This window comes from Reyranella sp. (assembly GCF_004297405.1).
Taxonomy (GTDB): Bacteria; Pseudomonadota; Alphaproteobacteria; order Reyranellales; family Reyranellaceae; genus Reyranella.
Genome location: NZ_SCVC01000032.1, coordinates 167,985 through 224,964, shown reverse-complemented (window position 1 = coordinate 224,964; position 56,980 = coordinate 167,985). Strand labels below are relative to the sequence as shown.

Annotated in this window: 55 protein-coding genes and 1 other RNA gene (2 of these 56 only partly in view); 12 read left to right on the top strand and 44 right to left on the bottom strand. The window is 65.4% G+C overall.

From position 1 onward, the window contains the following. From ligA to EPO50_RS21040, 23 genes are all read right to left on the bottom strand, one after another. Positions 1–1,473, bottom strand: the 5' portion of a protein-coding gene (ligA, locus tag EPO50_RS21150; protein ID WP_296347183.1) for an NAD-dependent DNA ligase LigA. 687 nt of this gene lie to the left of the window's left edge; only the first 1,473 of its 2,160 coding nucleotides appear in the window; the start codon lies at positions 1,471–1,473; its stop codon lies off the left edge, out of view. A gap of 8 nt (positions 1,474–1,481) precedes the next feature. Then, positions 1,482–3,161, bottom strand: coding sequence for a DNA repair protein RecN (gene recN / locus EPO50_RS21145; protein ID WP_296347181.1), 1,680 nt, complete (start codon positions 3,159–3,161; stop codon positions 1,482–1,484). Between the two features lie 4 nt (positions 3,162–3,165). Continuing rightward, the gene (locus EPO50_RS21140) at positions 3,166–3,990 is read right to left on the bottom strand and encodes an outer membrane protein assembly factor BamD (protein WP_296347178.1); all 825 of its coding nucleotides are present in this window, start codon (positions 3,988–3,990) and stop codon (positions 3,166–3,168) included. Positions 3,991–4,098: 108 nt separating this feature from the next. Then, on the bottom strand, positions 4,099–5,877 hold the full coding sequence (gene ftsZ / locus EPO50_RS21135) for a cell division protein FtsZ (protein ID WP_296347176.1): 1,779 nt from the start codon (positions 5,875–5,877) through the stop codon (positions 4,099–4,101). Positions 5,878–6,027: 150 nt separating this feature from the next. After that, on the bottom strand, positions 6,028–7,263 hold the full coding sequence (ftsA, locus tag EPO50_RS21130) for a cell division protein FtsA (RefSeq protein ID WP_296347174.1): 1,236 nt from the start codon (positions 7,261–7,263) through the stop codon (positions 6,028–6,030). A 45-nt stretch (positions 7,264–7,308) separates the two neighbouring features. After that, positions 7,309–8,187: a cell division protein FtsQ/DivIB gene (locus tag EPO50_RS21125; protein WP_296347172.1), complete on the bottom strand. Its 879-nt coding sequence runs from the start codon at positions 8,185–8,187 to the stop codon at positions 7,309–7,311. Then, positions 8,184–9,116, bottom strand: coding sequence for a D-alanine--D-alanine ligase (locus EPO50_RS21120; RefSeq protein WP_296347169.1), 933 nt, complete (start codon positions 9,114–9,116; stop codon positions 8,184–8,186). Before EPO50_RS21120 ends, EPO50_RS21125 begins: the two co-directional genes overlap by 4 nt. Next, the gene (murB, locus tag EPO50_RS21115) at positions 9,113–10,027 is read right to left on the bottom strand and encodes a UDP-N-acetylmuramate dehydrogenase (RefSeq protein WP_296347381.1); all 915 of its coding nucleotides are present in this window, start codon (positions 10,025–10,027) and stop codon (positions 9,113–9,115) included. The genes EPO50_RS21120 and murB overlap by 4 nt, the downstream gene beginning before the upstream one ends. Next, positions 10,027–11,490: a UDP-N-acetylmuramate--L-alanine ligase gene (gene murC / locus EPO50_RS21110; RefSeq protein WP_296347168.1), complete on the bottom strand. Its 1,464-nt coding sequence runs from the start codon at positions 11,488–11,490 to the stop codon at positions 10,027–10,029. The genes murB and murC overlap by 1 nt, the downstream gene beginning before the upstream one ends. Further along, complete coding sequence (gene murG, locus EPO50_RS21105) at positions 11,487–12,608, bottom strand: undecaprenyldiphospho-muramoylpentapeptide beta-N-acetylglucosaminyltransferase (RefSeq protein WP_296347166.1); 1,122 nt, start codon at positions 12,606–12,608, stop codon at positions 11,487–11,489. The genes murC and murG overlap by 4 nt, the downstream gene beginning before the upstream one ends. After that, a complete protein-coding gene (locus EPO50_RS21100; RefSeq protein ID WP_296347164.1) occupies positions 12,608–13,735 on the bottom strand; it encodes an FtsW/RodA/SpoVE family cell cycle protein in 1,128 nt (375 codons plus the stop codon). The genes murG and EPO50_RS21100 overlap by 1 nt, the downstream gene beginning before the upstream one ends. Then, positions 13,732–15,120 (bottom strand): UDP-N-acetylmuramoyl-L-alanine--D-glutamate ligase, encoded by a 1,389-nt coding sequence (murD, locus tag EPO50_RS21095; RefSeq protein ID WP_296347162.1) that lies wholly within the window; start codon positions 15,118–15,120, stop codon positions 13,732–13,734. Before murD ends, EPO50_RS21100 begins: the two co-directional genes overlap by 4 nt. A gap of 4 nt (positions 15,121–15,124) precedes the next feature. Next, on the bottom strand, positions 15,125–16,216 hold the full coding sequence (gene mraY, locus EPO50_RS21090) for a phospho-N-acetylmuramoyl-pentapeptide-transferase (RefSeq protein WP_296347160.1): 1,092 nt from the start codon (positions 16,214–16,216) through the stop codon (positions 15,125–15,127). 2 nt (positions 16,217–16,218) lie between these two features. Beyond that, positions 16,219–17,625, bottom strand: a complete 1,407-nt coding sequence (murF, locus tag EPO50_RS21085) for a UDP-N-acetylmuramoyl-tripeptide--D-alanyl-D-alanine ligase (protein ID WP_296347158.1) — start codon at positions 17,623–17,625, stop codon at positions 16,219–16,221. Beyond that, positions 17,622–19,091: a UDP-N-acetylmuramoyl-L-alanyl-D-glutamate--2,6-diaminopimelate ligase gene (locus EPO50_RS21080; RefSeq protein ID WP_296347156.1), complete on the bottom strand. Its 1,470-nt coding sequence runs from the start codon at positions 19,089–19,091 to the stop codon at positions 17,622–17,624. The genes murF and EPO50_RS21080 overlap by 4 nt, the downstream gene beginning before the upstream one ends. A gap of 4 nt (positions 19,092–19,095) precedes the next feature. Then, positions 19,096–20,964 carry a penicillin-binding protein 2 gene (locus tag EPO50_RS21075; protein ID WP_296347154.1) on the bottom strand — a complete coding sequence of 623 codons (1,869 nt, stop codon included), beginning with the start codon at positions 20,962–20,964 and terminating at the stop codon, positions 19,096–19,098. Next, positions 20,961–21,512 (bottom strand): hypothetical protein, encoded by a 552-nt coding sequence (locus EPO50_RS21070; RefSeq protein ID WP_296347150.1) that lies wholly within the window; start codon positions 21,510–21,512, stop codon positions 20,961–20,963. Before EPO50_RS21070 ends, EPO50_RS21075 begins: the two co-directional genes overlap by 4 nt. After that, a complete protein-coding gene (rsmH, locus tag EPO50_RS21065; protein ID WP_367268057.1) occupies positions 21,509–22,459 on the bottom strand; it encodes a 16S rRNA (cytosine(1402)-N(4))-methyltransferase RsmH in 951 nt (316 codons plus the stop codon). The genes EPO50_RS21070 and rsmH overlap by 4 nt, the downstream gene beginning before the upstream one ends. Beyond that, entirely contained in the window at positions 22,456–22,947 is a 492-nt protein-coding gene (locus EPO50_RS21060; protein ID WP_296347148.1) for a hypothetical protein, read from the bottom strand. The genes rsmH and EPO50_RS21060 overlap by 4 nt, the downstream gene beginning before the upstream one ends. 226 nt (positions 22,948–23,173) lie before the next feature. Then, an RNA gene (gene rnpB / locus EPO50_RS21055) (RNase P RNA component class A) lies at positions 23,174–23,561 on the bottom strand. 13 nt (positions 23,562–23,574) lie between these two features. After that, positions 23,575–24,264, bottom strand: coding sequence for an N-acetylmuramoyl-L-alanine amidase (locus EPO50_RS21050; protein WP_296347146.1), 690 nt, complete (start codon positions 24,262–24,264; stop codon positions 23,575–23,577). A gap of 2 nt (positions 24,265–24,266) precedes the next feature. Continuing rightward, the gene (locus EPO50_RS21045; RefSeq protein WP_296347145.1) at positions 24,267–24,938 is read right to left on the bottom strand and encodes a molecular chaperone DjiA; all 672 of its coding nucleotides are present in this window, start codon (positions 24,936–24,938) and stop codon (positions 24,267–24,269) included. Between the two features lie 38 nt (positions 24,939–24,976). Beyond that, positions 24,977–25,708, bottom strand: coding sequence for a sulfite exporter TauE/SafE family protein (locus EPO50_RS21040; protein ID WP_296347143.1), 732 nt, complete (start codon positions 25,706–25,708; stop codon positions 24,977–24,979). On the opposite strand from EPO50_RS21040, the gene uvrB reads away from it, so the two are divergent. From uvrB to EPO50_RS21025, 3 genes are read left to right on the top strand one after another with little or no spacing between them, the layout of a single operon-like run. Beyond that, on the top strand, positions 25,647–27,962 hold the full coding sequence (gene uvrB / locus EPO50_RS21035; protein WP_296347142.1) for an excinuclease ABC subunit UvrB: 2,316 nt from the start codon (positions 25,647–25,649) through the stop codon (positions 27,960–27,962). The two genes, EPO50_RS21040 and uvrB, sit on opposite strands and share 62 nt — an antisense overlap. Positions 27,963–27,972: 10 nt before the next feature. After that, entirely contained in the window at positions 27,973–28,809 is an 837-nt protein-coding gene (locus EPO50_RS21030; RefSeq protein ID WP_296347140.1) for a CocE/NonD family hydrolase, read from the top strand. Between the two features lie 31 nt (positions 28,810–28,840). Then, positions 28,841–30,079, top strand: a complete 1,239-nt coding sequence (locus tag EPO50_RS21025) for an MFS transporter (protein ID WP_296347137.1) — start codon at positions 28,841–28,843, stop codon at positions 30,077–30,079. On the opposite strand, the gene EPO50_RS21020 is transcribed toward EPO50_RS21025, so the two are convergent. From EPO50_RS21020 to EPO50_RS21005, 4 genes are read right to left on the bottom strand one after another with little or no spacing between them, the layout of a single operon-like run. After that, positions 30,063–30,839, bottom strand: a complete 777-nt coding sequence (locus EPO50_RS21020; protein ID WP_296347135.1) for an ABC transporter permease — start codon at positions 30,837–30,839, stop codon at positions 30,063–30,065. The genes EPO50_RS21025 and EPO50_RS21020 overlap by 17 nt on opposite strands. Then, entirely contained in the window at positions 30,836–31,576 is a 741-nt protein-coding gene (locus EPO50_RS21015) for an ABC transporter ATP-binding protein (protein WP_296347133.1), read from the bottom strand. Before EPO50_RS21015 ends, EPO50_RS21020 begins: the two co-directional genes overlap by 4 nt. 22 nt (positions 31,577–31,598) lie before the next feature. Continuing rightward, entirely contained in the window at positions 31,599–32,468 is an 870-nt protein-coding gene (locus EPO50_RS21010) for a dioxygenase (protein WP_296347131.1), read from the bottom strand. A 15-nt stretch (positions 32,469–32,483) separates the two neighbouring features. Then, entirely contained in the window at positions 32,484–33,092 is a 609-nt protein-coding gene (locus tag EPO50_RS21005; RefSeq protein ID WP_296347129.1) for a GNAT family protein, read from the bottom strand. Positions 33,093–33,256: 164 nt separating this feature from the next. Between EPO50_RS21005 and EPO50_RS21000 the strand changes: the two genes are divergently transcribed. Both EPO50_RS21000 and EPO50_RS20995 read left to right on the top strand, forming a co-directional pair. Then, the gene (locus tag EPO50_RS21000) at positions 33,257–34,054 is read left to right on the top strand and encodes an aspartyl/asparaginyl beta-hydroxylase domain-containing protein (RefSeq protein WP_296347127.1); all 798 of its coding nucleotides are present in this window, start codon (positions 33,257–33,259) and stop codon (positions 34,052–34,054) included. A gap of 203 nt (positions 34,055–34,257) precedes the next feature. Continuing rightward, complete coding sequence (locus tag EPO50_RS20995; RefSeq protein WP_296347125.1) at positions 34,258–35,064, top strand: class I SAM-dependent methyltransferase; 807 nt, start codon at positions 34,258–34,260, stop codon at positions 35,062–35,064. Between the two features lie 57 nt (positions 35,065–35,121). Here the strand turns inward: EPO50_RS20995 and EPO50_RS20990 are convergent, their stop codons facing one another. From EPO50_RS20990 to EPO50_RS20930, 13 genes are all read right to left on the bottom strand, one after another. Further along, the gene (locus EPO50_RS20990; protein WP_296347124.1) at positions 35,122–36,390 is read right to left on the bottom strand and encodes a pitrilysin family protein; all 1,269 of its coding nucleotides are present in this window, start codon (positions 36,388–36,390) and stop codon (positions 35,122–35,124) included. Continuing rightward, on the bottom strand, positions 36,387–37,832 hold the full coding sequence (gene thrC / locus EPO50_RS20985) for a threonine synthase (protein ID WP_296347122.1): 1,446 nt from the start codon (positions 37,830–37,832) through the stop codon (positions 36,387–36,389). The genes EPO50_RS20990 and thrC overlap by 4 nt, the downstream gene beginning before the upstream one ends. A 23-nt stretch (positions 37,833–37,855) precedes the next feature. Further along, entirely contained in the window at positions 37,856–38,107 is a 252-nt protein-coding gene (locus tag EPO50_RS20980; protein ID WP_296347121.1) for a DUF1272 domain-containing protein, read from the bottom strand. 9 nt (positions 38,108–38,116) lie between these two features. Then, positions 38,117–39,619 (bottom strand): carboxypeptidase M32, encoded by a 1,503-nt coding sequence (locus tag EPO50_RS20975; RefSeq protein ID WP_296347118.1) that lies wholly within the window; start codon positions 39,617–39,619, stop codon positions 38,117–38,119. Beyond that, positions 39,616–40,362 (bottom strand): SURF1 family protein, encoded by a 747-nt coding sequence (locus tag EPO50_RS20970; protein ID WP_296347116.1) that lies wholly within the window; start codon positions 40,360–40,362, stop codon positions 39,616–39,618. The genes EPO50_RS20975 and EPO50_RS20970 overlap by 4 nt, the downstream gene beginning before the upstream one ends. 10 nt (positions 40,363–40,372) lie before the next feature. Continuing rightward, positions 40,373–40,735 carry a DUF983 domain-containing protein gene (locus tag EPO50_RS20965; protein ID WP_296347114.1) on the bottom strand — a complete coding sequence of 121 codons (363 nt, stop codon included), beginning with the start codon at positions 40,733–40,735 and terminating at the stop codon, positions 40,373–40,375. 65 nt (positions 40,736–40,800) lie between these two features. Next, on the bottom strand, positions 40,801–41,673 hold the full coding sequence (locus EPO50_RS20960; protein WP_296347112.1) for a cytochrome c oxidase subunit 3: 873 nt from the start codon (positions 41,671–41,673) through the stop codon (positions 40,801–40,803). A gap of 2 nt (positions 41,674–41,675) precedes the next feature. Next, positions 41,676–42,281, bottom strand: coding sequence for a cytochrome c oxidase assembly protein (locus EPO50_RS20955; protein ID WP_296347110.1), 606 nt, complete (start codon positions 42,279–42,281; stop codon positions 41,676–41,678). Further along, positions 42,278–42,418: a hypothetical protein gene (locus tag EPO50_RS20950; protein WP_296347107.1), complete on the bottom strand. Its 141-nt coding sequence runs from the start codon at positions 42,416–42,418 to the stop codon at positions 42,278–42,280. The genes EPO50_RS20955 and EPO50_RS20950 overlap by 4 nt, the downstream gene beginning before the upstream one ends. Before the next feature lie 5 nt (positions 42,419–42,423). Beyond that, positions 42,424–43,359 (bottom strand): heme o synthase, encoded by a 936-nt coding sequence (locus EPO50_RS20945; RefSeq protein ID WP_296347105.1) that lies wholly within the window; start codon positions 43,357–43,359, stop codon positions 42,424–42,426. A 47-nt stretch (positions 43,360–43,406) separates the two neighbouring features. Then, positions 43,407–45,035, bottom strand: a complete 1,629-nt coding sequence (gene ctaD / locus EPO50_RS20940) for a cytochrome c oxidase subunit I (RefSeq protein WP_296347103.1) — start codon at positions 45,033–45,035, stop codon at positions 43,407–43,409. A 23-nt stretch (positions 45,036–45,058) separates the two neighbouring features. Next, positions 45,059–45,925, bottom strand: a complete 867-nt coding sequence (coxB, locus tag EPO50_RS20935) for a cytochrome c oxidase subunit II (protein WP_296347101.1) — start codon at positions 45,923–45,925, stop codon at positions 45,059–45,061. 146 nt (positions 45,926–46,071) lie between these two features. Beyond that, complete coding sequence (locus EPO50_RS20930; RefSeq protein ID WP_296347099.1) at positions 46,072–46,308, bottom strand: hypothetical protein; 237 nt, start codon at positions 46,306–46,308, stop codon at positions 46,072–46,074. A gap of 616 nt (positions 46,309–46,924) precedes the next feature. Between EPO50_RS20930 and EPO50_RS20925 the strand changes: the two genes are divergently transcribed. Continuing rightward, positions 46,925–47,428, top strand: coding sequence for a peptidylprolyl isomerase (locus EPO50_RS20925; RefSeq protein WP_296347379.1), 504 nt, complete (start codon positions 46,925–46,927; stop codon positions 47,426–47,428). An 80-nt stretch (positions 47,429–47,508) separates the two neighbouring features. On the opposite strand, the gene EPO50_RS20920 is transcribed toward EPO50_RS20925, so the two are convergent. Together EPO50_RS20920 and EPO50_RS20915 are read right to left on the bottom strand one after the other, a co-directional pair. Beyond that, positions 47,509–47,889: a nuclear transport factor 2 family protein gene (locus EPO50_RS20920; protein ID WP_296347098.1), complete on the bottom strand. Its 381-nt coding sequence runs from the start codon at positions 47,887–47,889 to the stop codon at positions 47,509–47,511. Between the two features lie 46 nt (positions 47,890–47,935). Next, positions 47,936–48,925, bottom strand: a complete 990-nt coding sequence (locus EPO50_RS20915) for a zinc-dependent alcohol dehydrogenase family protein (protein ID WP_296347096.1) — start codon at positions 48,923–48,925, stop codon at positions 47,936–47,938. Positions 48,926–49,023: 98 nt separating this feature from the next. On the opposite strand from EPO50_RS20915, the gene EPO50_RS20910 reads away from it, so the two are divergent. The 3 genes from EPO50_RS20910 to EPO50_RS20900 are packed head-to-tail and all read left to right on the top strand — an operon-like array spanning position 49,024 to position 52,229. After that, positions 49,024–50,463, top strand: coding sequence for a circularly permuted type 2 ATP-grasp protein (locus tag EPO50_RS20910; RefSeq protein ID WP_296347094.1), 1,440 nt, complete (start codon positions 49,024–49,026; stop codon positions 50,461–50,463). 4 nt (positions 50,464–50,467) lie between these two features. Then, complete coding sequence (locus EPO50_RS20905; RefSeq protein WP_296347092.1) at positions 50,468–51,400, top strand: alpha-E domain-containing protein; 933 nt, start codon at positions 50,468–50,470, stop codon at positions 51,398–51,400. Further along, positions 51,366–52,229, top strand: coding sequence for a transglutaminase family protein (locus EPO50_RS20900; RefSeq protein ID WP_296347090.1), 864 nt, complete (start codon positions 51,366–51,368; stop codon positions 52,227–52,229). Before EPO50_RS20905 ends, EPO50_RS20900 begins: the two co-directional genes overlap by 35 nt. 7 nt (positions 52,230–52,236) lie before the next feature. On the opposite strand, the gene EPO50_RS20895 is transcribed toward EPO50_RS20900, so the two are convergent. After that, a complete protein-coding gene (locus EPO50_RS20895) occupies positions 52,237–52,866 on the bottom strand; it encodes a hypothetical protein (RefSeq protein ID WP_296347088.1) in 630 nt (209 codons plus the stop codon). Positions 52,867–53,060: 194 nt separating this feature from the next. On the opposite strand from EPO50_RS20895, the gene EPO50_RS20890 reads away from it, so the two are divergent. Then, complete coding sequence (locus EPO50_RS20890) at positions 53,061–54,263, top strand: pyridoxal phosphate-dependent aminotransferase (protein WP_296347086.1); 1,203 nt, start codon at positions 53,061–53,063, stop codon at positions 54,261–54,263. Between the two features lie 113 nt (positions 54,264–54,376). Further along, complete coding sequence (locus EPO50_RS20885; RefSeq protein ID WP_296347083.1) at positions 54,377–55,330, top strand: fatty acid desaturase; 954 nt, start codon at positions 54,377–54,379, stop codon at positions 55,328–55,330. Here EPO50_RS20885 and EPO50_RS20880 read toward each other — a convergent pair. Continuing rightward, entirely contained in the window at positions 55,269–55,859 is a 591-nt protein-coding gene (locus tag EPO50_RS20880; RefSeq protein WP_296347081.1) for a TetR/AcrR family transcriptional regulator, read from the bottom strand. The genes EPO50_RS20885 and EPO50_RS20880 overlap by 62 nt on opposite strands. A gap of 211 nt (positions 55,860–56,070) precedes the next feature. On the opposite strand from EPO50_RS20880, the gene EPO50_RS20875 reads away from it, so the two are divergent. Further along, positions 56,071–56,980: the 5' portion of an elongation factor G gene (locus EPO50_RS20875; RefSeq protein WP_296347079.1), read on the top strand. It continues 1,163 nt past the right edge of the window; the window shows 910 of its 2,073 coding nt (coding positions 1–910); the start codon lies at positions 56,071–56,073; its stop codon lies off the right edge, out of view.

Sequence of the window (56,980 nt, the reverse complement as noted above, 5' to 3'; positions counted from 1 at the left end):
CTTCAGAAGCCCGTCGTTGAAGAAGTTCTCGATGTGGGTGCCGCCCAACCCTTCGATGTCGAAGCAGTTGCGGGACACGAAGTGGCGCAGGCGCTCGACCTGCTGGAACGGACATTCGAGCCCTCCTGAGCAGCGCCGCACGACACCGCCCTCCTCGCTCGCCACCTTGGTCTTCAGCGGACAGGGGCAGTGCGTGGGAAAGTGGAACTTCTCGGTCTTCTTCGGCCGTTCCTCGGGCACGTAGCCCAGGACCTGAGGAATGACGTCGCCAGCCCTCTGGATGATCACCATGTCGCCAACTCGCACGTCGAGCCGCTCGATTTCGTCGGCGTTGTGCAGGGTGGCACGTGCCACCATGACGCCACCGACATTGACCGGCTCGAGATCGGCCACCGGCGTCAAGGCGCCGGTGCGACCAACCTGGATGAGGATGTCGTTCAGCCGGGTCCGCGCCTGTTCGGCGGGGAACTTGTGGGCAATCGCCCAGCGCGGCGCGCGGCTCACGAAGCCCAGCCGCTCCTGCCAGTCGATCCGGTCGACCTTGTAGACGACGCCGTCGATATCGTAGGGCAGCGACGGCCGGTCCACCCCCATCTCGCGGTAGTACGCCAGCACCTGCTCGGGCGTCCGGCAAAGCTTGGACAGAGGATTGACCCGGAAGCCCCAGTCCTTGAGGAGCTTCAGGTAGTCGCTGTGCGTCTTCCAGGTGCGCGGCTCGGCCTCGCCCCAGGCATAGGCGAAGAAGCGCAGCGGACGGCTCGCCGTGATCGTGGAATCGAGTTGCCGCAGCGATCCTGCAGCGGCGTTTCGCGGGTTGGCGAAGATCTTGTCGCCGGCCTCCTCCTGGCGCCGGTTCATCTCCTGGAACGCCTTGCGCTCCATGTAGATTTCGCCCCGCACGTCGATCGCCTTGGGTGCCTTGCCTTTCAGCTTGTGGGGGATGTCCTTGACCGTCTTCAGGTTGGCGGTGACGTCCTCACCCGTCGTGCCGTCGCCACGGGTAGCGCCGACCGTCAGTTCGCCATCCTCGTAGCGCAGGCTGATCGACAAGCCATCGATCTTGGGCTCGCAGGCCAGCGCGATCTCGGCGTCCTTGGCGAGATCGATATCGCGTTCCAGCGCACGGTGCACGCGTTCGAGAAAGGCCTGCAGGTCCTCTTCGGCAAAGGCATTGTCGAGGGACAGCATGGGCCGTGCGTGCCGCACCTTGGCGAAGGCCGTGGTCGGTGTCGGCGCCACCCTCTGCGTCGGGCTGAACATGTCGACGAGCTGCGGAAAGCGCTCCTCGATCGCCTTCAGACGCTGCCGCAGCTTGTCGTAGTCGGCGTCCGAAATCTCCGGATCGTCCTTCTCGTGGTAGAGCTTGTCGTGGTGGGCGATCTCCTCGGCCAGGCGCTTGTGCTCGGCCTTGCCCTGGCGCTCAGTCATCTCGTCGACCGAGAGGGCTGCCTTGAACTTCGCTGCGCGCGACATGTCTGCTCCTAGCCCGCGGTCGCCAGCAGCTTATCGGCCGCAGCCCGCGCTTCGGCCGTGACCTCGGCACCTGACAGCATGCGAGCGATCTCCTCGCGACGGCCCTTGGAATCGAGCGACAGCACGTCGGTACTGGCGGTATTGCGGGTCGTGGTCTTGCGGATCAGCCAATGCCGGTCGGCAATGGCCGCCACCTGCGGAGAATGCGTCACGACCAGCACCTGGACGTCCTTCGCCAAGCGCTTCAGCCGCTCCCCAACCGCTGCTGCCGTAGCCCCGCCGATACCGGAATCGACCTCGTCGAAGACGATGGTCGGCGCGTCGCCGACCTTGGCGAGGCAGACCTTGAGCGCCAACAGGAAGCGCGACAGCTCGCCGCCGGAAGCAATCTTGGCGATCGGCGCCGGCGGTGTGCCGGGATTGGTGGCCACGGTGAACTGAACGCGATCGGTGCCGGCAGCCGACCATTCCGCCTCGGGCAGCGGGGCGACCTCGGTCACAAACTTGGCGCGTTCGAGCTTGAGGGGGCCGAGTTCCGAGGCGACAGCCTTGTCGAGCCGGGAAGCCCCTTTGCGCCGTGCCGCGGCCTGGGCCTCGGCTGCCGAGACGTAGGCGGTGCGGGCCGTCTTCGCGGCGGCGGCGAGCTTCTTGAGGCCGGCTTCACCATCGTCGAGGGCGGCAATCTGGGCCGCAAACTTCGCGGCGAGAGCGGCAAGCTCTGGCACCGTCACATTGTGTTTGCGGGCGGCGGCGCGCAGCGCAAACAGTCGCTCCTCGATCTTCTCAAGGCGCGACGGATCGAATTCGAGCGCATCGCGTGCGGTCTCGAGCTGTGCCTGCGCCTCGGTCGCCTCGCTCAGCGCCCGGTCGAGGGCCGCTAGGGCCGCATCGAGGCGTCCTGCCGCCTTATCGACATTGCGTTCGATGTGGCGATGAGCGGACCGCAATGCCGCAACGGCCCCACGCCCCTGCTCCAGATCGCCGAGCGCCTGGGCGACAGCCTCACCCAATGCGCTGCCGGCGCGCATGAGCTGCCGCTCCGCCGCCAGCGTCTCCTCGTCGTCGGCCTTGGGCGCCAGCGTTTCCAGTTCCTTCACCGCGTGACGCAGGAAATCCTCGTCGCGCCGCGCTGCTTCTGCGGCAGCAAGCGCATCGGCATGCGCCTGATCGGCCGCGCGCCAGCCGGTCCACGCCGCGGCGACCGATGCCGCTATCTTCTCAAGACCGGCGAAGGCGTCGAGTGACTGACAGTGCGTTGCCGTATCGAGCAACCCGTGCTGCTCCATCTGCCCCTGGATCTCGACCAGCGTATCGCCCAACCGGCGCAGCAAGGCGACCGATGCGGGCTGGTCGTTGACGAAGGCACGGCCACGACCATCGATGCCGATCATGCGGCGCAGGGTCAGCACGTCTTCTTGGTCAAACCCTTGTTCGCCCAGCACGATATGGGCCGGGTGTCCGCGGGGAAGGTCGAATGACGCCGACACCGATGCCTGCGCCGCACCGCGGCGAACGGCGCCGGACTCGGCGCGTGCCCCCAGCGCCAGGCTCAGCGCGTCGATCAGGATGGACTTGCCGGCGCCGGTCTCGCCGGTCAGCGCACCGAGACCGCCGCCGCCACTGCGGGCAAAATCGAGGTCGAGCTTCTCGATCAGGACAAAGTCGCGGATCGAAAGCGAGGCCAGCATACGGTCAGAAGATGCCCGAGAACCAGCCGCGCGACTCGTCGGGTGGCCGCGTGCCCTCGCCTGTCATCAGGAAGTAGCTGTCCTGATACCACTCGCTGCCGGGGAAATTGTAGCCGAGCACGGCGGCCGCTTCCTTGGCCTCGCTTTTCACGCCGAGCGACAGGTAGGTCTCGACCAGTCGATGCAGCGCCTCGGGCACATGCGTGGTCGTCTGATAACGCTCGATCACCACGCGGTAGCGGTTGATGGCGCCGATATACTGCTGCTGCTGCTGATAGTAGCGGCCGACCGACATCTCCTTGCCAGCGAGATGGTCGATGCAGAGCTCGACCTTCAGGCGCGAGTCGCGTGCGTAGGGCGAATCCGGAAAGCGCTTCACGACCTCGGCCAGGGCATCGAGCGCCTGCTGGGTGACGCGCTGGTCGCGGCCGACGTCGGAGATCTGCTCGTAGAAGCAGAGCGCCTTCAGGTAATAGGCGTAGGGAAGGTCGCGATGGCCGGGATGGAGCTGGATGAAGCGATCCAGCGCGATGATGGCCTCGTCGTACTTGTTCGACTGGTAGTAGGCGAAGGCCGCCATGATCTGCGCCTTGGTTGCCCACACCGAATAAGGATGCTGCCGATCGACTTCCTCGAAGTTCTTGGCCGCGCTCTTGTATTCCTGAGCGCCGAGATCATCGAGGCCGCGGTTGTAGAGCTGCTCCACCGGTTGCTCGACATAGTTTGCATTGTCGTCTGAGCCACCGCACGCCGCGAGACCGAAGCCTGCGACGGCCAGAGTCAGCCCTGCACCGATGCTGAGAGTCCTGCGTACGACCGCTTTCGACATGTCCCATCCGTCACATTTACGCCGGCCGGGTTTATATCATGCGGCGGCTAAAAAAAGAGGGGCCGAACGGCCCCTCCAGGAGATGCGTAGAGACTAACAATACCTACGTCAGTTGGCTTGCCGACGCAGGAAAGCAGGAATTTGCAGGTCGTCGTCATCTCGCGCGGGCTTAGCGCGCTCGGTAACGTCGAGGCTGATCGAGGTCTGCACCGGCGCCGGACGGGCCGCGGGCAGCTTGGGAGCCACCGGAACGACGTTTTCCGCCACCGGACGGGCCACCGACGGCTCGACCGGAGCCGCAGCAGGCGCCGGCGTCGTCGCGGGCTTCGGTGCCGAGAAGGCGCCCGTGATCCGCTGGAACAGGTTCGGCGCCCGGCTTTCCCCACCCGACCGCGCGGCCATCGGTCGCGCGACGGGTTCGGCGCGCGTGGGCGCCTTGGCGGTCGACGGACGGCTCACGCGCCAGTCGTTCTCGTCGACCAGCGGACGCTGGGCGGCCACCGGGGCCGGAGCCGGCATCGGCGCAGGCGCCGGGGCGGCCGCGACGGGAGCAGGCGCGGGAGCCGGTACATAAGCCGGGGCGGCCGGCGTTTCGACCGGCGCAGCCTCCATCATAGGCGCGGCCGGAGCTGCTTCGGCAACCATGGCCGGAGCCGGCATCGGTGCTGGTGCAGGCGGTGCCATCGCCGCGATCGGTGCAGGCTCGACGATCGGCGGAGGCGGCGGCACGACAGTGACCACTGGCGGTGCCATCGGCGCGGCGACAGGTGCTGCCGGAATGGCGGGCGCCATAGCAGCGGCCGGCATGGCAATGCGTCCGACAGGCGGTGCGGCCGGACGGCTCAGCGCCGGCTGGCCGGTCTGTGACGGGCGGTTCATGTCGAGTGACAGGTAATTCGGCGCGGGCTGCTGCGAGGCCAGCGCGGCAATGCCAGTGGCGACCACCGAAACGCGCATCCGGCCCTGCATGGTGGCATCGAAAGTCGAGCCGAAGATGATGTTGGCGTCGCCGTCCACTTCCTCGCGGATGCGGTTGGCCGCTTCGTCGACTTCGTGCAGCGTCATGTCGAGGCCGCCGGTGATGTTGATGAGCACGCCCTGGGCGCCCTTCATCGAGTGATCTTCCAGCAGCGGGTTGGAGATCGCCGACTCGGCAGCGACTCGGCTGCGGTCCGGACCTTCGGCTTCGCCAGTGCCCATCATCGCCTTGCCCATCTCACCCATCACCGTGCGGATGTCGGCGAAGTCGAGGTTGATGAGGCCCGGCATGACCATGAGATCGGTGACGCCGCGCACACCCATGTGCAGCACATCGTCGGCCATCTTGAAGGCGTCGGCGAACGTCGTCTTCTCGTTGGCGATCTTGAACAGGTTCTGGTTGGGGATGACGATCAGCGTGTCGACGACCTTCTCGAGCTCGGTGATGCCCTGCTCGGCCGACTGCATGCGACGACGGCCCTCGAAGTGGAAGGGCTTGGTCACGACGCCGATGGTGAGGATGCCCTGCTCGCGCGCCGCAGCGGCGATGACGGGCGCAGCACCGGTGCCGGTGCCACCGCCCATGCCGGCGGTGACGAACACCATGTTCGCGCCGTCGAGGAGCTGAAGGATTTCGGGCAGCGCCTCTTCGGCGGCCTGGCGGCCGACCTCGGGACGCGCACCTGCACCCAGGCCCTGGGTGATGGTGATGCCGAGCTGCACGCGCCGGTCGGCCAGCGACTGGCCGAGCGCCTGGGCGTCGGTGTTGGCGACGATGAACTCCACGCCTTCCAGCGCGGCGCTGATCATGTTGTTGACGGCGTTTCCGCCCGCGCCACCGACACCAATGACGGTGATACGCGGCTTAATCTCCGACTCCTTCTGAGGGAGACTGAGGTTGATTGTCATTCGGCTTTCTCCACGCAAACGAGGGGGTAATCTGCTCGGAGCGTCGGCGTGGGACCCCTTTTTGGGTGGAGTCCCTTCACCGCCACCGGCTTTTTATTTCTTTCTGTCTACAGCCTGTTGGGGATTGCCATTCCCCACACAACATATTGCCTAAAAATTCTCCCGTATCCAACTGCCAATCCGGCCGATGCGTGTTGCGGGAGCTTCCGAAGCAGCCGGCTGGCTTTGCGTGACGGCGTGATTGTGAAGCGCGAACGACAATAGACCCGCGGCCGCCGAAAATGCCGGCCCGCCTGTGGAATCTGCGAGTCCAGCGAGCCTGAGCGGCGCACCGGTACGAACTTTCTTATTCAGGATCGCCGCCGCAACTTCCGGCACACCGTCGAGTTGGCAGCCGCCGCCGACCAGAACAGCGCGTCCACCGGCCAACTTATCCACACCGCTCGCTTCGAGTCGGCTACGCACCAACTCGAATGTTTCTTCGACGCGCGGTCGAATGATGCCGACCAAAATCGACCGGGGGATGTGGTTGGGGCGCGTGCGGTCCTCTTCGCCGATCAACGGCACGTCGATGATGTCGTACTCGTCGTTGGGCTTGGCGACGGAGCGGCCGATCTGTGTCTTCATCCGCTCTGCATGCGCCAGCGGCGTGGAGAGGCCACGGGCAATATCACGGGTCACATGCTCGCCGCCGACCGGGATCGAATCGACGTGCACGAGGTGGCCTTCATAGAAGACGGCGATCGAGGTCGTGCCGGCACCCATGTCGATCAGCGTCACGCCGAGGTCGCGCTCGTCGGAGACGAGAGAACTCAGCCCGGCGGCATGGGCCGCCACGACCCGGTCGGCGATCTCGAGATGGGCACGACGCACGCAGACCTGGAGGTTACGCATGGCGCCACTGGCTGCGGTCACGAGGTGGACGTCGACGCCCAGCCGCTCGCCGAACATGCCGCGGGCATCCCGCACCGGCGTGCCGTCGACCGTATAGCCGATGGCAGCGGAGTGGATGATGTCGCGGTCGGCGGTCTCGGCGGGCAACTGGATGTGCTGCTGGACTCGCCGGACATCGCGTTCGCCGATCTCGTGGTGGCCGATCGCGACTTCGAGGCTCTGGTTATGCGAGGCGGCCGACCCGCCACTGACGCCGACGATGACATCGCGCACATGCTCGCCGCACATCTCTTCCGCGGTCGATACAGCCGAGGAGATCGCTCGCGTGGCGGCTTCCATGTCGACGATGTTGCCACAGCGCATGCCCTGCGCCGGCTGGTGCCCGATACCGACCACCCGAAGCCCTTGCCCGTCCACGCGCGCCACGAAGCAAACGACCTTGTTGGTTCCGATGTCGAGCGCCGCAATGACGCCGTTTCTCGTCTTCGCCACGATGTCCCCCGTCTCTACGCGTACACGTCCAGTATCACATCAATATCACGCCGGCCCAGGCGTAGGCTCGCCCGTGTTGCGTTTTCTGAGATAAAGCTTGTCCGGCAATCGAAGATCGACGACGCCGAACTCACGCGACAGCAGCTTGTGCTGTCCGTCGAGCTTGGCGAGCTGCTGCAAGGCGGCAACAGCGTCCTCCTCCGGCAACCAGATCTCGACGCCATTGTTCAGAACCAGATTCCAGCGGCGCTGCCCGACCCACACGGCGGCGCGCAACTGTCGTGACACGGCCGGCTCATAGGTGAGCAGCAGCAGCAGGTCTCCGACATGTTCGGGTGCGCCCGGTCCGCCCAGCAGCAACAGGCTTTCGGCGCCCGGCGGCATGCGGCTGGCGCGCACGGTCCGGCCGTTCTTGTCGATCAGCGTGTATTCATTGCCGTTCTGCCAGATCGCGACGGCGCGACGCTCCTTCAGAATGACATAGAGCGTGTCGGGCAAACGGCGTTCGACCGTGGCCCACTCGACCCAGTCGATCGCCTCGAGCCGCCGGCGCGAGGCCTGCAGGTCGATGCCGAGGAGCGAATCACCGCGGCTCACGTTCAGCGCCGCCAGGATGGCGCTGCGTTCGACATAGTCACGGCCCTCGACCGTGACATCGGCCAGCTTGAACGGCGTGATGGCGCCAACGACGGCGCGCGACGCTGCATCGATCCGGTTCTGCGCCTCGACCAGCCAGCCTTCGTGCCATGCCCACCAGCCGCCACCCCCGCCGCAGCCCAGCAGCAGCACGATGACACCGAGCAGCAGCGGCTGGCGCCAGAACGGCCGGCCGGACTTGCGGATCGGTGCGCGCTTCTTGCGGCGATCGTAGTCACGCCGGGCGGTGCCGGCCTTGGGAGTGGCTTTCTTGGGAGCGGTGGTCACACCGGGGACCTCGCGTGATCGATCATCCAGGTCATGAGCTCCGGCCACGAGATGCCGGCCCACTTCGCCTGCTCCGGCGCCAGCGAGAGCGGCGTCATGCCGGGCTGGGTATTGAGCTCGAGGATGACCAGGCCGGACGTACCGGGCTGCGAATCGTCCCAACGGAAATCGGCGCGCGCCAGGCCGTCGCAGCCAAGGGCCTGAAATGCCGTGAGTGCCCATTGCTTGGCGAGTTCGTAGACCTCCGCGGGGATCGGCGCCGGAATCAGGTGCTCGGTGATGCCGTCGGTGTACTTGGCCTCGTAGTCGTAGAACCGTGTCTTTGGCCTGAGTTCAGTGACCGCAACCGCCTTGTCGTGCATCACCGCAACGGTGAGTTCGCGACCGGGTACGAACTTCTCGATCAGCACACGCTCGCCAAACGCGGCTTCGGCGGCTTCGACAGCTGCGAGATTGTCGCCTTCGCGCACGATATGCACACCGACGCTGGAACCCTGGTCGATTGGTTTTACCACATAGGGGCGCGGCATGGGATCGCCCGATGCAAGCGACCGCCGCTCGATTACCTTGCCTTCCGCCACCCGCAGGCCGAGCGAGGTGAAGACGTGGCGCGCCATCGGCTTGTCCATGGCGATGGCCGAAGCGAGAAGGCCTGAATGGGTGTAGGGCACCTGCATGATTTCCAGCACACCCTGGATGCAGCCATCCTCGCCGTAACGGCCGTGCAGGGCGTTGAAGACGACGTCGGGTCCACCGCCTGCCGCCGGGCGCAGGAAATCGACCAGCGCGCGCAGGTCGCGCTTCACGTCGTATTCGATGACCTCGTGCCCGCCTTCACGCAAGCCTTCGGCGCAGGCCTTGCCGCTCACCAGCGAAACCTCACGCTCAGGCGACCAACCACCCATCAGGACCGCGACGCGACGCGTCATCCGGAGACTCCAATACGACGAATTTCCCACTCGAGCTGAACACCGCTCTGCTCGAACACACGACGGCGAACTTCCTCGCCCAGCGCCTCGATATCGGCAGCTGTCGCCGACCCGAGATTGATCAGGAAGTTGCAATGCTTCTCCGAGACCTGCGCCTCGCCGATGCGCAGACCACGGCAGCCGGCCTGATCGATCAGCTGCCAGGCCTTGTGGCTGGGCGGATTGACGAAGGTCGAACCGCCGGTGCGGCTGCGCGGCTGGGAATCGGTGCGGGCCGCATCGATCTCGGCGATGCGGCGGGCGATGGCGAGCTGGTCGCCCGGTGTCGCGGCCAGGCGGGCCGAGGTGAAGATCCAGTCAGCCGGCGCCTCGCTGTGCCGGTAAGTGAAGCCCATGTCGGCAGCGGTGACCTTGTGGACGCGGCCGGCACGATCGACGGCTTCGGCCGAGATCAGCACCTGCGCGAGGTCGCCCTGGTAGGCACCGGCATTCATACGCAGCGCGCCGCCGATCGTCCCCGGAATGCCGCTCAGGAACTCCAGGCCGGCCAGCGCGTGATCCCGCGCCGTGAGCGCCACGTTGAGATCCGGCGCCCCTGCTCCGGCGACGACCTCGTGGCCTTCGACCTCGATGCCCGTGAAGCCACGCATCAAGCGGATGACAACGCCCCTCACGCCACCATCGCGTACCAGCAGATTGGAGCCGACACCCAGCACCGTTACAGGAATGTCCTGCGGCAGGGCGGCGAGAAAGGTCGAGAGGTCCTCGACGTCGGCCGGACGGAACAGCACCTCGGCCGGGCCGCCAGCGCGGAACCAGGTCTGCGGCCCGAGCGGCGCGTCAGCAGCCAGCCGACCACGCGGCTGCGTCAGCCGGTCGATCAGGTGAGGCTTGGACGTCGCGAGCGCCATCATGCGACCGATCCGGAATCATTCGCCACAGCGCGAGGGCCGGCCTTCTCTGCGGCGAGCTGTTGGATCTGGCCGGGCAGTGCATGCGCCCAGGCCGTGATGTTACCGGCGCCGAGGCAGACCACGACGTCGCCGGGGCGTGCCATCTGCCAGATCATCGTCGGCAATTCGCCGGGCGAGCCGAGCGGCGTGACATCGCGATGGCCGGCGCGCTGGACCAAGCCGACCAGCATGTCGCGGTTGACGCCCTCGATCGCCGCCTCACCCGCGGCATAGACGTCGGCGATGATCACCGCATCGGCATCGGTGAAGCAGGTCGCGAACTCGTGGCGCAGCGCACCCAGTCGTGAATAGCGATGCGGCTGCATGACCGCGATCACGCGGCCCGAACCGCCATAGGCCTGGCGCGCGGCGCGCAGCACCGCGGCGATCTCGACAGGATGGTGGCCGTAGTCGTCGATCACGGTGATGCCGTGCGCCTCGCCGGTCTTGGTGAAGCGCCGCTTCACGCCGGCAAAAGAGCCCAGCGCCCGGCGGATGGTCTCGTCGGGCAAGCCCATTTCCTGCGCCACGGCGATTGCCGCCAGCGCGTTCTGGACGTTGTGCTGGCCGAACATCGGCAGGCGCAGGCCGGTGATGGTGCGCGACTCGTTGGTGGCTCGGTGCTCGATCATCACATCGAAGTCGGCGCCGCTGCGGTCGAGCTTGAGGTTGATCGCACGTACGTCAGCGTTGGCGCCGATGCCGTAGGTGATGATGCGGCGATCGGCGACACGCGGCAGCAGCGCCTGGACCTCGGGATGGTCGAAGCAGAGAACGGCGAAACCGTAGAAGGGAATGTTCTCGACGAAGCGGACGAAGGCGTCACGCAACGCATCGAAGGTACCGTAATGGTCGAGATGTTCGGGATCGACGTTGGTCACGACAGCGATGGTCGCCGGCAGACGCAGGAAGGAGCCGTCCGACTCGTCGGATTCCACGACCATCCAGTCGCCCTCGCCGAGGCGGGCGTTGGTGCCGTAGGCGTTGATGATGCCGCCGTTGATGACCGTCGGATCGAGGCCACCGGCATCCAGCATCGAGGCGACCAGCGAGGTGGTGGTCGTCTTGCCATGCGTGCCGCCGACGGCAATCGACCATTTCAGCCGCATCAGCTCGCCCAGCATTTCGGCGCGACGCACCACCGGAACCAGGCGCGCGCGGGCGGCCAGGACCTCGGGATTGTCCTTCTTCACGGCGCTCGAAACGACCACGACCTGGGCGTTGGAGATATTGTCTGCGCGATGGCCGATTGCGACCTTGATGCCGAGATCGCCGAGGCGACGCGTATTGGCGCCTTCGGCAACATCGCTGCCCTGGACCTTGTAGCCGAGATTGTGCAGCACCTCGGCGATACCGGACATACCGATGCCGCCGATGCCGACGAAGTGGATCAATCCGAGGTCGAGCGGCAGCGCCCTCATGCGGGAACTCCTGAAGGCTGGAGTGAAAGACCAGTGATCTCGGCCACGACATCGGCGAGCCGGGCGGCAGCGTCGGGACGGCCGGCGCCGTGGGCGGCAGCGGCCATCGCGGCGAGCCGCTCCGGCGCCTCGAACAGCGTCGTGAGGTGGCCGGCCAGGGTCGCCGCATCGAACGACGCATGCGGCACGACAATGCAGGCGCCCGTCGCCTCGAAGGCACGGGCGTTCGCCGTCTGGTGATCGTCGGCGGCGTAAGGATAGGGAATCAGGATCGACGGCCGGCCGATCGTGGCCAGCTCGGCCACGGTCGAGGCACCGGAACGGCCGATCACGAGATGCGCGGCGGCAATGCGTTGCGGCAGGTCGGTGAAGAACGGCGCCAGCTCCGCCACAACACCGTGCTTGGCGTAGATCTTGCGCACGCTGCCGAGATCCTCGGCGCGACATTGCTGCACGACCCTGAGCCGCGGCCGCAGGGCCGGCGACAGCGAGAGCAGTGCCTGGGGAACAACCTGGCTGAACGAGGCCGCGCCCTGGCTGCCGCCGAACACCAGCACGTCGATGATGCGGCCATCGTTCGGCGGGCGGTAAGGCGAGGTGCGCAGCGCCCTTACCGGCTCACGCACCGGATTGCCGACGAGCCGCGCCCGCGTATCGCCCTCGGCGATGAAGCGCGTGCGTGCAAACGATGTCGCAATGAGCCCCGCGCTGCCCTGGACCATGCGGTTCGCCTTGCCCAGCACGGCGTTCTGCTCATGCAACATCGCCGGCAAGCGACGCAGGCGGGCGGCGACCATGGTCGGCACCGACGCATAGCCGCCGAAACCGACCACCGCCGACGGCGCGATGCGGCCCAGCACGCGCCAGGCATCGAACAGACCGAGCGCCAGAGCGAACAACGCCTTCGCCTTGCTCGATACGGAGCCGGTCGGGCTGGCCGAACGAATGTAGTGGATCGGCCGACGCGACAGCGCACCCTGCCACTGCCGGCCGCGCGAATCCGTCACCAGGGTGAACGGCACGCCCCGCGCCTCGAGCTCGCCAGCCAGCGCCTCGGCGGGAAACACATGCCCGCCGGTGCCACCGGTCGCGAGGACGACGGGGCCGACTCCTGCCATCACACCGCCTCCCGGAGGCCGGCATGTTCGCGGGTCAGCGACAGCAACATGCCGACGCAAATCGCCATCGCCAGCGCCGACGAGCCGCCGTAGGAGATGAACGGCAAGGTCATGCCCTTGGCAGGGATGAGCTGAATGGTCGAGGCCATGTTGATCGCCGCCTGCAGGCCGAACTGCACCGCGAGGCCCGTCGCGGCCAGGGTGATGAACAGGCTCGTTTCCTTGGAGGCACGCGACATCGAGCGCAGGGTCACGAAGGCGAACAGGCAGAGGATCAGCAGGCAAACGACGAGGCCGAACTCCTCGCCCGCGACGGCCATCACGAAGTCGGTGTGCGCATCGGGAAGCTGTGCCTTCACCGTGCCCTCGCCCGGGCCGCGGCCGAACAGAGAGCCGTTCATGAAGGCTTCGAGCGAGGTGTTGACCTGATAGTTGTCGCCCGACGTTGGATCGAGAAAGCGATCGAAGCGGCTGCGGACGTGGCTGAACATGAAGTAGGCGCCGACCAGGCCAGCTCCGCCGGCGACGGCGCCGAAGCCTGCGACCCACATCGGCAGGCCGACGACGAAGAGCTGAGCCGCCCACACCGCTGCAACGACGACGCTCATACCGAGGTCCGGCTGCAGCACCAGCAGCGCCAGCACGCCGCCGACCAGCAAGGTGCAGAGGAAATAACCAGGCGCACGCCGCTCCGTCCGGCTCTGCGCCAGCAGCCAGGCGGAGATCACCGCCAGGCTCGGCTTCACGAATTCAGACGGCTGCAGGCTCGACAGGCCGGGCACGGAGATCCAGCGCCGCGCACCCTTGATCTCGATCCCGATGACGAAGGTCGCCGCGAGCAGCACGACGCTGCCGCAGAACACCAGCAATGCCAGCCGACGCACATGTCGTGGCGAGGCGAGCGAAATCGCCAGCATCAATATGAGCGCCAGCGGCAGGAAGAGGAACTGACGTTTGGCGAAGACGAAGGAGTCGGCGCCGATACGCTCGGCAGCGGGCGGCGACGCCGCCAAGGTCAGCAGCACGCCGAAGGCCATGATCGCCAAGACGGCGCCCAGCGACCAGCGGTCGACGGTCCACCACCATTGACCGATAACGCTCCGGTCGTCGCGTGGAACCTGGATCACGCCGCCCTCCCCAAACTCTCGGCACCGGGCAGCGCCCGCGCCATGGCGCGGAACGCATCGCCACGATGCTCGTAACTCTTCCACTGGTCCCACGAGGCGCAGGCCGGCGACAGCAGCACCACGGCAGGGCCGGTCGCCTCGCGTTGCGCCAAAGCATGGGCCGCATCGAGCGCCGACTTGAGATCGCCGCAGCGGCTGTAGGAAACCTTGCCATCGAGCTGACCGGCAAAGAGCTCGGTGGCCTCGCCGATCAGAAACGCGTGACGGATGCGGTCGAACCAGGGCGCGAGCGGCGCCACGCCGCCCTCCTTCGCCTGGCCGCCCAGGATCCAGTAGATGTCGCGATAGGACGACAGCGCCCGGGCCGTCGCATCGGCGTTGGTCGCCTTGCTGTCGTTGACATAGACGACACGGCCGACGGCCGCGACGCGCTCCTGACGATGCGGCAGGCCGTCGTAGCTCTTGAGGCCGTTCACAATCCACTCGCGCGGCACGTCGAGCCAGCGGCAGGTCGCCCAGGCGCAGGCTGCGTTCTGGGCATTGTGATCGCCCGGCAGGGTCGGCACGTCCGAGAAGTCGACGGTGTAGCCATCGGCATCGACCAGCATGCCCGCACGATAGGACACGCCGCCGGCAACCGGCCGGTCAAGCGCCACCGGCACGCAGGCGATCCCGGTGCGCGCCGCCATCTCGCGTTCGACCGTGCGAGACGGTTCGTCTTCGGTGCCGATCACCGCGCAGTCGCCGGCGCGCTGGCGGGCAAAGATGTTCTTCTTGGCGGCGACATAGCCCGCCAGATCGCCGTGACGGTCGATATGGTCCGGCGTGATGTTCAGCCAAATCGCGACATTGGCGCGGAAGGTCTGCAGCAGCTCGAGCTGGTAGGACGACAGTTCGAGAACGTAAATGCCGCCTTCACCGAGGGGCGCGAGATCGAGGGCGCCGCGGCCGATATTGCCGCCGACCTCGCAGCGCAGGCCGGCATCCTGGAGGATGTGGCCGATCAGCGCTGTCGTCGTCGACTTGCCATTGGTGCCGGTAATGGCCACGAACCGCGCTTCGGGCTGGGCACGCGCCAGCAGCTCGACGTCGCAGATGATGGACTTGCCGGCGGCACGCGCAGCGACCGCCGCCGGGTGTGGCTCAGGCAAACGGTTGGGAATGCCCGGGCTCATCACCAGGGCCGTGACGCCCGACCAGTCGACGGTCGACAGCTCGGCGACGCGGGCGCCTGCCTTTGCCGCCTCGTCGCGCGACAACGCATTGTCGTCCCAGGCGATGCAATCGATCCCGGCCGCCGTTAGGGCGCGCACCGTCGCCAGGCCGGAGCGCGCGAGCCCCAGCACAACGAACGACGAACCCTTGAGGACGGCGAGATCGATCATCCGCTCACCTCAGCTTCAGGGTGGCCAGGCCGGCCATCGCCAGGATGGCGGCGATGATCCAGAAGCGAAAGACGATGGTAGGCTCCGCCCACCCCTTCTGTTCGAAGTGATGATGCAGCGGCGCCATGCGGAAGACGCGGCGGCCGGTCCACTTGTAGGACAGGACCTGCACGATCACTGAAACGGTTTCCAGCACGAACAGGCCGCCGACGATGGCGAGCACGATCTCGTGCTTGGTGACGACGGCCACTGCGCCCAACGCGCCGCCGATGGCGAGCGAACCGGTATCGCCCATGAAGACCATGGCCGGCGGGGCGTTGAACCACAGGAAGCCGAGACCCGCACCGACCAGCGCCGCCAGCAGCACGGCCAGCTCGCCGGAGCGTGGAACGTGGTGCAGGTAGAGGTAGTTGGTGAGGATCGTATTGCCGACCACATAGGCAATCAGGCCGAACACCGCCGAGGCCATGATGACCGGGCCGATCGCCAGCCCGTCAAGGCCGTCGGTGAGGTTGACGGCATTGGAGGCCCCGGCGATCACCAGGACACCGAAGGCCACGAAACCAACGACGCCGAGCGGGATCAACAGATCCTTCAGGAACGGCACCGCCAGCATGTAGCGCAGCGGCGTCGGCGAAGCCTGCGCCACCAGGTAGACCGCAATACCCGATGCCACGACGGAAAGAGCCAGCTTCAGCTTGCCCGGCACGCCCTTGGGATTGCGCTTGGTGACCTTGAGGAAATCGTCCCAGAAACCGACTGCACCGAAAGCGAGCGTGACGCCCAGCACGATCCAGACATAGCGGTTGGTCAGGTCCGCCCACATCAGAGTCGCGACCGACAGCGTGATCAGGATCAGGAGCCCGCCCATGGTCGGCGTGCCCTTCTTGGTCACAAGGTGGCTGGCCGGGCCGTCGTGGCGGATCGGCTGCCCCTGCTTCTGCTTGCTGCGCAGCCAGCGAATCAGCGGACCGCCAATCAGAAAGCTCAACACCAGCGCCGTCAGAAAGGCCGCGATCGACCGAAAGGTCAGATACTTGAAGAGATTGAAGGGGCTGAATACGTCGGCCAGCGGATAGAGGAAATTGTAAAACATTCTTAACGTCCCGCTTCGCCGCCGCTTGCCGCCACAACGGCATCCACGACGATTTTCATTTTCGACCCCAGAGACCCCTTCACCGCCACCACATCGCCCGGTCGCAACGCCGCCGCGAACTCTGCCGCCAGCGCCGCCGAGTCCGGCCGGTGCACGCCGCGCTGCGCCGGCGCAAGCCTCTGCCACAGCGCCTGCATATGCGGACCGCACAGGAACACCTGCGCGGCGCCGCTGGCCGCAACGGCATCGGCGAGGTCGGCATGCAGAGCATCGGCCTCGTCGCCCAGCTCGCGCATGTCGCCCAGCGCCAGCATGCGACGTCCGCCCGCTTTCGGCTCCGTCCGCGACAGCACCGACAACATGGCGCGCATCGACACCGGGTTGCCGTTGTAGCTCTCGTCGAGCAGCTCGATCGTGCCTGCTCCGAACTTCAATACACGTCGCGCGCCACGACCGGGCGAGGCTTTCACCTCGGCCAGCACTCCAGCGGCCTTCACGACATCTGCACCCAACGCCTCGACGACGGCGAGCGCCGCCACGCTGTTCAGCGCCCAGTGCTCGCCCGCCGCGCCCAGCCGATACTCGATCCGCTGGCCATGGATCAAGGCGACAAGGTCGCTTCCTGAATCCTGCAAATTGGACGAGACAAGTCTCGCATCAGCAGCCTCGTCGCGACCGAACGTGACGACACGGGAAACACCAAAATGGCGGGCGTTTTCGGCCAGCCGTGCGTAGTGGCGATTGTCGCGATTGAGCACGACCACTGCACCTTCGGCCATACCGGCGAACAGGCAGCTCTTCTCGTCGGCGATCGCCTCTTCGCTGCCCATGTGGCCGATATGAACTGGCCCCACATTTGTCACGACGCCGACATGCGACTGAACCTGGCGGGCCAGCGGCTCGATCTCGCCGGGATGGTTCATGCCGATTTCGAAGACGCCGTAGCGCGCCTCGCGCGGCAGACGCGCCAGGCTGATCGGCACACCGACATGGTTGTTGTAGCTCGCGATGCTGGCCGAGGTCGGCGCCTGCGCCGACAGCATGGCGCGCAGCGCGTCCTTAGTGCTGGTCTTGCCAACCGAGCCGGTGACACTCGCGATGCGCGCCTGGCTGCGGGCGCGTGCGGAGCGTCCGAGATCGACCAGCGCCTTCATCGTGTCGGGAACGCGGATCAACGTGCCGCGCGCGCCTTCGACGTCGCGCGACACGACGGCAGCGGCGGCACCACGCGTCAGGGCATCGGCGACGAAACCATGACCGTCGGTCGTCTCGCCACTCAATGCGAAGAAGATATCGCCCTTGCCGACCGCGCGACTGTCGAAGGTGACGCCCTCAGCCTCGAAGGGAGCGGTCATCGAGATCGGTGACAGCGCCGCCTTCACCTCATCGGACGTCCATAGCGCGGTCATGCGGCGGCTCCCGCAAGCTCGCGCGCGACCTCGGCATCGTCGAAGTGATGCGTAACGCCTTTAATGGTCTGGCCGGTCTCGTGGCCCTTGCCGGCGATCAGCAGCAGATCGTCGGGACCGGCGAGCGCAGCCATACCGGCCTCGATGGCGGCGTGCCGGCCGTCCGTGGCCTCGATCCAATTTTTCCGATCGGCCGTAATGCCGCGCAGGATCTCGGCGCGAATCGCCTCGGGCTCCTCGCTACGGGGATTGTCGTCGGTGACGATCGAGAGATCGGCCAGGCGCGTCGCGATCTCGCCCATCACCGGCCGCTTGCCGCGATCACGATCACCGCCGCAGCCGAAGACCACGACGAGCTTGCCGCGCGCAAAGGGACGCAGCGTCCGCAGCACCGTCTCGAGCGCTTCCGGCTTGTGCGCATAGTCGACATAGACCGCCGCACCCGACCGATGCCGCGCAACGAGCTGCAGCCGCCCCGGCGCACCGGTCAGGCTGGTGAGGCCGGTAACGGCGCGGTCGGGATCGCCGCCGGTCGCGACGACGAGACCGAGGGCCGCCAGCGCGTTGGAGGCCTGGAAGCCACCGACCAGCGGCAGTGCGATCTCGTGGCGCTTGCCCAGCACCTCGACACAAAGCACCTGTCCGGTCGGCGTCGGATCGTCGGCAAGCAAACGGAACTCGCGGCCCTTGATGCCATAAGTCCAGAAACGGATGCCGCGACGCTGGCACAGCGCCGCAAGGGCGTCGGCGCGATCGCTATCGGCATTGACCACGGCGGTGCCACCAGCCGGCAGCAGCGTGTCGAACAGCCGGGCCTTGGCCGCGAAGTAGTCGTCCATCGAGACGTGGTAGTCGAGGTGCTCGTGCGTGAGATTGGTGAAGGCTGCAGCCGACAGGCGAAGGCCATCGAGCCGGTGCTGGTCGAGACCGTGGCTCGAGGCCTCGATCGCAAGGTGCGTCACACCTTCCCGCGCAAGAGCGGCGATATCCTCGTGGAGTTGCACCGGGTCGGGTGTCGTCAGGCCGCCGTCGCGCACCAGGCCCGGCGAGACGATACCGAGCGTGCCGACGCTCGCAGCGTTGAAACCCAGCGTCGACCAGATGTGGCGCACGAAATGAACGGTCGAAGATTTGCCGTTGGTGCCGGTCACGGCCGCGATGGTGTCGGGCTGCAGGCCCGCGAAGGCCGCCGCCATCAGCGCCACGCGTCGCCGCGGATTGGCATCACGCAGAACGACGATGCCGGGATCGAGTGGCGGTAAGGCTGCGTCGGGCGCCGCGAGGATGGCGACGGCGCCCTTCTTCACCGCGTCGGCGACGAAGGCCGCGCCGTCCTGCTTGGCACCGGAAAGGGCCGCAAAAAGATAGCCGGGCCGGACCTTGCGTGAATCCAGCGTCAGGCCGGAGAGGATGGGATCGCGCGGGAGCGCGGAAGAGGATGCGGTGCCCTCAGCGCTCCGGCGCATGAGTTCACTCAGACGCAAGGCCGCGCACTCCTGGACCGGGCGCTGCCGCCGTCTGCCCAGGGGCCGGACGAACCGGCAAAGCCTTGCGATGGTCGCCCGGACTGCGTCGAACGCTGACCGGCATGAGCTGCGGTTGCGGTGCGACGGTCGCAGGCACCGGCGTCGAGGCAATCTCGATCGGCGGCAAACCTTCCTTCAGGTCGCCCGGCAGGATGCCGTAGAGCGACGCGATATTCTCGACGATCACCTTCACCGAGGGTGCGGCGACCCAGCCGGCCGTCGCATAGCCACCCGTCTCGGGCAGGCCCTTGGGCTCATCGAGCGAATAGAGGATGACGAACTTGGGATCGTTCATGGGAAACATGCCCACGAACGAGCTGATCAGGGCTTTTTGACGGTAGCCGCCGCGGCCCGGCTTTTCGGCCGTGCCTGTCTTGCCGCCGACCTCGTAGCCCGGGAGGTTGGCGTTCTTGCCGGTGCCCTCGACGGCGTTCAGGCGCAGGAGCTGGCGCATGTTCACCGAGGTCTTGGTCTGGATGACGCGGCGACCCTTGTCGCTCGCCGCGGTGCGCTTGACCAGGGATGGCGGATAAAGAATGCCGCCATTCACCATGGCTGCCGAACCGGTGACGAGATGCAACGGCGTTACCGAGATACCGTGACCGAAAGCGATGGTCATGGTGTTGATCCTCATCCAGTGGCGCGGCCAGAGCGGCGCGGCCACTTCGGGAAGCTGCGTGTTGAGTGGCCTCAGGAAGCCGATCTTGTCCAAGAAGGCGCGCTGCCCCTCCGGCCCCATCACCTCGACCGCCATTTTGGCCGAGCCGATGTTGGACGAGAACTTGAAGATTTCCGCCACGTTCATCGGCCGGCGCTGCGCATGATCGTCGTTGATCGTGAAGCGGTCGATCCTGATCGGTGACGTGGCGTCGAAGACGCTGGCTACCGTCACCTTGCCACTGTCGAGCGCCATCGCGGTATTGAAGATCTTGAAGGTCGAACCCTGCTCGTAGACGCCCAGGGTAGCGCGATTGAACAGCGCCTCGTTGGTCAGTGTCTTGGTGCTGTTGGGATTGAAGGTCGGCGCCGAGGCCATGGCGAGGATCTCGCCGTTTGTCGCATCCATCACGATCGCGGTGCCGCCGATCGCTGAGAATTTATGGATCCCGCGCGCAAGTTCACGTTCGACCATGCGCTGCAGGCGCAGGTCGATCGACAGCTGGACCGTCTCGCCGCTCTGAAGCTGCTGGTCGAAGTAGCGCTCGACACCGGCCAGGCCCGAATTGTCGACGCTGGCATAGCCCAGAATGTGCGCCGCCGCCGTGCCTTGCGGATAGATGCGCCGTTCCTCGGCCTGGAAGTCGAGACCGGGAATGCCGAGCCGGTTGACGCGATCATGCTCGCGCGGGCTGAGCCCCCGCTTGATCCAGAAGAAGGTCTTGTCGGCTTCGAGCTTCTCGCGGACGTCCTCGTACTTGAGATCCGGCAGCGCCGTCACGATCTTGCGCGCGGCATCGAGCGGATCGATCACGAGGTGCGGATTGACGAAGGCCGACATGACCGGCACCGACGTCGCCAGCACGGCGCCGTTGCGGTCGACGATATCGGCGCGCTCCGACTGGATCGAACCGCCGCGGGCAGCTACGCGCTGCGTCGGCTCCGCACCATCGCGCAGCAGCGACACGTAGCCCATGCGCAGGCCGACGGCGGCGAAGGCCACGGCGAAGAGCGCCGAGGCGATCACCAGACGCTGGCGAGCGGTCTCCTGCAGATCGCCCTTGAGACGATCCTGCGGCGACCCGTAACGCGCGCCGGCCGCCGCGCTGCGCGCGACGGCCGGTTCGGGCGAGGCAGACCTGCGCCACAGTCTCACCGGCGACCCCCTTCGTTTCGCGAGAGGATCTCATCGATAGAGACTGCGACGCTCTGGCCGTCGCCAACCGGACCCGAGGTTGCCGGCTCTTGGATCTGGGCCGGTCGAGGGGGCGTCGTGGGTCCGGATGAACGCCCTGGAGGGGGTGCGGAGGCCGGCGAGGGGCTGCCGGCCTCCGCTGCGACGCGGGCACCACCGGGCAAAGTCGACGAGGGGACGTCGTTGCCCGTACGTGGGGGGGAAGGGAGTGGTGCTTCGCGCCGCGGGGGGACAGATTCGGGTTTGAGTTGATCGAGCCGGACCATCTGCTTGACCGAGGCCGACTCGAGTTTGAGGTGTTTCAGGGCGAGCGTCTCGATGCGCTCCGCCTCGTTGAGATGAGCCCATTCGACCCGCAGGATATGCGTGGCCTGCTGGCTCTCGATGATCTTCTGGTTGGTGCGGTCGATGCGCTCCTCGAGGTCCTGCACCTTGTACTTGATGGTGAACAGGCCCACGGCCGTGGCGATGGCGGCGACCGACCAGAACATGAGTCCACGATGGATCATGCGCGGCCTCCGGAAGCAGCGAGCTTCTCGGCAACGCGCAAGCGCGCCGAACGCGCGCGCGGATTGGCGGCGACCTCGGCCTCCGACGGCACCATCGGCTTGCGCGTGAGATCGCGCAGCGTGGCGTCCTGCTCGCCGGCACGCGGCGGCGCATGACGCGACGGGCTCGGCGTGCGACCGGCGCGGGCGCGCACGAATTCCTTCACAGCGCGATCTTCCAGCGAATGGAACGATACGACCGCGAGCCGGCCACCCGGCGCCAGCACTTGCTCGGCTGCGGCAAGGCCACGCTCGAGTTCGCCCAGCTCGTCGTTCACGGCAATGCGCAGCGCTTGGAAGGTGCGCGTCGCGGGGTCGCTTTCGTCCCTGCCCTGCGGGCCGACAGCGCGGCGCACGATCTCGGCCAACTCACCGGTGGTGTCGATGCGCTTGGTGCGGCGGGCTTCGACGATGGCGCGCGCGACGCGGCGGCTGCGCCGCTCCTCACCGTAGCGCCAGATGATGTCGGCGAGTTCCGTCTCGTCGCCCTCGTTCACCAGATCGGCCGCCGACGCGCCGCTCTTCTCCATGCGCATGTCGAGCGGACCGGAGGCGCGGAAGGAGAAACCGCGATCGGCCTGGTCGAACTGCATCGAGGAGACGCCGAGATCGAGCGCGACGCCGTCGACATCCTCGACGCCTTCGGCCGACAGGAGATCGGCCATGTCGCCGAAGCGGCCGTCGATCAGGCGCAGGCGTGGCGCGTAGCGTTCGGCCAGCACCTGGCCGGCCGCGATCGCATCGGGATCGCGATCGATGGCGATCACCTGACAGTCGGCACGATCGAGCATGGCTGTGGTGTAGCCGCCGGCACCGAAGGTGCCGTCGAGGTAGCGGCCACCGTCGCGCGGCTGCAATGCATCAACGACTTCGCGGGCCATCACCGGAACGTGGCGGACGGCGCTCATGCCTCGCCCCCTGCGTCACCGGCACTCAGGTTGCGCACGAAGGCCGCCATCTTCTCGCGCTCGGCCGCGCGGCGGGCTTGCCAGCGCGCCGGATTCCAGAGCTGGAACTTCTCGACCTTGCCGACCAGCATCACGCCGTCGGCGACATCGAGCGCCTCGACGAATTCAGCAGGCATGGAGAAGCGGCCGTCCGGCTCCATGGCGATGGTGCGGGCGCCGGCCGAGAGATAGCCCGCCGGATCGAATGCCTCGTCGTCCAGAGCGACCTTCAGCGAACCCTTGGGCCCCAGCGCCTCGGCACGCAGCCGCTCTAGCATGGCGTCGAAGCCCAGGCGCGAATTGCCGTTCACGACACCCGGAACATTGGGGGAGTGATAGAGCACGAAGGCGCCGCGATCGTCCGCAGGCAGCTCATCGCGAAAGGCGGCGGGCAACAGGACCCGACCCTTCTTATCCAACTTGATCAGGATTTCGGACCGGAATGCCACGGCCCTTCTCCCCCTACATCCCGCCGCAGGTGCCCCACGCTCCTGCGTTTCCTGTTACACGGGATACAATGGGATACCATGGGAAAGCCTGGGGCGCAATTCACAAAGACAGGAATCCACAAGGAATCTGAAGGCCTTAGACACAACATCTATTGTGCGCTCGCCACATGCAAACGCAAGCAGTTGTAAGTTCGACTCGTGACGCGAAATCGGACGAAGGGAATGAAGGGTCAGACGGCCTGTAAGCCGGGTTCTGTCCTCGCCCAAAAGCGATGGATGGCCATTCCTCTGGGATGCCCGTTGCCGAGCACCTCGCGCGACCGACCCGGGCGACGACGCGGAAACACCGCTGCCGGTTGCCCGGCGTGCCGCCCCTATTTGGTCTTGCTCCCGGTGGGGTTTGCCGTGCCGCTTCCGTTGCCGGTCGCGCGGTGGGCTCTTACCCCACCGTTTCACCCTTACCTGGCCAGCAAGCTGGCCCGGCGGTCTGTTCTCTGTGGCACTTTCCCTGGGGTCGCCCCCGCCGGTCGTTAACCGGCACCGTGTCTCCGTGGAGCCCGGACTTTCCTCACCCGACCGGTTACCCGTTCGAGTGCAGCCATCCAGCCGTCTGACCCGGGCGCTTGACTAGGCTGCTCCCCCCAGCGGGTCAAGCAGCCCGGCCAGCAGCGTCCGCGTCTCGGGATCGGCCATGCCATCGACTTGTGCAGGTCGGTAATGGCGCTGAAAGGCCTTTATGATCTCTTTCGGTGGGACAGCGATCGGAGGCGCATAACCGAAACGCTGCAAGGCTTTCTGAAAATCGCCGTCGAGCGGTCGCGCCCCGGCCCGCGGCCAGACTCCGATGCCGGCGTCGGCCAAGACCTTCCAGGGAAAACGGCGGCCCGGGTCGACCTTGCGCTGCGGCGCGATGTCGGAATGGCCCACGACATTACGCGGCACGATGGCGGGATGGCGCGCCAGGATGCCTCGACAAAGTTCGATCAACACTTCGATCTGACCCGGCGGATAGTCGTGGCGATCGCCATGCAGGTTGACGATCTCGATGCCGATCGATGTTGCGTTCAACGCTTCGCGGCCACGCCACCATGAACGGCCGGCGTGCCAGGCGGTGCGATCCTCGGCAACGAGTCGATACGCCATACCATCCTCGGCCAAGACATAGTGCGAGCTCACGCAATGCTCTCGCGTGCCGTCGCACAGGATGTCGAGCGACTCCTGCAGCGGCAGCTCGGTGTAGTGCAGCACCAGGATATCGACGACCGCCCCTTCGGGCCGTGGCGCATGATTGGGCGATGGCTGATCGACGAGCTTCACGGTCAGGCGGCGACCAGTCCGCGTTGCCGGCGCAGGCGATCGTAGGCGTCGTTGATCAGCGCGAGCTTGCGATTGGCCATCTCGATGGCCTCCTCCGGCAAGCCTTGCGCCATTAACTTGTCGGGATGATTGGCGCGAACCTGGCGCAGCCACGCTTCGCGGATCTGTTCGTCGGTCGCCAACGGGTCGATACCGAGCACAATGCAAGGCTCGCACTCCATGACGCCGAGCGCCGCGGCCTTGGCGCGTTCGAAGCGCGAGCTCTCCAGACCGAAGATGCGTGCGACCTTGGCGAGGTAGTCGGCTTCCGCGACATCGATCTCGCCATCGGCCTGGGCGATGCTGAACAGACCTTCGACCACGTTCTCGAGGATTTCCGGCGCGTCGGGAAAGAGCACCGCCACCTGCCGTGCATAGGTCTCGAAACCGCCGGCGTCGCGCTTGGCGAGATCGAAGAAGCGTTCGACATTGGCTTCCTCGCCCGGCGGCACCTGGAAGAAGGCACGGAACGCCGCGACTTCGACCTCCGACACTTCGCCATCGACCCGCGCCATCTTGGCGCCGAGCGCGATGACGCCGATCGTGAAACCGATCTGGCGCAGGCCGGGATGGCCACCATCGTCAGCCGGCGGCGAAGACAAGCCCAGCAACTCGGCGATGCCGAGGCCGTTCATGCCTTCCACAATTTTGTCCCAGATCCTCATGTCGAGCCTTATAGCAGCAGGGAACCCAGAGCGACGCAGACCAACAACACCAGCGCCAGCCACCGATAGAAGCGTTCACTGGCTAACGGAAACAGACGCTCGCCGAGCAGACCACCCGCTATGACCGCCGGCGCCAGGAACAGCCCGTAAACGCCAGTGCTCCATCCGATCAGATCGCGCGACGCGAAAGCTGTGATGGCAAACAAATCGACGAAAACGAAGTAGGTCGTGAGGTTGGCTCGCACGCGCGCCGCCGGATCCTCACCTGCGAGATAATAGAATGCGATCGGCGGACCGGCCATGCCCGAGAGGCCATTCAGAAAGCCGCTGGTCGCACCCGCCGTGAGAGTAGTCGCAGTCCCTGGTCGACCGGAAAAGCGCCAGCCGCTTGCCAGCATTATGACAGCACCGAGAACGATGGCGGAAATCGCCCAGCGCATCGGTTCGGGATCGGCCCATGTCAGCGTGAGGTTACCGAACGGTACGCCGATTGCCGCCGCCACCAACAAGACGCCGATGCGGCGCCAGTCGACGAGGCGCACGACCCTGGGCAACAGTGGCAGCGCCACGGCAATTTCCAGCAGCAAGCAGAGCGCGATGCCCACGGCGGGTCCGTAGAGCGCGGAAAATACCGGCGTCATCAGCATGGCGGCGCCGAAGCCCGCGAAGCCGCGCACCATGCCTGCAATGCAGGCAACGACGGCCGAAATCAGGAAGGGAGTGCTCAACAGGTCAGGCATAGCGGGCGCGGAAGCTAGCATTGCCGGACCGTCATCCGAGCATCATATAATGCAGGTCATGCCCTCAAAGAATCTCGCAGTGTCGGCGACCCCGCTCCTGATGCCGTACATCCAACGGCGGCCCGAGCTCGAAGGCGTAACGCCGAAACCTTTCAAGCTGGTTTCGGACTACACACCGGCAGGTGACCAGCCCGAGGCGATCCGGCAGCTCATCGAAGGCGTGTCGGGCGGCGAGCGCGACCAGGTACTGCTGGGCGTCACCGGCTCGGGCAAGACTTTCACCATGGCCAATGTCATCGCCTCGCAAGGACGGCCGGCACTCGTGATGGCGCCCAACAAGACGCTGGCGGCGCAGCTTTACAGCGAGATGAAGGGCTTCTTTCCGGATAACGCGGTCGAGTACTTCGTGTCGTACTACGACTACTACCAGCCCGAAGCCTATGTGCCGCGGACGGACACCTACATCGAGAAGGATTCGTCGATCAACGAGCAGATCGACCGCATGCGCCACTCCGCGACACGCGCCCTGATGGAGCGCGACGACGTGATCATCGTGGCCTCGGTCTCGTGCATCTACGGCATCGGCCCGCTGGAAAACTATCAGGCGATGACCTTCCGCCTGCACAAGGGTCAGAAGATCGATCGCACCACCCTGCTCCGCCGCTTCGTCGAGCAGCAGTACAAGCGTAATGACAACGCCTTCCAGCGCGGAACCTTCCGCGTGCGCGGCGATACCGTCGACCTCTTCCCGGCCCATTACGAGGACAAGGCCTGGCGCTTCGAGATGTTCGGCGACGAGATCGAATCGATCACCGAGTTCGATCCGCTGACGGGCGATAAAACCGTGTCGTTGTCGGACATCATCGTCTACGCCAACAGCCACTATGTGACGCCGAAGCCCACGATGCAGAAGGCGATCGACCAGATAAAGGGCGATCTCAAGCAGCGGCTCGACGAATTCAATCGCGCCGGCCGGCTCCTTGAAGCGCAGCGCCTGGAGCAACGCACGCTGTTCGACATCGAGATGCTGGAAACCACCGGCGCCTGCGCCGGCATCGAAAACTATTCGCGTTACCTCACCGGCCGCAAGCCGGGCGAGCCGCCGCCCACTCTGTTCGAATACTTCCCCGAGAACTCCCTGCTGATCTGTGACGAGAGCCACGTCACGGTGCCGCAGATCGGCGGCATGTTCCGCGGCGACTTCAACCGCAAGAGCGTGCTGGCCGAGTTCGGCTTCCGCCTGCCCTCGGCGATCGACAACCGGCCGCTGAAGTTCGAGGAGTGGGACACGCTGCGCCCGCAGACGACCTATGTCAGCGCCACGCCAGGCGACTGGGAGATGGAGCGCACGCAAGGCACCTTCATCGAGCAGGTGATCCGGCCCACAGGCCTGATCGACCCGACGGTGCTGATACGTCCGGTCGAGAAGCAGGTCGACGACCTGATCGCCGAGTGCCGCGACTGCGCCAAGAAGGGCCAGCGCGTGCTGGTCACGGTGCTGACCAAGCGCATGGCCGAGGATCTCGTGGAGTACATGCATGAGGCCGGCATCCGCTGCCGCTACCTGCACTCCGACATCGACACCCTGGAGCGTATCGAGATCATCCGCGACCTGCGGCTCGGCGCCTTCGATGTGCTGGTGGGCATCAACCTGCTGCGCGAGGGTCTCGACATTCCCGAATGCGCCCTGGTCGCCATCCTCGATGCCGACAAGGAAGGCTTCCTGCGTTCGCCGACCTCGCTGGTGCAGACGATCGGCCGCGCCGCCCGCAACGTCGACGGCCGGGTCATCCTCTATGCCGACAAGATGACGGACTCGATCAAGTACGCCATGGCCGAGACCGACCGGCGGCGCGCCAAGCAGACGGCCTATAATAAGGAGCACGGCATCACGCCGGCCTCGGTGAAGAAGAACATTGCCGAGATCCTGCAGTCGACTGCCGAGCGCGATCACTACACCGTCGACACCGGCGTGTCGGGCGACGTCCATCTGGTCGGGCACAATCTGCGCACCCACATTGCCGAACTCGAAAAGCGCATGCGCGCTGCCGCCGCCGACCTCGAATTCGAGGAAGCCGGCCGCCTGCGCGACGAGATCCGCCGCCTCGAGGCCCACGAGCTCGAGCTGCCAGGCCAGGCTGCAAGCGCCAATGTCGGCGTGCATCTCGGCAAGATGCAGCACTCCCGCGTCTTCCGCGGCGTGCGCACCGGCTCCGGTTCACGCGGCAAGCCGGCGCGGCGCAGCGGCCGATAGGAAATAGGCGATGCGCTTGCGCGCCCTGGCCGCCCTACTTTTCTTCGTGTTGGCGTGGCCGGCCGTGGCGCAGGAGCGCGAGCAGATCGTGCGCATGCCCGGTCCTGGCGGATCGAACTTGATCGCCACAGTGCTGCGGCCACCGGGAGAGGTACGCCAGCCACTGGTCGTTATCAATCACGGTTCGCCGGCCGACGGTTCGCGGCGCGCTACCATGGAACGGCCACGGTACGTCACCCTTTCCTCCTGGTTCCTGGCGCGCGGCTACGTCGTCGCCCTGCCGATGCGACGTGGTTATGGCGACAGCGGCGGTACCTGGGCCGAGGGCTACGGCTTCTGTGACACGCCTGACTATTTCAATGCCGGCCTGCAAAGCGCCAGCGACATCCAGGCCACGATCGACTACATGCGCAGCCAGCCCTATGTCGCGGCGGACCGCACGATCGTCGTCGGTCAGTCGGCCGGGGGCTGGGCAGCAATCGCCTTGTCGAGCCGCAACCCGCCCGGCGTTTCCGGCATGATCAACTTCGCTGGCGGCCGCGGTGGACATCAGAAGCTCGCCGGTGGTGGCATCGGCAACTGCACGCCGAGCGCGCTGGTCGATGCAGCCGGGCGCTATGGCGCGACAGCGCGCGTGCCGATGCTCTGGATCTATGCCGAGAACGATAGCTTCTTCGAACCCGCACTCGCCCAGCGCATGGCCGAGGCCTACGACAAGGCTGGCGGCAAGGCGACATACAAGCCGCTCGGACCGTTCGACCGCGATGGTCACAGTCTCGCCGGTGCGAGCAACGGCACACCCGTCTGGTCACCGCTGGTCGAAACTTTCCTCAGTGGCTTGAGGTAGAAAGCAGCCCGCACGTTATAGTCGCGGCGCAATGTCTTCTGCCGCGCCGACCGACCTTCGCCGTTATCTGATCGCCCTCGTCTCCCTCACTCTGGTGCAGGTCGTCGCGACCATGGGCTTCAACCAGGCCTCGGTGCTGGCGCCCGCCGCTGCACCGGCGCTGGGCGTCGCCGCCGCCGACGTCGCCTACTATGTCTCGCTGGTCTATCTCGCGGCGATGATCTCGACCCTGGGCGGCGGCGCAATCAATCGGCGCCTGGGACCCATCCGCTTCATCCAGACCGGCCTCACCGTGGCAGCGATCGGCTCTTTCATCTTCGCCGTGGGCGGCGTGACGATGGCGACCTTCTCGGCACTGATCGTCGGCCTGGGCTCTGGGCCGCTCACCATTGCCAGCTCCCACATCCTGGCGCGCGTTTCGCCGCCGCGCCTCGCCAACGTCACCTTCTCGCTGAAGCAAAGCGGCGTACCAGTGGGCTTCGCGATCTGCGGTGCCGTACTGCCGACCCTGGCGCTCGATTTCGGCTGGCGCTGGGCCGCGGCCAGCATCGGCTTCCTGTCGCTTGCGACCGTCATCGCCGTCCAACCGCTGCGTCGGCTCTACGACGAGGAACAGGCGAGCGACCAGGTCGGGCGGCGGTTCCTGCCCACGGCCGCCGAGATCTTCGAGCCGCTGCGGCTTGCCTGGCGCGACCCGATCCTGCGGCCGATGTGTTTCATCGGCATGCTCTTCTCGGCGACGCAAGCGATTGTCGTGAACTTCACGGTCGTCTACGCCGTCGACGGCTTGAAAATGTCGTACGTGCTGGCCGGCGCCCTGCTTTCGGCGGCGACGGTCACTGGCGCCTTCGGCCGCGTCTTCTGGGGCGCCTTGGCTGATCTGTTGCGGCGACCCTCGACCGTGCTGGCAGGCATCGGCGGCATCGTCGCGATCGCGGCAACAACAATGGCCTTTTCGACGCCCGACTGGCCGATCACCGCCGTCTATATCGTCTGCATCGTGCTGGGCGGCACTGCCGTCGGCTGGAACGGCGTCTTCATCGCCGAGAGTGCCTCACGCGCACCACCCGGCCGGGCTGCGGAGTTTACCGGCGCCACGCAGCTCTTCGTCTTTTTCGGTGCGCTCCTCTCGCCGCTGCTGTTCCGCACGGTCCTGGCAATCACCCATTCTTACGAGGCGGGCTATCTCCTACTGGCGGCCGGTGTCACCGTCTGCTCGTTCCTGTTGGCGCGCGCAGCGATGCGATCAAGGGTCACCCCTCGGCGCTGAGCGCGCTTTCGTGCCAGCGGCGCAGCAGAAGGTGCGAGAGCAACGACAGCAACAGGTAGATCGCGATGCCGGCCAACGAGATCAGCACGAGTGCTGCAAACATGCGCGGGATCTTGAGCTGGTAGCCTGATTCGAGGATGCGATAGGCGAGACCTGACTCCCGTCCGCCCGAACCTGCCACGAACTCCGCCACGACGGCGCCTATCAGCGCCAGGCCACCCGAGATGCGCAGGCCACCCAGGAAGTACGGCAGAGCCGCCGGCAGGCGCAGATCGATCAGCGTGCGCCAGCGTCCCGCACCATAGAGTTCAAAGAGGTCGAGCAGGTTGCGGTCGACCGAGCGCAGGCCCAGCACCGTGTTGGACAGGATGGGAAAGAAGGCGACCAGCCAAGCGCAGATCAACAGCGAGAGATTGACGTCGTCGACCCAGGCGATGATCAGCGGCGCAATGGCCACGATCGGCGTCACCTGCAGGATGATGGCATAGGGAAAGAACGACAGCTCGATCCAGCGCGACAGCGAAAACAGTATGGCCAACGCCACGCCGACGATCACCGCCGCGGCCAGCGCCTGCATCGTGATCTCCAGTGTGATGATGAGCGCCGGCCAAAGCGTCGACCAGTCGCTGACCAGCGTCTTGGCGATGAGAATCGGACCCGGCAGCACATAGGGTGGGATCGCCGCGGTCCGCACCACGGCCTCCCACAGGACGAGCATCACGAGGCCGACCAGGATCGGCGCGAGGAAGCGCGCACTCATGCCGCCAGCGCCTCGGAGAGCTGCGCCGAAGTCAGCCGGCAGAGGGCGGCATATTCCGCCGACGTGCCGAAGGCCTCAGTGCGCGGATAGGCGGCAGGAATGGCGAGTTCGGACAGCACGCGGCCGGGCCGCGCGCTCATCACGGCAATGCGCTGCGAGAGGAAGACCGACTCGAACACCGAATGGGTCACGAACACCGCGGTGAACCGCGTGCGCTGCCACAGGTCGAGAAGGTCGGTGTTGAGCCGGCGGCGGGTGATCTCGTCGAGCGCGGCGAAAGGTTCGTCCATCAGCAGCAGCTTGGGCTCGGTGACCAGCGCCCGCGCGATCGACACGCGCATCTTCATGCCGCCCGACAGTTCGCGCGGATAGCTGCGCTCGAAGCCGGCCAGGCCGACATGGCCCAGCGCCTCGGCCGCACGCGCCTCGCGTTCGGACCGCGCGACGCCCGCGAGCTTGAGTGGCAGCGCCACGTTGGCAAGCGCCGTGGTCCAGGGCATCAGGGTCGGTTCCTGGAAGACAAAGCCCAGGTCCGGCCTGCCCGATGGCCATTCGATGGTACCGGAGGTCGGCTGCGCGAGGCCCGCGATCAGGCGCAGCAAGGTCGACTTGCCGCAACCCGACGGCCCCAGCACGCTCAGGAATTCACCAGCCTCGATGTCGAGCGATGTCCCTTCGAGGGCTCGCACACCGTTGGCGAAATCCTTGGAGACGTCACGAACGCCGACGAGTCGCATCAAGTCTTCGGCTAAAGCGAGGTCAGGCGGGCGGGAGCGTCAGGTCGAGCTGGGCCGACCAGACTGGCATCGGCAGCGTGTCGCGCGCCGCAAGGTTGGCCGGCAGCGCCGCGCGGTCTGTCGCCTTGGCGAAAGGCAGCACGAGCCCGCTGCGCACCCCGAACACGGCATCGCCGTCGAGATGCTCATCGTCCTCGGGAAAGAATTCGGTGATCAACGGCTGATGGCCCGGCGCCTGGATGATCATGTGCAGATGCGCCGGCCGCCAGGCATCGCGACCCAGGACCCGCAGCATGTCGCCGGCCGGGCCGTCGTCCGGCACCTTGTAGGAGACCGGTCGCACCGTGGAGAAGGCGAAGCTGCCGTCGACCGCCACGGGAAGGCGCGCGTGATAATTGGTTGGCGACTGCGCCGAATCCTGCTGGGCGTAGAGGCCGTTGCCGGCGTTCTGCCACAGCGCCAGCACCGCGCCCTTGGCTGGAGCGCCCTTCGCATCGACGATCCGGCCGCTCACGACCAGCGGTTCGCCGACCTGGCCGCGCCACAGATCACCCCCGTTCGGCAGCTCGGGCGCGCCTTCGATGTGGAACGGGCCCAGCACCGACGACGGCGTCCCGCTGCCCGCGGCGTTCACCATGTCGATCAGCGAGGACACGCCCAGCAGGTCGGAGAAGAGAATGTATTCGTTGCGCTTGTCGTCGGTGAACTTGGCCGCGCGGGTCAGCGCGTCGATGGCGGCGCCCCACTCCGCCTGGGTCACCTTGTTCTCGCGCACGAAGCTGTGGAGATGGCCGGCCAGGGAGACCAGCAAGGTCCGCGCGCGGGCCGACGGCGCGTTCCGGGCATAGTCGGCAAAAGCCTGGGTGATCGACGTCGGGGTCAGGTTGCGCATCGAAGATCCTCGCGCCTAGCGCGGCGCCCGCAGGAGGGCGTCATAGTCGGCCCGCAGCAGGGCGAAGAGCAGATGGTCGGCCCACTGCCCGTTGATGCGCAGATATTGCCGCGCCAGTCCTTCCTCATGGAACCCGACCTTGGTCAGGACAGCCTTGGAGGGTTCGTTGTGCGGCAGGCAGGCCGCTTCGAGCCGATGCAGCCGCAGCTCGTCGAAAACGAACGGCAGGGTGGCTCGCAGAGCGTCTGTCATCAGGCCTTGGCCGGCATAGGGCTGGCCCATCCAGTAGCCGACCGACGCCGTCTGGGCGACGCCGCGCCGGACGTTGCTCAGGTTGATGCCGCCGACCAGCCGCCGGCCCTCGTTGTGGAAGGCGAAAAGGCCGTAGGCCTCGCCGGCCCGCCATTCCTTGATCTGCTGGCGCAGGCGACGCCGGAAATGGTCCCGGCCGAGGGAATCCTCGGGCCAGGTCGGCTCCCAGGGAGTCAGGAAAGCCCTACTCCGAGCCCGTAATTCAGCCCATTCCGGCCAGTCGTCCATGGTCGGGGCGCGCAGAAAAACCCGCCTGCCGGCGATCCGGGTCATCCCCGACAGCGACAACGGGACGTCGGCAAAGCGGAACATCTTGGTCTATAATAATAGGTCTTCGGAATTCTTGCATGTTTTCCGAGGATTGGCGTAGGAAATTGAGACTGTCCGCCGCGCCTGATGGTCGAGAAAGAGCCGCCGCCAGCTTGCCTAACGGGCGTATGAACCCATTTAGAGTATCCGCTGAGGCATGGTCTGTTATGGAAACGGATAATAAACCGAGTGTCGGCCAGAAGGGCCGCTTCTACCTGACGAAGAACATCTGGCTGCCACAAGAGCCGCTCGAGAAGTTCAATCTCAAGCTCTCCGATATGATTCTGCGCAACATGCCCAAGTTGCCGCTGGGCGGCGACGATGCGCTGAAGGTCTTCCCGGTCCTGTCCGAACTCAAGAAGAGCCACGACAAGATCAAGGCCGACCTCAACTACCTGCTGAGCCATCACGAGGAAATCCCGGCGCTCCACGAGGTCCATCCACGCGACCTCTACGTGCCGGGCCGCGCCTGGCGTACCTTCCTGCTGAAGCTGTGGGGCCACGACGTCCCGGAGAATGCGGCGGCGGTGCCGGACACGATCGCGGCGATCAACAAGATCCCCGGCGTGCATACCGCCCTCTTCAGCATCCTTCACGGCTATGCCGAGATCGAACCCCATCGTGGTTCGGCCGCCGGCGTCATCCGCTTCCACTACCCGCTGATCGTGCCGACCGAACCGGAGAAGTGCTGGATCGAAATCGGCGGCCATCACTTCTTCTGGAAGGAAGGCGAGCCGCTGGTGTTCGACGACACGCGCGAGCACTGGGTGAAGAACCAGACCGACCAGACGCGCGTGGTGCTGATCATCGACTTCAACGCTGAAATGCCGTTCCCGGTGAATCTCTACACCGGCCTGCGCTACAACCTCGTCCGCCGCAGCGCCGAGGTGAAGGCAGTGATCGAACGCGCCTCGATCGGCGTCCCGCCGCGCGCCACCCAGACGGAACTGGCGAAGGCGGCTTAATCGGCTGCAGCGTCATTGCGAATGAAGCGAGGGATTCTTTCCGATCGGGAAGGTCCCTCGTTGCATTTGGAATGCTGCGGTCACTCGCGGCTCGCCCCCATCCTCACACCATCAGGCGAGTGGCGGCAGACACAAGGCAGACGTAGTCTCGCCGATGTAAGCCACCGCGTTTCCGCGGAGGCGAGATCGGTTGGAGACACACCATGTCGGTCACCGATAAGTCGTTCATCGGTTCGATTCCCGAACTCTACGACCGGCTGATGGTGCCGCTGATCTTCGAATATTGTGCGCGCGATCTGGCGGCGAGAGCGGTGGCGCTTGCGCCCCGATCTGTCCTCGAAGTGGCAGCAGGAACCGGCGTGGTGACGCGGGCACTCGCCGCAGGATTGCCGGCCGATACGAGACTGGTAGCCACAGATCTCAACCAGCCGATGCTCGACCAGGCGCGCAAACAGTTGGCAAATGCTCCGCACGTCATCTTCAGGCAAGCCGATGCCCAGGCGCTTCCTTTCGACGATGCCCAGTTCGACGTCGTGCTCTGCCAGTTCGGCGTGATGTTCTTCCCCGATAGAGCCAAGGCTTATCGGGAGGCGAAGCGTGTCCTGAAACCCGGTGGACACTACCTATTCAATGTGTGGGACCGGATCGAAGACAACGAGTTCGCCGACGAAGTGACACGAGCCCTCGCTCCGCTCTTTCCTTCCGATCCACCGCGCTTCCTGCCAAGGACGCCATATGGGTATCACGATCCCAATGCCATCCGCGCCGATCTCGACGCCGCAGCCTTCGAGACTGTCTCGATCGCGCCGTTGGCGACCTTGAGCAACGCTCCCTCACCCAACGATGCGGCTATGGCCTACTGTCAGGGCACGCCGCTGCGCACAGAGATCGAGGCTCGAGGCGGCTCGCTGGAAGAAGCGACGCGGATCGCAGCAGCAGCCATTGCAAGACGCTTTGGGCACGGTGCCGTAAGCAGCCGCATTCGGGCGCTGGTCGTGACGGCGAAGTGATGCAGGCGTACGCAATCGATTGCATTTCCTCCCCATTCAAATGGAGAGGAGGTCCAGTTACGCCGCCAGACGAGCGGCGATCTTGTCCAGCGGTTCCAGGCCGTCGATCGGTCCCAGGGCGGCGAGCGTGAGCTTGCCCTGCAACAGGCGCCGGGCGACGCGGCGCACCGCTTCCTGATCCACGGCTTCGATACGGGCCACGACCTCGGCATAGGGGATTGGCCGGCCATGGACGATGAGATGGCGTGCGGCCTGCTCGCAGCGCGCGCCACTCGACTCCAAAGCCATCAAGGTCCCCGCCTTGATCTGGTTGCGTGCACGCACCAGTTCCGCCTCGTTCAGCGTCTCGGCGACGCCCACGAATTCGTCGCACACTGCCGGCACCAGCTCGGCGAGATCGTCCTCGCCCGTACCGGCATAGATGCCAAACAGGCCGCCGTCGGCGTAGGCCGTGTTGAAGCAGTGGATGCCGTAGACCAGCCCGCGCTCCTCGCGGATGCGCTGGAAGAGGCGCGAGGACATGCCGCCGCCAAACAGCGTCGAATAGACGGCGAGCGCAAAATAGTCCGGGTCGCGATAGCCGATCCCCTCGCAGCCCAGCACGAGATGGGCCTGTTCGAGCACCCTCGTCTCGCGGCCATCGCCGCCGACATAGGCCAGCGGCACCGGCTGCTCGGCGTTGGCAGGCGTGCGCGGCACCGAACCAAAGTGCTTCTCGGCGAGATCAACGATGTGATCGTGCTCGACCCGACCCGCCGCCGACAGGACCATGTTCGACGCGGTGTAGTGGCGCGCGAGATAGGCAAAGAGGTCGTCGCGGCCGATCGCCTCGACGGTCGCCGCGGTGCCCAGTACCGGCCGGCCCAGCGGCTGACCGGGCAGTGCGGTTTCCTGGAACTGATCGAAGATGATGTCGTCGGGCGTATCGAGCGCCTGGCCGATCTCCTGCAGGATGACGCCACGCTCGCGCTGCAGCTCGTCGGGATCGAACACCGAGTTGCGCAGGATGTCGGCGATCATCTCGACACCGAGGCCCACATCCTCTTTGAGCACCGAGGCGTGATAGGCAGTGATCTCTCGGCCCGTATAGGCGTTGAGGCTGCCGCCGACATTCTCGATCTCCTCGGCGATGGCGCGGGCCGAGCGGGTGCGCGTCCCCTTGAACGCCATGTGCTCCAGCATGTGCGCCATGCCGTTCAGCTCGGCGGCTTCGTGACGCGTACCGCAGGCAACCCAGATGCCGAGCGAAGCCGATTCGACCTCCGGCATCTCGTCGACTGCAACGCGCAGTCCGTTGCCGAGTGTCGTAACCTTGACGTTGCTCATGTCCTCACCTTGGCGCGCGTTGCCGGCGCCGTAGCCATTGCGCGGCGTTCATCGATCATAGCCTTGAGCGCCTCGACGTCGTTGCGCAGCCCATCGACCCGTTCTGCCCGCTCCAACAGATCGCCCAACCGTGCCGGTAGCGGCGGCCGCTCGCCGGTGGCCTTCTCGACAGCATCGGGAAATTTGGCCGGATGCGCCGTCGCCAGCACCACCATGGGGATCGAGTTATCGCGGCGGTGTTGCTGGGCCACGGCATAGCCCACCGCCGTGTGCGGATCGATGGTCTCGCCGAACCGACGGCGGCAATCGGCAATGGCGGCGATCGTGCCGGCATCGTCGAGGCGGCCGGCATCGAAGAGCTGGCGAACGCCAGTGAACGCATTGTCGCCGACCTTGAGCGTGCCGGTGCTGCGGAAAGCCGTCATGGCATCGGCCAGGGTCGCGCCGTTGCGGTCATAGAGATCGAACAGCAGGCGCTCGAAGTTACTCGAGATCTGGATGTCCATGCTGGGGCTGAGCGTCGGCACGACTTCAGACATCGTCATGGTGCCGCTCTCGAAGAAGCGCGCCAGGATGTCGTTGCTGTTGGCGCCGACGACGAAATGCGAGATCGGCAGGCCCATCTGCTTGGCGGCATAGCCGGCATAGACATTGCCGAAGTTGCCGCTGGGCACGGTGAAGGCCACCGGCCGGTCCGGCGCGCCAAGCTTCAGCGCCGCCCAGAAGTAATAGACGATCTGGGCCATAACGCGGGCGAAGTTGATCGAGTTCACCGCCGTCAGCGCATGACGATCGCGGAAGGCGAGATCGTTGAAGCAAGCCTTGGCGAGGTCCTGGCAATCGTCGAACGTGCCCTGCACCGCGATGTTGTGCACGTTGGGCGCCAGCACCGTCGTCATCTGCCGGCGCTGCACCTCGCTCACGCGTCCCTTGGGGAACAGCATGAAGATGTCGATCGTCTTGCGATCGCGCACCGCCTCGATCGCCGCCGAGCCAGTGTCGCCCGACGTCGCGCCAACGATGGTGGCGTGCTGGCCGCGCACGGTCAGCGTCTGGTCGAGCATGCGGCCGAGAAGCTGCAGCGCCACGTCCTTGAAGGCGAGAGTCGGACCGTGGAACAGCTCGAGAAGATGCAGCCCGCTGTCGCCCAACGGCTTCAGCGGCGCGACCTCCGGCGTCTCGAACGAGGCATAGGCCTCGCCGATCAGGCGGCGGAACGTCACTTCGTCGAATGTGTCGCCGACGAAGGGCCGCATCACGCGGAAAGCGAGTTCCGTATAGGTCAGGCCCTTCAGCCCGGCGATCTCGGCCTTGCTGAACTGCGGCCACTCGGCAGGAAGGTAGAGACCGCCGTCGCGGGCAAGGCCCGCGAGCATGACGTCTTCGAAGCCGAGCGGCGCGGGATTACCCTGCGAACCGTGGCGAGTGCTGATGTAACGCAACTAATACTCCGATATCGCGACCGTCAGGCGACCTGGCGACAGGCCTCGTGATCCTTGCGGACGCGCTTGGTGGAGGCGGGAAACTTTTGCAACGCGCGCTCTGGCCGGGTCGGGCGTTTGACCAGATCGCCACCACAGTTGGGGCAGTGGCCGCCCAGGCGAGTTCGTGCGCAATCCGCACAGAACGTGCACTCGAAGGTGCAGATCAGGGCGTCGGACGCGCCGTTGGGCAGGTCCTTGTCGCAGCACTCGCAGTTCGGGCGGAGATCGAGCATGAGTCCCTCTTACGCCGACAGGTAGCGGCTTTCCAGATGAGCCTTGAAGGCCTGGGCCCCCAGCGCCGAGCCGGTGGCCGCAGTCAGGATCTCGTCGGTCGTCGCGATCGAGCCCTTGCCGTGCACATTGGCACGAAGCCAGCCCAGAAGCGGCGAGAAATCGCCCTTTCCGATCGCGTCCAGGAGGCCGGGCTCGGCGCGACGTGCGGCGGCAAAGAGTTGGGCCGCCGCCAGGGCGCCCAATGTGTAAGTCGGGAAATAGCCCCACCCGCCGTCCGGCCAATGGATATCCTGCAGGCAGCCGAGCGAATCGTCCGGCGGCACGATACCCAGCAACTCGCGCATGCCGTCGTTCCAGGCCCCCGGCAGATCGGCGAGCGGTAGATCGCCCGCCAGCATCGCCCGCTCCAGCCGGTAGCGCAGCATGATGTGCAACGGATAGGTGACTTCGTCGGCGTCGACGCGGATGAAGCCCGGCGCGACTCGCGTGTAGAGGCGATGGATGTTCTCCACGCTCCACGCCGGCCCGTCCTTGCCGAAGGCTGCGCGCATGCGAGGTGCGGCGAAAGCCACGAAGGCGTCGCTGCGGCAGGCTTGCATCTCCATCAGCAGCGACTGACTCTCGTGCAGAGTCATGCCGCGTGCATTGCCCACCGGCTGGCGCCGCCACTCGCGCGGCAGGCCCGCTTCGTAAAGACCATGGCCGGTCTCGTGCAGTACGCCCATCAATGCGCGGGCGAAATCCGTCTCGTCGTAGCGCGTGGTGATGCGCACATCGTCGGCTGTTCCCCCGGTAAAGGGATGGGCCGAGACGTCGAGCCTGCCGTGATGAAAGTCGAAGCCGATGAGACGGATCAGCTCCTCGCCCAGGCGGCGTTGCGCCTCGACCGGGAACGGTCCGTCGAGAGGCTGAATGGCCGGAAGCCCCTTCTGACGTTCGAGGACGCGGCCCAGCAGGTCGGGCAGGAAAGAGCGCAGCTCGGCGAACAGTGCATCGATATGCGCCGAACGGCCACCCGGCTCGAACTCGTCGAGCAGCGCGTCATAGAGTGACGTCCCGAGCGCCGCGGCCTTCGCCTCGCCGACGCGGCGCATGAGATTGAGCACTTCCGACAGGGTCGGCAGCAACGACTTGAAGTCGGCGTTCTTCTTGGCCGAACGCCACGCCAATTCGCAGGCGCTGCAAGCCCGCGTGCGCGCCTCGACCAGATCGGCCGGCAAGGCGCTTTCATGCACCCAGGATCGGCGCATCTCGCGCAGGTTGGCCTGCCGCCACGGATCGAGCGACGTCCGTCCCTCTTCCGCCCGCGCCAGCAGATCGGACATGTCGGGCGCGGCAATGATCTCATGCGCGATGACGCCAAGGGTCGCGAGCTGGTCGGCGCGATCCTCGCTGGCGCCGTCCGGCATCATGGTCGAGCGGTCCCAGTTCAGGATGGCCGAGGCGCGGCCAACGGCGCTCAGCCGCGCGAACCGGCGCTCGAGTTCGGTATAGGGGTCGTTCGCAATCATGTGCCGGCCTTCTTCCGTCCGCCGATCTCGAGCCGGCCCAGCTCCCAATGATAGGCGAGATACACACCGGCCATCGCCAGGGCGATCAGGAACCAGGTGATGGCGTACTGAAGATGGTCGTTGGGAATGTCGAAGCGTGTCTGGCCGCCCACCGGCAGCCCGCCGGGATTGGGCGTCGAATCGGCGTCGAGGAAGAACCTGTCGAGCTTGGGATCGGGCGGCGCCCCGGCCATCTTGCGCATCAGCGGCACATCGACGTGGAACCAGACGTTCTTGTCCGGCACGTTCTCGGGCGCGAACTGCCGGCGCTCCTGGTTGCGGCGCACGATGCCGACGAGCTCGACGCGACCCGCGAGCTGACCTTCTGCGCGGCGTGCAGGATCCTTCCGCTCCTGGGGAATCCAGCCGCGATCGAACAGGACGATGCGGCCGTCATCGGTCTTGAGCGGCACGACGAGCTGATGCCCGACCTTGTTCTTGAGGCTGCGCGCGGCAAGGAAGAACTCCTTGTCGTAAAGGAAAGTGCCGCCAACCTTCACGCGGCCATACTCGTAGCGGAGCGGATTGCCGCTCAGCAGCTCGTCGAGGGAAACCGGCGCGGCCGCCTGGTTGGCGGCGATGCGATCGAGGATGTCCCTCTTCCATTCGCGGCGCTCCATCTGCCAGATGCCGAGCCCCAGCGAGAGGACCAGGATCGGCAGCGAGATGAGCGTGGGCCACAAAGCGGGCCGCAGCCTGATCATGATGTCTCCTCTACTCGTCGAGAGCGGTCGAGCGATGGGTGTACTGCTGCGCAACCAGCAGCGCCTTCAGGAAACGCAGCATCCAGGTCGCGAGCCCGAAGGTAACCGGCAGCCAGATCAAAACGTGCAGCCACCACGGCGGCTCGAAGCGAAACTCCACCCAGAAGACGAGCATCATGATGATGGCACCCAGCCCCAGGATCACGAGCACTGCCGGCCCGTCTCCGGCGTCGTTGCCACGCAGGTCGAGGTCGCACTCGGAGCAGCGATCGACCACCGTCAAGAGACCGCGAAAGAGCTTTCCGCGGCCGCAGCGCGGGCAGGCGGCGCGGAGCGCGACGTCGAGCGGCGATTGGCGCGGCCAGTCCGACAAGCATGTCTCCCAAAGGCGAACCGCCGGGGATCACCCGGCGGTTCCAAGATAGTCGGCTTTTCTGCTCAGTGCAGGGCGATCGGCGCCTTACCGGCACCCCACCAGTAGATGCAGAAAAACAGGAACAGCCACACCACGTCGACGAAATGCCAGTACCAGGCAGCAGCCTCGAAGCCGAAATGCTGCTTCGGCTTAAACTGGCCCTTCATCGCCCGGAACAGGCAGACCAGCAGGAAGGTCGTACCGACCAGCACGTGGAAGCCGTGGAAGCCCGTCGCCATGAAGAAGGTCGACGAGTAGATGCCCTGATCGAAGGCGAAGGGCGCGTGCATGTACTCGTAGGCCTGGACGCCGGTGAAGATCGCACCCAGGACCACCGTGCACAGCAGGCCGCGCACCGCGTCGCGCTGGTTGCCTTCGATGATCGCGTGATGCGCCCAGGTCACCGTCGTGCCCGAGAGCAGCAGGATCAGCGTGTTCATCAGCGGCAGGTCGAACGGCGCGATGATGCTGACGCCCTTCGGCGGCCAGATACCGCCGGTGACTTCCGCTCGTACAGGCTGCTTGAGCTCGCCGGGAAAGAGCGAAGCGTCGAAGAACGCCCAGAAGAAGGCGGCGAAGAACAACACTTCCGAGGCGATGAACAGGATCATGCCGTAGCGCAGGCCGAGCTGGACAACCGGCGTATGGAAGGTGCGCGACTCGACGAGTACGTCGCTCCACCACCAGTACATGACCGCGATCACCATCAGCAGGCCGGGCGCGAGCGCCCACCAGTGCACGACCTTGATGATCTTCTCGACGCCCGGTCCCAGCATGTCGGGATGCAGGCCGAGCGCGAAGCCCATCGCCAGAATCAGCGCCGCGAGAGCGCCCAGCGCCGGCCAGGGGCTGGGGTCTACGAGATGATAGGGATGCTTGGGAGCGCCGTCGGCCATGTTCATCCACCCTTTCCAGTATCAGCGGCGGGCACACCGCCGAGCAAGGTCCTTGCCCGTTCCGTCTTCGCCTCGAAGAAAGTGTAGGAGAGCGTGACGGTACGGATGTTGTCGTAGCGCCGATCCTTGTCCATGTCGGGATCGACGAAGAAAATCACGGGCATATCGACCGACTGCCCAGGCAGCAGCAACTGCTCGGTAAAGCAGAAGCACTGGATCTTGTTGAACCACGGCCCGGCACTCTCGGGCGTGACGTTGTAGGTCGAGGTGCCGACCAGCGGGCGCTGCGAGACATTGGTCACGCGGTAGTGCACGAGGCGTTCCTCGCCCAGTTGCACCTTCACTTCGCGCTGCAACGGCTCGAAGCGCCAGGGCAGCGCCGAGTCGACGTTGGAATCGAAACGCACCTTGACCGTCCGGTCGAGCAGCGGCCGGTCACCCGACTGGGCAACGAGCGGCTTTCCGCCGAAGCCGGTGGTCCGGCAGAACATGTCGTAGAGCGGCGCCGCGGCAAAGGCAGCGCCGACCATGCCGCCGGTCAGCAGGAAGAGACGCCGCGCGATGCGCGCGTTCTTCTGGGCCGGCGTGAGAGGAGTCTTGCTGCTCATCCCTGCCCTCCCATGCGCACGATGGTGAGCGCGAAGAAGGCCACCGCGAGAACCAGCAGGAAAACCGCGACGAACAGGTTCTTGCCGCGCTGGCGGCGGTGCATGTCGGTATCGCCCGGGCGACGGTCGTCAGCCATCACGCTCATCCGGCCAAAATCCGACCCGCGACCAGGTCGAGCGGCAGCGCAGCGAACAACACCGCGAGATAGAGCAGCGAAAAGCGGAACATGCGCCGCGCCGCGCCATGGGCGGTCTCGTCGTCCGCCGTGCGCCACACGGCCAGCGCATGGCCGATGAAGGCGAGGCTGAGAACCAGCGCAACCACGCCGTAGAGCCAGCCAACCGCCCCCAGCAGGGTCGGCGCCAGCGCCACCGGCACCAGGAGCAAGGTGTAGATCAGCATCTGACGCTTGGTCTCGCGCGGGCCGGCAACGACCGGCAGCATCGGCACGCCGGCACGCCGATAGTCGTCGCTGCGGTAGAGCGCGAGCGCCCAGAAGTGCGGTGGCGTCCACAGGAAGACCAACAGGAAGAGCGCGATGCCCACGGCCGACACATCGCCGGTCACGGCAGCCCAGCCGATCATCGGCGGGAAAGCGCCGGCGGCACCACCGATCACGATGTTCTGCGGCGTACGGCGCTTCAGCCCGATCGTGTAGACGAAGACGTAGAACAGGATCGCGGCCGTCAGCAGCGCGGCGGCGACGAAGTTGGTCGCGACGGCCATTAGGGCGACCGAGAAGATCGACAGCAACACGCCGAGGCCCAGCGCATCGTCCGGCGCGACCCGGCCGGCCGGCAGCGGGCGGTTACGTGTCCGCACCATCACTGCGTCGAGGTCGCGCTCATACCACATGTTGATGGCGCCGGCGGCGCCCGAGCCCAGCGCGATCGCCAGCACGGCGAGCGTCGCGGTCAGCGGATGGATATGGCCCGGCGCGATCATGACGCCGACCAGACCGGTGAAGACGACCAGCGACATGACCCTGGGCTTCAGGAGGTCGACATAGTCGCGCACACGTGAAGCGGGAGCCGCCTCGCCGGTGATCGTCAGAATGCCGTTTGCCGTGTCGGTCATAGCCTTTCAAGGCGAAGGCGCCTTTTGGGCGCCTCCGCTCCTCGAGATCAGTGGTGAGCCGACGGGGAGATGTGCGGCAGTTCCTCGAAGGTGTGGAACGGCGGCGGTGAATCCACCGTCCACTCCAGCGTCGTGGCGCCTTCGCCCCAGTAGTTCGCGCCGACCTTGCGGCCGTACATCAGCGTGCCGAAGACCACGAAGATCAGCCAGAAGATCGTCGAGCCGAACGAGATGAACGCGCCGATCGAGGAGATGTAGTTCCAGTGCGACATCGCATCGGGATAGTCGACGTAATGGCGCGGCATGCCGGCGAGACCGGAGAAGTGCATCGGGAAGAACGTCAGGTTGACGCCGATGAAGGTCGTCCAGAAGTGGACCTGGGCCGCCCATTCCGAATACTGCCGGCCCGACATCTTGCCGAGCCAGTAGTAGAAGCCCGCGAACATGCCGAACACCGCACCGAGCGACAGCACGTAGTGGAAGTGCGCGATCACGTAATAGGTGTTGTGCAGCGAGTAATCGACGCCGGCGTTGGCCAACACGACGCCGGTAACGCCACCGACGGTGAACAGGAAGATGAAGCCGATCGCCCACAGCATGGGTATCTCGAGACGGATCGAGCCGCCCCACATCGTCGCGATCCAGCTGAAGATCTTCACGCCCGTCGGCACGGCGATCACCATCGTGGCCGCCACGAAGTAAGCTCGCGTGTCGACGTCCATGCCGACTGTGTACATGTGGTGCGCCCACACGACGAAGCCCACGACGCCGATCGCCACCATCGCGTAGGCCATCCCGAGATAGCCGAAAATCGGCTTCTTCGAGAAGGTCGAGATGATATGGCTGACGATGCCGAAGGCCGGCAGGATCATGATGTACACCTCGGGATGGCCGAAGAACCAGAAGAGGTGCAGGAACAGAGTCGGGTCGCCGCCACCCTCGGCCTTGAAGAACGAGGTACCGAAGTTGCGGTCGGTCAGCAGCATGGTGATCGCGCCGGCCAGGACCGGCAGGGCCAGCAGCAGCAGGAACGCGGTGACCAGGATCGACCAGGCGAACAGCGGCATGCGATGGAGCGTCATGCCCGGCGCACGCATGTTCAGGATGGTCGTGATGAAGTTGATCGCGCCCAGAATCGACGAGGCGCCCGCGATGTGCAGCGAGAAGATCGCGAGATCCATGCCCGCGCCCTGGCTGAGCGTCAGGGGCGGATAGATCGTCCAGCCGGTGCCGACGCCACCGCCGATCGCAGCCGACATCAGCAGCAGGATGAACGCCGGCGGCAGCAGCCAGAAGCTGATGTTGTTCATGCGCGGGAACGCCATGTCGGGCGCTCCGATCATCAGCGGCACGAACCAGTTGCCGAAGCCGCCGATCAGGCCCGGCATGACGACGAAGAACACCATGATCAGGCCGTGGGCCGTCACGACGGTGTTCCACATATGGCCGTCAGGGGTGCCGTCGACGTTGAAGTACTGCACGCCCGGCTGCAGCAGCTCCAGACGCATGACGACCGAGAAGGTGGCGCCAATCAGGGCGGCCAGGATCGAGAACACAAGGTACATCGTGCCGATGTCCTTGTGGTTGGTGCTGTACAGCCACCGCTTGATGCCCGTCGGCGTGTGGTGGTCGTCGTGGTGGCTGTGGTCGTGGGCGGCGCCGTGCGCGGTGGCCATTGTAATCTCCTGCGGCGAAGCGCTTAGCGGGTGGCGGGAGCGGTGGCGGAAGCGAAGTTGGTCTCGGGCAGCAACCCAGCGGCCTTCTTCTTCTCCTCGACCCACTTGTCGAAGTCAGCTTTGGAAACGACCCGAATGGCGATCGGCATGAAGGTGTGGTTCATGCCGCAGATCTGCGAGCACTGGCCGAAATAGAGGCCCTCTTCCTTCACACTGATCCAGCCTTCGTTGAGACGGCCAGGAATCACGGTCTTCTTGATGCCGAAGCCGGGAACGGTCCAACCGTGCATGCTGGCGCCTTCGGCGGTGCCGACGATACGCACGACGGTGTTCGCCGGGATCACCATCTCCTCGTCGACCGCCAGCAGGCGCGGCACCTGCGGCTTGGTCTTGGCACGATCGGCCTCGGCCAGGATACGGCTCTCGACCTTGAAGTTGCCCTGGTCGGGATAGTCATAGGACCAGTACCACTGATGGCCGGTGACCTTGACCGTCATGGCCGCGTCGATCGCCTTGTCGCTGTAGTAGAGCAGGCGGAACGACGGCACGGCGATCACGACCAGGATGAGGATCGGGATGATCGTCCAGGCGATTTCAAGACCGGTATGGTGCGTGACGTTCGTCGCCACCGGATTGCGCGACGCATGGAAACGCCACATCGCGTAGATCAACAGGGCGAGGACGAATATCGAGATCAGGATGATGATCACCAGCAGCAGATCGTGCAGTGATTCAACCCGCTCCATGATCGGCGTGAACGCCGGTGGGAAATTCAGCTGCCAGTCGTGCGGCACGCCGATGACTTTCTGCGCCTGGGCAGCGCCCGCGAAGCCAAACGCGGCTATCGCCGACAAAATGCCCAGAATGCCCAATACGCGCTTACCGACCATTCATCCGTCCCCTCGCGGTGTAGATCCCCACGGGATTTCCGACCCGCAAAATCCCCCGCATTTCAAACGGGTTAGTACCAGATATAGCCATGGGTGGTAACGGGTTTTCGCCCCCGGTCGGTATGTGGCGGCCAGTCGCAGCCGTATCAGCTGAGGATGATTTTCAGGGCTTCGCCACAGTCAGCCTGCTGCACGGTCCGGGCAAAGGTTGGCCAGTCAGTGCGGCGTGGAAACCCTGTCTCGGTACCAGCAAAGATCGGAGCACTGGCGGAGACGAGGACGACGCGGACCAGCCGATTGCCGGCGATGCGCGAGGTCCCATCGGGGTCGTTACGCAACCGGATGGCACAAAGTCCAATGGTGTTCCACGCAAGGCGGCTCACCAGCTCGAACAGGTGGGCTTGATCGCGAAAGGTCCTAGCCCGCGCTCTATGGTGTTCGCAACTGATCGAGCGGGCCCGGGCCGTGACGCTCACAGTCAGCGAACCACACGAGCCGCGAGGGCGGCCCGCCGAAGACCCGATCCGGTAGAGCCGGGCCGCTAGGCACAGCCTCGCCTCCCGTCCACGGGTTGTCGCGTACCGACTCGCGCGCGAAAGTGACGAGCGACGACGGCGGCCCAAGCGAGGCGTCAGCCAGCCGTTCGAGGATGAGACTTGTGGAGGACATAGCGCCACTGCGCCGATCCTCGCCGCTCGAGGCGGTCATCGATCAATCCGTAAAAAAAATGACTTCCCAATATGCGCAACCGGTACCGGCAGACGTTGCCAGCCCCACTCCGGTCGCCTGACCACTCTAACCGCGGCCTTGGTCAAAACCACGACAAACAATGCACATCCTCGGCGAATTCTGGGGCCGAACGACGATTCCGCCCCGAAGTTGCCGCTTGTCTTTCAATAACCGGTCTTTAAGGTCCGGCCGCCACGCCAGACCGTGGCTTCGCCAAAGGAACACGTCATGCGTCTTGGCCTTCTGACGCCCGTTCTTGCCGTCATTCTCATGTTCGCAGGAGCTGCCTCCGCCATGGATAAGGAAAACACACTTTATATCGACCTGAAGGACGGCCGCGTCGTGATCGAGATGCGCCCCGACCTCGCCCCCAAGCATGTCGCCCAGATCAAGAAGCTGGCGCGCGAAGGCAAGTACGACGGCGTCGTCTTCCATCGCGTCATCGACGGCTTCATGGCGCAGACCGGCGACCCGACGGGTACCGGCTCCGGTGGCATGGGCGAGACGCTCAAGTCAGAATTCAACAAGGAGCCGCACACCCGCGGCACGGTCTCGATGGCGCGGACCAACGATCCCAACAGCGCCCGCAGCCAGTTCTTCATCGTCTTCAAGGACTCGAACTTCCTCGACGGCCAGTACACCGTGTGGGGTAAGGTGACGTCCGGCATGGAGTTCGTCGACAAGATCAAGAAGGGCGCGCCCGGTTCGGGCGCCGTCGCCGCACCGCCGGACAAGATGATCAAGGTCCAGGTCGCGGCCGACGTGAAGAGCTAACCTGCTCTTCCGGTCTCTATAAGAACCTCCCCCGTCGCAACGGGGGAGGTTTTTCTTTGTGAGAACGGCTTCCGGTTTCCTTACGCGTCCTTCGTAACGGTGTGGAAGGACTTGGAGATGACCTGCCAGCGGCCATCGACCTTGAGCAGGGTCAGATAATCGGTGAAGTAGCGCGGCGGGATCTGACACTCGACCTTGGCAATGGCGGTCGCCGGACCGGAGAAGTCGATCGACACGATGCGGTCGGCCCGCGCGCTGCCCTTGGACTTCGCCGACGGGCGGCTCTCGACCGCCTTGAACCAGTCGGCGCGCGGCAAGTCGGCCGCCTTGCCATCGCCACCGGCACTGTAGAGATGCGAAGCGGGATGGAACGCTTCACCGAGCTTCTTGGTATCGCCTTCGTAGAGGCCGTCGAAATAGATCTGCAGGACCTTTTCGACCGCTGCGACATCGGAATTCATCTGTTCACTCCCTCACTCAGATTGCGCCCTATTCAAACAAGATCATTCAGACAGGGCCGTTGGGCGCCACCAGGATTTTGCCATTACGCCCGCCCCTGTCGGCATGGGCCAACGCTTCCTTGATTTTCTCGATTGGGTAGACCGTGTCCACTGGCGCGTGCAGCTTGCCCGCCAGCACCTGCCCGCCGAGATCCGCATAGATATCGCGGATCTTCTCCGGGCTGCGCTTCGCCAGCCCGCGGCCCAGCATGAAGCCCGTGAGCTTGATGCCGCGATAGATGAAGTTGCTGCGCGTTACCTCGGGGTCCTCGCCGCTCATCGAACCGTAGTGCACCACTGTGCCCTCGGTCGCGATGCACTCGACGATCCGCCCCGTCGCCGCGCCGCCAATCGCCTCGACACCGAGCCTGATCCCAGCCTCGTCCGTCGCCTTGGCAACGCGCGCAGCTAGATCGCTGCCGTCGACGACCACGAGGTCCGCACCCAGGGCTTTCAGCTCCGCCTCGAGCTCGGGCCGGCGCACGACGTTGACGGTGCGCAGCCCGCGTTGCTTTGCCAGCACAATCAGCAGGCGGCCGACCGCCGAGTTGGCGACGTTCTGGATCACCCATTCGCCGGGCTTCAGATCGACGAAGTCCTGGAGCATGAGTTGGGCCGTCGGCGGATTGATGCGCACCATGGCGGCCTGGCGCAGGTCGATACCGGCCGGCAGCGGGATGGCATCGTCACCCTTCACGCGCCGCTTCTGCGCCCAGTTCTCGCGTTGCAGGTTGATGACGAGATCGCCTTTCTTGACGTGCGTCACGGCCGAACCGACCGACGTGACGCGGCCGACGCACTCCGCGCCTGGCGTGGCCGGCAATGGCGGCTTCAACCGGTAGCTGCCTTTGCAGAACCACATGTCGGCAGGATTGATGGGAAAGGCCAGGACATCGAACACGACCTCGTCGGCCGCCGGCTCACCGACATCGGGGACATCGGCACAGCGCGCGACGTCCCACGGCGTTCCATAGCGATCGATCAGCACCTGCTTCACGCTGCCCTCCCGTTACGCCCTCGAATTCCGATCTACGGAGCCACTTTGTTGGCCCGTCGATTGCTTGTACTGTGAATCAACAGGGGGTGAAATGCTGGATGGCGGCAAAGGCATTTGACGAAATGAACTCGGGCGCGGATGGCTCGGTCCGCCAGCCCTATCGCGGAGTCGCCGACTGGTTGGACCGCACATCCCCCGAGCGCGTCGCCGCGACCCGCCACGAGGTCGACCTCTTCTATAGACGGCACGGCATTACGTTCGGCGCTTATGGCGCGACCGACGGCCACGAAACCACGATCCCGTTCGACATCATCCCGCGTGTCATCGCCTGGGACGAATGGGAGTTTCTGCACAAGGGCCTGTCGCAGCGCGTGCGCGCGCTCAACGCCTTCCTCGCCGACGCCTACGGACAGCGCGAGATCTGCCGCGCCGGGATCATTCCCGAAGAACAGATCCTGATGAACGCCGAGTTCGTGGCGATGGCGCAGGGCCTGGAACTGCCGGGCGGCGTGCATGCCCACATCGCCGGCATCGACCTGGTGCGCGTCGGCGAGAAGGATTTTTACGTCCTCGAGGACAATGTGCGCACACCGTCGGGCGTGTCCTACGTGCTCGAAAACCGCGAAGTGATGATGCGGCTGGCGCCCGAGTTGTTCTCGGCCATGCGCGTGCTGCCCGTCGCCGACTATTCCGAGGAGCTGCTGGCTACACTGCGCTCAGTCTCCTTCAGCGACGATGTCGAGCCCAACGTCGTGCTGCTGACGCCGGGCCACTACAACAGTGCCTACTTCGAACATGCCTTCCTGGCCGACGAGATGGGCATCGAGCTGGTCAAGGGTTCGGACCTGTTCGTCGACGAAAGCCGCGTCTACATGCGCACGCCGCGCGGGCCGCAACGGGTCGACGTGATCTATCGTCGAGTCGATGACGCCTTCCTCGATCCACTGGCGATGCGCCCCGATTCCTATTTGGGCGTGGCCGGTCTCCTGGGCGCGCTGCGTGCCGGCCGCGTCAACATCGTGAATGCGCTGGGCAACGGCGTGGCCGACGACAAGTCGACCTACATGTATGTCCCCGAAATGGTGCGCTTCTATCTCGGCGAGGAGCCGATCCTGCAGAACGTACCGACCTGGCGCTGCGATCGGTCCGACGACTACAAATACGTGCTCGAACACTTGCCCGAACTGGTCGTGAAGGAAGTCCACGGTTCGGGCGGTAAGGGCATGCTGGTCGGCCCGACCTCGAGCAAGGCCGAGATCGAGGAGTTCGCCGGCCTTCTCAAGGCACGGCCCGACAACTACATCGCCCAGCCGACCCTGGCGCTGTCGACCTGCCCGACCTTCGTGAGCCAGGGCGTAGCGCCGCGCCATGTCGATCTCCGGCCCTTCGTCCTCTCGGGCCGCAAGATCACCATCGTGCCCGGCGGGCTGACGCGCGTTGCGCTGAAGGAAGGCTCGCTGGTCGTCAATTCGAGCCAGGGCGGCGGCACCAAGGATACCTGGGTGCTGGCGCCCGACGCGCCGGCCGGCAGCAGGTAGCGCCATGCTGAGCAGCACCGCCAAGAACCTCTACTGGATGGGCCGCTACCTGCAGCGCGCCAAGTCGACGGCGCGGTTGATCGAGGCGACGCAGCGCATGGCCCTGCAGTCGCGCGGCGAGGAAGCGGCCGGCGTCGCGGCGATCTTCGGCATGGAGGACGAGTTCCGCCAGAGCCAGCTCCAGGGTGGCCGGCTGGCGAGCCTGATCGACTTCCTGGTGATCGACGAGAACAACCCCTCCTCGATCGTGAACTCGATCGGCGCGGCGCGGCGCAATGCCCGCGAGGAACGCAACAACATCACCGTCGATGTCTGGGAGAGCCTGAACGGGCTGTGGCTGGAGCTGAGCGGCCGCCTGCGCGGCAACCGCGCGACGCTCGACCGCGGCGCCCTGATCGAATCGGTGAAGAAGCAGGCCGTCATGATCTTCGGTGCCGCACAAGTGACCCTGTTGCGCGACGAGGCCAACAACTTCTTGCAACTCGGCGCTTTCCTCGAACGTGCCGACAATACCGGCCGCATTCTCGACGTGAAGTTCCACCTGCTGCGGCCTGACGGCGATCCCAATGCCGAGAGCCTCGACTATTTCGCCTGGTCGGAGCTGCTGGCCTGCATCGGCGCGGTCCGCACCTACCGGCGCATCTATCGAAGCTCGCTGCATCCCATGAAGGTGGCGGAGCTGATGATGCTGCGGCGCGACGTGCCGCGCTCGGTGCATCACTGCCTCTGGATGGTCGATCTCAACATGCGCGAGCTGGCCGACGCCTACGGCACGCATGGTGAAGCCGACCGGCTGGCCGGCGAGCTGCATGCGCGACTGCGCTACGCACGCATCGACCAGGTATTCGACGTCGGCCTGGCAAAGTTCCTCGGCACGCTGCGCGGTGACATCGCGACGCTGAATGACGAGATCGGCCGGCAATTCCTGCTGGATTGAGGGACGGACCATGCGCTTCTCCATCCACCACGCCACGCGCTTCGACTTCGACCAGCCCTCCGGCCATTCGATCCACGACGTCCGGCTGACGCCTAAGCCTGCCTCGGGACAGCGCATCGTGTCGTGGCGCATCGACGGTCCGGGCAAGCGCTCGGAATGGGTCGACGGTCACGGCAATCAAGTGACGACTTTTTCGGTGGCGCACCAGCACGAGGCCGTCGAGATCGTCGTGCACGGGCTCTACGAGTATGGCGGTGCCGATCAATGGTTGCGCTATGCCGATACGCCCAGCCTGCCGGCGCCGTTCTGGCTGCGCAACGCCGGGCTGGCACGACACGATGCGAGCTTCGATTCGTTGATCGATGGCCTTGCCGAGCGCGCCGCCGATCCGGCGCAGCGCGTCGCCGTCCTGCATGAGCTGATGGAACGGATCGCCAAGCGTATCGCCTACAAGACCGGAGTTTCCACGGTGGACACCACGGCCGTCGAGGCGCTGGCCCGCGGTGCGGGCGTCGCCCAGGACGACGCGCACGTCTTCATCGCCTGCTGCCGGCGGCTCGGCGTTCCCGCGCGCTATGTCAGCGGCTACTTGCGCAACGACGATCCCGACCTGCATGTCGGCCGTACCAGCCATTCCTGGGCTGAGGCCTGGGTGCCCGGCCTCGAATGGGTCGGCTTCGACCCCGCCAACGGCATCAGCCCGCGCGGCGACAGCCTCAGGGTCGCCGTCGGCCTCGACTATCGCGATGCCGCGCCGGTCAGCGGCCGGCGCATCGGCTTCGGCGACGCCAAGATGACCGTCGAGGCCTCGATCCGCCTCGTCGACTAGAGGTCGTTCAGGAGGCCGCCGGCACCGGACGCCACATGCCAAGCAGCAGCACAAAGATGTGCCGGACTTGGAAGACGGCGGCGATGGCGATCAACGTCAGGGAAATGGCGAGCAAGGGATACTCATAGCTGGCCGTGTTGATGATGCGGTCGGGAAGACTGATCATCGCCACGGCGATTTCGGCAAACAGTCCCAGCACGAGCTGGGCCACACCAAAGTCGTGGCAAACCTTGTCTATATGGGCCTGTCGCGCTTCGTCCGGTCGGCCGGAAACGCCGAAGAACTTGCGGATCACGTCGCGCTCCTCCAGGGCGACACCCCAGCCGATCATTATCAGCGCGACCGTCGACGTGATCGTTACCGGCTCATGGGTATCGACGTGCCGAAAGACGCTCTTGGCCACGTCGATAATGGACAGCACCATCGGGAAGAGAATGAGCAGATTGATCGCGGCGATGAAAATCGGCGAGATCAGGAAACGCAACGGGACCAGCAACCGATTCACTGTACGCACTTTCGAAAGAGGCAGATGGTGGGCCGGCCGGACTGATGCCCGACCTGCTGCCCCCTTGCAATCTCCCTGCAGCGACGCGCCGATCGTATTAGGGCCGACGACCCTGACGATTGGAAAAATCATTATATTCTAAGTAGTTATGCCTTCTTCAGAGATGTTGTTTTGAAGGTTCGATAGAAGGCCGAGCAGCGATATCGCGAGCACTTATGAGAAATAGCCCTCGACAGATTCTATTAAGCTGCGCGTTTTCTTGCAGTGGCGAACGTCCACAAGTACCTTCGCGCGCTTTTTCAATGCCTGAAAGGAGGCATCGCGTTATGGCTCTTATTGCCGATCGTCTTAGCCGTATTAAGCCCTCTCCAACCAACGCCGCGCAGGCGAAGTTCCTGGAGATGAAAGCGGCCGGCAAAGACGTGATCGGCCTTGCCGCCGGCGAGCCCGACTTCCCGACTCCCGACCACATCAAGGAAGCGGCCTACAAAGCCATTCGCGAGAACGACACCAAGTACACCGCGGTGGCCGGCACCCCGGCGCTGCGTCAGGCGATCGTCGCCAAGATGAAGCGCGACCACGGCCTGGAGTACAAGCCGTCGCAGACCGTCGTCACTTCGGGCGGCAAGCAGATCATCTTCAATGCCATGCTTGCCACGCTGAACCCCGGCGACGAAGTCATCGTGCCGGCACCCTACTGGGTCTCCTACCCGGAGATGGTGCTGTTCGGTGACGGTACGCCGGTGATCGTGCAGTGCGAGGAGAAGCACGGGTTCAAGCTGCAGCCGGAAGCTCTCGAGCGCGCGATCACGCCGAAGACCAAGTGGCTGATCCTGAACTCGCCCAGCAACCCGACGGGTGCCGCCTACACCAAGGCCGACCTCCGGGCGTTGTGCGACGTGCTGCTGCGCCATCCGCAGGTCTACGTGCTGACCGACGACATGTACGAGAAGCTCGTCTACGACGACTTCGTGTTCACGACGCCGGCCGAGATCGAGCCCAAGCTCTACGACCGCACCTTGACGATGAACGGCGTGTCGAAGGCCTACAACATGACGGGCTGGCGCATCGGCTATGCCGCCGGTCCACAGGCGCTGATCAACGCCATGATCACCGTGCAGTCGCAGAGTACGTCGAACGCCAGTTCGATCAGCCAGGCGGCGGCGGTGGCGGCGCTGAACGGCCCGACCGACTTCATTCCGAAGAACGTCGCGGTCTTCAAGCAGCGCCGCGATCTCATCGTCTCGATGCTGAACCAGACCAAGGGCCTCAAGTGCCCGCGGCCGGAAGGCGCCTTCTACGTCTACCCGTCCTGCGCCGGCACGATCGGCAAGAAGACGCCGGACGGCAAGACGATCGAGAACGACACTGACTTCGTGAACTACCTGCTCGAAGCCGAGGGTCTGTCGGTCGTGCAGGGCTCGGCCTTCGGCCAGGGTCCAGCCTTCCGCATCTCCTACGCCACGGCGACGGACCTGCTGGAAGAGGCCGGCCGCCGCATCCAGCGCGCCTGCGCCGCGTTGAGCTGAGCGAGCCCAAACAAAGTTGAGGAACAGGGCCGGCCCTTCGGGGACCGGCCCTTTTTCTTGCCGCTCCCCTCTATTTACTGTACTATCAGTACAGTTAAACGGAGGATGCCAGCATGGCTGGTCCGTCGGCAGGTCCCGCCGCCATCCGGGCGCTTTCGGTACAGAACAATGCGCCGGCGGTGATGCGCATCGTGAGCCAGCTTGGCCTGATCGTGGCGCTGGCGGTGCTCATCTCGATGCTGGCCGCGGCCTATGGCGTGCTGGCGGCCCTGCCGCTCATGGCCGTGCAGGGCTTCTGCATCGCCTTCCTCTTCACGCCGTTGCACGAAACCGCGCACAAGACGGCGTTCAGGACACGCGTCCTCAACTCCGCGGTCGGTCAGCTCTGCGGCGTGTTGATCGGTCTGCCCTACGAGTACTACCGCCTCTTCCACTGGGATCATCACCGCCACACGCAGGACCTCGAGAAGGACCCCGAACTCATTGTCAGCTCGCGGACCGATTCGCTGCCGCGACGGCTCCTGTCCTTCACCGGCCTGCCGCAACTCGGCAACCGACTGCTGCTGATGCTGCACCATGCGATCACCGGCAAAGTCGCAGCGCCCTGGGTACCGGAGGACAAGCGCGGGCTGATCGTGTGGGAAGCTCGGGCCTACACCGCGTTCTACCTGGCGCTGGCGACAGGATCGGTCGCCCTGGCCTCGCCGCTGCTGCTTTGGGTTTGGGTCGGTCCTGTACTGATCGGCCAGTTCTTCCTCAGGCCCTATCTCTATTCCGAACATACCGGCTGTGGCCATTCGTCGAGCGCGCTCGAAAACACGCGGACGACCTATACGAACGGCATCGTGCGCTGGTTCGCCTGGAACATGCCCTATCACGCCGAGCACCATGCGTTTCCGTCAGTCCCCTTCCACGCCCTCCCCGAGTTGAACCGGTTGGTCGCTGCGCGGATCGTCCATCAGGGCCAGGGCTACCGCCGGGTCGTTCCCGCGGCCTGGCGCTGCCTCACCGAGGCGTCAGGAGAGAGGCCACCAGCTTCCGCGCATAGTCGCCGGACAGCGGCCTGAACTCGAACAGGAAGCGATAGAAGAGCGTGCCGTAGATGCGGTCGTAGAGGTCGCCCGCCGCAACGCCCGCTGTGATCGAGCCATCCTTCTGGCCGCGCTCGATGATCGACGTCGCGGTCTTTCGCCGGATGTCGAGATAGCGTTCCGTGAAGAGCTGTGCAGAGCCTGTCTTGGCGATGCATTCGGAGATGACGGCAAGCTGTACCTTGCCGAACTCGCTCTTCAGCGCTTCGGCGTAGGCCGCCGCGTGCCGCTGCAATGTCGCGACCGGATCGCCCTCGTCCGTGAGCGGCAGCATCAACGACGCATGCCGGAGAAAGGCATCGATCAGCAGGGCTTCGCGCGACGGCCACCATTTGTAGACCGTCATTTTGGAAACCTTGGACGCGCGGGCGATCGCATCCATGGTCGCCGCCGCCAGGCCTTTCGAAACGATGAGCCCGTAGGCCGCGTCGAGAATGGCAATCTCCGCCGCCGTCGAACGCGGCCGGCCACGGCGGCTGGGTTTTTCTTCGCGCCTCTCGATCATCGCCCGTCGATATAAGGCGTATCGACTGCCTCCCAGCGAAATCTCATCCACAAGTCGCAGCCGGCCAATTGACTCGGCCTGCCCCCGGTGAAACGATTTCGTCGACACAGGGCTTCGCTCCGAACGAGGCGCCGCGGGTTAGCCCGTCCTTCCTGGAGACGCCTCCGGGGCTTCTACGCGTATTGCATTCGCGAAGAAGGAGGACATTGTCATGGCCGAACTCAAGACCGAGACCATCACCGGGGGCAGACCAGGTAGCGGCGCGCACCGCGTGGTGGCGCTGTGCGGGCCGTATCTCTCGGGCAAGACCAGCCTGCTCGAGAGCATCCTCTTCGCCACGGGAGCCATCGGCCGGCGCGGTTCGACACGTGCGGGCACTTCCATCGGCGACGGCTCACCCGAAGCCCGCAAGCGCGGCATGGGCACCGAGATCAACATGGCCTCGGTCGACTATCTCGGCGATCAGTGGACTTTCCTCGACGTGCCGGGCTCGATCGAGTTCCAGCACGATGCCTTCACGGCCCTCGCCGTGTGCGACGCTGTCGTCCTCGTCTGCGAGCCTTCACCCGAGCGGGTCGTGGCCCTGACGCCATTGCTGAAATACATCGAAGACCGTCACCTTCCGCACATCATCTTCATCAACAAGATCGATTCGGCCGACGTCCGCGTGCGCGACATGCTGGCCGCGCTGCAGGCCATCTCGACGCGCAAGCTTGTGCTGCGCCAGGTGCCGATTCGGCGATCGACCGCCGATGGCGGCGAAGAAACCGTGGGCTATGTCGATCTCGTGAGCGAACGCGCCTATCGCTACAAGTCGAGCGGCGCCTCGGACCTGATCGAGATGCCAGCTGAAATCCTGCCGCGCGAAAGCGAGGCACGCCGCGAAATGTTGGAAACGCTGTCGGAATTCGACGACACGCTGCTCGAACAGCTCATCGAGGACGTGGCGCCCGAGAAATCGCTGATCTACCGCGACCTGCACGACGAATTCGGCTCCGACCAGATCTCGCCCGTCCTACTGGGCGCCGGCGATCGCGAGAATGGTGTGCGCCGACTGTTGAAAGCATTACGTCACGACACCCCTTTCGTCGATGTGACGGCTAAGCGCCGGGCTTTGCCGT

Coding starts and splice junctions, on each gene's coding strand:
- murG (WP_296347166.1), bottom strand. CDS start 12,608: ATGGCAGGAGTCGGCCCCGTCGTCCTCGCGACCGGTGGCACCGGCGGG.
- murB (WP_296347381.1), bottom strand. CDS start 10,027: ATGGCGCTCGCGACGTCCAAGCCTCACCTGATCGACCGGCTGACGCAG.
- EPO50_RS21070 (WP_296347150.1), bottom strand. CDS start 21,512: ATGATCCATCGTGGACTCATGTTCTGGTCGGTCGCCGCCATCGCCACG.
- EPO50_RS20885 (WP_296347083.1), top strand. CDS start 54,377: ATGGCTGGTCCGTCGGCAGGTCCCGCCGCCATCCGGGCGCTTTCGGTA.
- EPO50_RS21045 (WP_296347145.1), bottom strand. CDS start 24,938: ATGAACGGCCTCGGCATCGCCGAGTTGCTGGGCTTGTCTTCGCCGCCG.
- EPO50_RS21040 (WP_296347143.1), bottom strand. CDS start 25,708: ATGCCTGACCTGTTGAGCACTCCCTTCCTGATTTCGGCCGTCGTTGCC.
- EPO50_RS21010 (WP_296347131.1), bottom strand. CDS start 32,468: ATGCGCAACCTGACCCCGACGTCGATCACCCAGGCTTTTGCCGACTAT.
- EPO50_RS20960 (WP_296347112.1), bottom strand. CDS start 41,673: ATGGCCGACGGCGCTCCCAAGCATCCCTATCATCTCGTAGACCCCAGC.
- murF (WP_296347158.1), bottom strand. CDS start 17,625: ATGACCGCGCTATGGACGTCCGATGAGGTGAAGGCGGCGCTGTCACCG.
- EPO50_RS20975 (WP_296347118.1), bottom strand. CDS start 39,619: ATGATTGCGAACGACCCCTATACCGAACTCGAGCGCCGGTTCGCGCGG.
- murC (WP_296347168.1), bottom strand. CDS start 11,490: ATGAGGGCGCTGCCGCTCGACCTCGGATTGATCCACTTCGTCGGCATC.
- EPO50_RS20905 (WP_296347092.1), top strand. CDS start 50,468: ATGCTGAGCAGCACCGCCAAGAACCTCTACTGGATGGGCCGCTACCTG.
- EPO50_RS20980 (WP_296347121.1), bottom strand. CDS start 38,107: ATGCTCGATCTCCGCCCGAACTGCGAGTGCTGCGACAAGGACCTGCCC.
- EPO50_RS20990 (WP_296347124.1), bottom strand. CDS start 36,390: ATGAGCAACGTCAAGGTTACGACACTCGGCAACGGACTGCGCGTTGCA.
- EPO50_RS21080 (WP_296347156.1), bottom strand. CDS start 19,091: ATGCGCCGGAGCGCTGAGGGCACCGCATCCTCTTCCGCGCTCCCGCGC.
- EPO50_RS21015 (WP_296347133.1), bottom strand. CDS start 31,576: ATGCGACTCGTCGGCGTTCGTGACGTCTCCAAGGATTTCGCCAACGGT.
- EPO50_RS20970 (WP_296347116.1), bottom strand. CDS start 40,362: ATGATCAGGCTGCGGCCCGCTTTGTGGCCCACGCTCATCTCGCTGCCG.
- murD (WP_296347162.1), bottom strand. CDS start 15,120: ATGATCGATCTCGCCGTCCTCAAGGGTTCGTCGTTCGTTGTGCTGGGG.
- EPO50_RS20880 (WP_296347081.1), bottom strand. CDS start 55,859: ATGATCGAGAGGCGCGAAGAAAAACCCAGCCGCCGTGGCCGGCCGCGT.
- EPO50_RS21030 (WP_296347140.1), top strand. CDS start 27,973: ATGCGCTTGCGCGCCCTGGCCGCCCTACTTTTCTTCGTGTTGGCGTGG.
- EPO50_RS20955 (WP_296347110.1), bottom strand. CDS start 42,281: ATGAGCAGCAAGACTCCTCTCACGCCGGCCCAGAAGAACGCGCGCATC.
- EPO50_RS20950 (WP_296347107.1), bottom strand. CDS start 42,418: ATGGCTGACGACCGTCGCCCGGGCGATACCGACATGCACCGCCGCCAG.
- EPO50_RS20890 (WP_296347086.1), top strand. CDS start 53,061: ATGGCTCTTATTGCCGATCGTCTTAGCCGTATTAAGCCCTCTCCAACC.
- coxB (WP_296347101.1), bottom strand. CDS start 45,925: ATGGTCGGTAAGCGCGTATTGGGCATTCTGGGCATTTTGTCGGCGATA.
- EPO50_RS20995 (WP_296347125.1), top strand. CDS start 34,258: ATGTCGGTCACCGATAAGTCGTTCATCGGTTCGATTCCCGAACTCTAC.
- EPO50_RS20910 (WP_296347094.1), top strand. CDS start 49,024: ATGGCGGCAAAGGCATTTGACGAAATGAACTCGGGCGCGGATGGCTCG.
- EPO50_RS21120 (WP_296347169.1), bottom strand. CDS start 9,116: ATGACGCGTCGCGTCGCGGTCCTGATGGGTGGTTGGTCGCCTGAGCGT.
- EPO50_RS21020 (WP_296347135.1), bottom strand. CDS start 30,839: ATGAGTGCGCGCTTCCTCGCGCCGATCCTGGTCGGCCTCGTGATGCTC.
- ctaD (WP_296347103.1), bottom strand. CDS start 45,035: ATGGCCACCGCGCACGGCGCCGCCCACGACCACAGCCACCACGACGAC.
- uvrB (WP_296347142.1), top strand. CDS start 25,647: ATGCCTGCAATGCAGGCAACGACGGCCGAAATCAGGAAGGGAGTGCTC.
- EPO50_RS20920 (WP_296347098.1), bottom strand. CDS start 47,889: ATGAATTCCGATGTCGCAGCGGTCGAAAAGGTCCTGCAGATCTATTTC.
- ftsZ (WP_296347176.1), bottom strand. CDS start 5,877: ATGACAATCAACCTCAGTCTCCCTCAGAAGGAGTCGGAGATTAAGCCG.
- EPO50_RS21140 (WP_296347178.1), bottom strand. CDS start 3,990: ATGTCGAAAGCGGTCGTACGCAGGACTCTCAGCATCGGTGCAGGGCTG.
- EPO50_RS21005 (WP_296347129.1), bottom strand. CDS start 33,092: ATGTTCCGCTTTGCCGACGTCCCGTTGTCGCTGTCGGGGATGACCCGG.
- EPO50_RS20895 (WP_296347088.1), bottom strand. CDS start 52,866: ATGATTTTTCCAATCGTCAGGGTCGTCGGCCCTAATACGATCGGCGCG.
- mraY (WP_296347160.1), bottom strand. CDS start 16,216: ATGTTTTACAATTTCCTCTATCCGCTGGCCGACGTATTCAGCCCCTTC.
- EPO50_RS20945 (WP_296347105.1), bottom strand. CDS start 43,359: ATGACCGACACGGCAAACGGCATTCTGACGATCACCGGCGAGGCGGCT.
- EPO50_RS21000 (WP_296347127.1), top strand. CDS start 33,257: ATGGAAACGGATAATAAACCGAGTGTCGGCCAGAAGGGCCGCTTCTAC.
- EPO50_RS21025 (WP_296347137.1), top strand. CDS start 28,841: ATGTCTTCTGCCGCGCCGACCGACCTTCGCCGTTATCTGATCGCCCTC.
- rsmH (WP_367268057.1), bottom strand. CDS start 22,459: ATGAGCGCCGTCCGCCACGTTCCGGTGATGGCCCGCGAAGTCGTTGAT.
- EPO50_RS20900 (WP_296347090.1), top strand. CDS start 51,366: ATGACGAGATCGGCCGGCAATTCCTGCTGGATTGAGGGACGGACCATG.
- recN (WP_296347181.1), bottom strand. CDS start 3,161: ATGCTGGCCTCGCTTTCGATCCGCGACTTTGTCCTGATCGAGAAGCTC.
- EPO50_RS20925 (WP_296347379.1), top strand. CDS start 46,925: ATGTTCGCAGGAGCTGCCTCCGCCATGGATAAGGAAAACACACTTTAT.